Below are 56,620 nucleotides of genomic sequence, written 5' to 3'. Positions count from 1 at the left end.
GCAGAAGAGGTTGTGGAAGCTTTGCAGCGACGCTTGGGCATCACTCTGCCAATGGAAAGAGGCTCTAAACACCCTTAAGAAAAACCGTTCATAATTCATAGTGCATAATTTATGCGTCACCGTTGTCGCGTCAAAAAACTCAGTAAACCCGCCGATCAGCGCCGTGCTTTATTGCGATCGCTTACCACCGAGCTGATCCGTCATGGTAAGATCACCACCACTTTAATTAGAGCTAAAGTTCTGCGAAGTGAAGTGGAAAAAATGATTACCCTAGCCAAAAACGGCTCCTTGGCAGCACGCCGGGAAGCCCTTGGCTATATCTTCGACAAACAACTGGTTCACGCTCTATTTGAGCAAGTTCCCACTCGGTATGGTAATCGTCAGGGCGGTTATACCCGCATCCTGCATACCGTACCGCGTCGGGGTGATAATGCAAAAATGGCAATAATTGAATTGGTTTAAGTCATTAGTCATTGACAAATGACATAGACGCCCTTTGGCGGCTTCCCGTAGGGTAGGACAAAATCTGTATGTTAGAAAGCCACCAGCCTACACAAATTCATCGAGTAGCCTTGGTAATCCAATACCTGGGCACTCATTTTCATGGCTGGCAACGGCAAAAAAAACAACGGACAGTCCAAGAAGAGATAGAAACAGCGATCGCTACTATTCTTGGGTATCATGTGACACTACACGGTGCTGGGCGAACTGATTCTGGAGTTCACGCTGCTGCTCAAGTAGCCCATTTTGAGGCAACAGGTTTAATTCCGCCTCACAAGTGGGCAACAATCCTCAACAGCTATCTGCCGTCAGATATATTAGTCAGGGCTTCAGCCAGTGTAGATAACCGTTGGCACGCTCGCTTTAGTGCAGCCTATCGACGGTATCGCTACACAATATACACTGAAGATCGACTTAACTTGTTTGTGAGACCCTTCAGTTGGCATTATTATTATGCACCCCTGGATGAATCCTTAATCCAAGCTGCCCTGAAACCTCTCTTGGGAAAGCATCATTTAGCTGCTTTTCAGCGTGCAGGCTCAAAGCGATCGCATTCCTGGGTGGAGGTGCAAGCAGCAGAGTGTCGTCGCAGTGGGCCATTTATCCATATTGAAATACAGGCAGATGGATTTTTGTATGGCATGGTACGGCTGTTGGTAGGGATGCTGGTACAAGTAGGTTCTGGACAACGGACACTTTCTAGCTTCACCGAACTCTGGAAAGAACAACGTCGAGAAGAAGTGAAACACGCCGCACCGCCCCAAGGCTTATGCTTGTTGCGAGTCGGCTATCCAGATTTTCCTTTTCCAAAAGAGATTTGGTACGACACCTTGCCAAAGTTCGTCACTAGTCAAGAGTCATTAGTCATTGGCCATTAGTAACGACAAATGACAAAAGACAAATGACTAATGACAAATTAAAAATGACAAAGGACAAATGACAAATGACAACTAGTAAAACATACCTTCCTTCTCAAGCGTCCCTTGAGCGTGAGTGGTACATAGTAGATGCCACCGATAAACGCCTCGGTCGCCTCGCCAGCGAAATCGCCCAGGTTTTAAGAGGCAAAAAGAAACCCGAATATACACCTCACTTAGATACAGGTGATTTTGTAATCGTCATTAATGCCGAGAAAGTAACAGTCACAGGCAAAAAGCGCACTCAAAAGCTTTACCGTCGCCATTCTGGTCGTCCCGGTGGAATGAAAACAGAAACTTTCGCTAAGTTGCAACAGCGCATACCAGAGCGGATTTTAGAACAGGCTGTTAAAGGTATGCTACCTAAAAATAGTCTGGGTAAGCAGTTGTTCACCAAGCTGAAAGTCTACGCTGGGCCCACACATCCCCATGATGCTCAAAAACCTAAAGAATTACAAATTAGTACAATTCCTGGAGAAGAAAATTAATGGTAGTAGCAGACGCCAATAGCGGTCGCGCCGTATACTGGGGTACTGGTCGTCGTAAGACCTCAGTAGCGCGGGTACGTCTGGTTCCAGGCACTGGTCAACTGACTGTGAACGGTAAAGATGGAAACTTGTATTTCCAATTCAATGCCAACTACCTGGGAGTGATCAAAGCACCCCTGGAAACTCTGGGATTGGAAAACGAATATGACATTTTGGTGAAAGCAGAAGGCGGCGGCTTGACTGGACAGGCTGATTCTGTTCGTTTAGGAGTTGCTCGTGCTTTGTGCCAACTAGACCCAGACAACCGCCCACCTTTGAAAACCGAAGGTTATCTGACTCGTGATCCGAGGGCAAAAGAGCGGAAAAAATATGGTTTACATAAAGCCCGGAAAGCGCCTCAGTACTCTAAGCGTTAAGCGATTGGGAACTGGGTATTGGGTATTGGAAAAGTCCGTTGTTTATATCTTTCCTAGTCCCCACTCCCTAGCTGCAATTGAAACCTGAAAGTTATAATTGATAAAGATAGATTCATCACAAAAAGAACAATGGCTAAATCTGATATTCACCCCAAGTGGTATCCAGATGCTAAAGTTTACTGCAACGGTCAAGTTGTTATGACCATTGGCTCTACCAAGCCAGAATTGCACGTAGATGTTTGGTCTGGAAATCACCCATTCTATACTGGCACTCAGAAGATTATTGACACTGAGGGTCGAGTGGAGCGTTTCCTCCGCAAGTACGGCATGAGCAGCACTCAAACATCTGGCGACGAACAAAAGAAAAAGTAGCGGGTTGGCTCTGCTGTTAACGACGACCCTGCATCAGCTGGGTCGATTGTCATTTATATGCTCGAGCCAATTTGTTATTTTTTTAAGGAGCGATCGCACTCGTCATGGCTGAATCATACTTACTGGACAAACTAAAATCCGTTGAACAAACCTTTAATGAGTTAACACGTCGTCTTGGTGACCCCGATACCGCTAGCAACCCTGATGAGTATCAAGAAATTGCTAAGTCTCGTTCTTCTTTGGAAGAGGTAGTTGATACTTATGAAATTTGGAAAATAGCCCAAGAAGATTTAATCGGAGCGCGTCAGGTTTACAAAGAATCTGCAAGTGACCCAGAGTTGCAAGAAATGGCAGCACTGGAAGTAAAGGAACTTGAACAAAAAATAGAATATTTAGAGTCTCGCTTGAAAGTTTTACTGCTACCACGCGACCCCAATGATGAAAAGAATATCATGTTGGAAATTCGCGCTGGTACTGGTGGCGATGAAGCGAGTATTTGGGCTGGCGATTTGATGCAGATGTACACCCGCTATGCCCAGACTCAAGGTTGGAAAGTTTCTTTAGTGAGCGAATCTCGAGGAGAAGTGGGTGGCTGGAAAGAGGTCATTCTAGAAATTAAAGGTAATGACGTTTACAGCCAGTTAAAGTTTGAAGCTGGAGTGCATCGTGTGCAGCGCGTGCCGGCAACTGAATCTGGGGGACGGGTTCATACTTCCACAGCTACCGTGGCGATTATGCCAGAGGTGGATGATGTGGAAATTCATATTGACCCAAAAGATATTGAAATGACTACAGCCCGTTCTGGCGGTGCTGGTGGACAAAACGTCAACAAGGTAGAAACAGCCGTTGACTTGATGCACAAACCAACGGGAATACGCATTTTCTGTACAGAAGAACGCAGCCAGTTGCAAAACAAAGAACGGGCAATGCAAATTCTGCGGGCAAAGTTGTATGACATCAAGTTAAGCGAACAACAAGAAGCTGTAACTTCCATGCGGCGATCGCAGGTTGGTACAGGATCGCGATCGGAAAAAATTCGCACCTACAATTATAAAGATAACCGCGCTACCGATCATCGGTTAGGTCAGAATTATTCCCTTAACCCTGTTTTGGAAGGTGATTTAGAGACACTTATTCAATCTTGTATATCTCTAGACCAACAGGAACGCCTCGCGGAGTTAGCCACTTCTGCTGCTAACTAATTTTTGCTAAAAACCCTGTAAAACCATTTGTTGTGCTATTGCTTTTAACACAGACAGGTGGTTTTCTAATATTGCCTGGAGTGCATCTTCCATTTCAATGGGATAATGGTAATAGGCAAATTCGTACTTCATGACGTAATTTAGCTTCGCCCACTCCTTCAGGGTTTGGCAAGTATAAATTAGCTTTTCTGCTTCTTCTTGCCAACGCGCAAAAATCCGATAGCTGAAAAAGCTGCTACATATATTGTCTTTTGCATCCCAGTAGGAAATACACACCTGATGCTTCAGGCGATGGATTTTCTTGATCTGCTTCACATCTTAGCCTTTAGCTTTCAGGGCTTCTTTCGCTTCAGCCTCCGAAATGTGCCACTGTTCTGGTTTAATTTTATTAGTGGCTATAAGATTTCCACCCTTGCGGCGATATTGATTAGTTTTGCGTGGCTTGCCAAACATGATGCACCTTCGATATTATTATTTCTTCGCAGCAAAGTCTAACTACAAGCACAACCGCCGTAGCAAACTAAAGCCAATTCCAGAAACCTCAGATTTGAGTCTGATTCTTAGACAAATCCAGCACATGCCTCTGGGCCAAGTGGCTCAAATTGTGCAAGCTGCGGCAGATAGATTGGTGGCTGTGGCTGAAGCGTCTAGGGATGAAGCCAAGGCCAGTTGAATATTTGTTCAAGATTGAATATTAAATCATCAAACTAGCTGACATTGAAGCGGGAGTCGATTTGACGCCAAGAGAAACTAACTTACGATTACGAACTTTTCCAGAGCATTGCCCGTATTTATTTAATGATGCGATCGCAGACAATTTTCTATGCGATACTCGTCAAGACTGGGAAGGATAATTACTATCATTTTTCTTACGATCATTTGTTATTTGGAGATACGTTTTATTTGTCAATAAATGATAGAAATTAGCTTTTCAAAATCTTGGCAATTTAAGCTTTGCCGTCTTTTACCATTTTTAAGATAGTTCACCTGATGCTCTTGAGACTCAAAGAAAGTGCCTGATACAGGTAATTGTTCACCTTTTAGTCTAAAAGTTATTGTATTCAGCTTATATTCACCATACTTCTTAACAAGATAAATAAAACTATCAAAACTTCCGTTTACAGCTTTTTCAAATTCTAATATATCCTTCTCTAACTTATTAGAATTTTGTAAAATTAATGGTGGTATATCTTTAAGACTATTGAGATAATTACTCGTAAATACTGCGTCTTTTTTAGCATATGCAATAATTTCATGATAATTATATAAAATACCTATTTCTGAACCAGATTTTTTTAGGTATCTTTCAATCTGCTCCTCATGATTCTGTAAGTATTCTTCTTATCGCTTCACTTCCACAATCATCAGAGGAGGGTGATATGGTTTAAAATATTTATTTTTGACAGTTTTATATACTTCTATATCATGATTGTTAGATTCCACTTTGATATCAATTTCATTTGGAAACAAACCACTTCTTTTGACCAAAAAGTAGATAAATAATTGCCTAACTTTTTCTTCTGGGCGTCCATCAATAAAAATTTCCCTCCCTCTAATCAAACACTTTGTATATTCTGTATAGTTTCTCTTGTATATATTGAGTGTTATGGATATTTCTTCACTTAAGCTTTTCATAGATAGTAAGATTTATTTAGTGACAAAGGAATTTTAAGGACGCAATCAGATGGCGTCCTCTGTCTTTACTATGCAATTTGAAGTTTATATGTCTACTTCTCTCCAAAAAAGCTTAATAGTTTAATAACTAACTTTTTCCAATGCTTTCCTGCTTGAATCTCTAAAAATGTATTTAAGCTTTGCCCCTTTTCAAGTTCGCTTTTCAATGTCTGACATACATTATCAGTATAGGTTTCACCTGGAGGTCTTACTTTACCTTTTTCATTAATTAGAGCCTCCCAGAATTTGGAATCTTCGCTTTGAGGTGATAGTTTGCTTTGAGCTTCCTCTTGAATCTGTTTTCCTACTTCACTTATAAAATCGTCATACAATGAGTTAAGCTGTATAATTAATTCAGGGATAAATGTCTTTAAAGATTCATTTGCCGATGTCAGGTCATTCAGGATATTTTCTAATACCTGCTTTGGTTGTTTTGTAAACTTCTTCAACATTTCATCTTCATTTATTCCCTCAGCAAAAACCCTCATATCATAATATATATCTATATTCTTTGGCTCATAATAGCCAAAGTTTCTATGAATAGCGTGTTTAGTATTCCATGCTGGATAAACGGTACGATAATGTTCAACATATTTAGTAACAAAACCTTTATCTTGTTGACCTTTATCTTGATAAAGAAAACTTTGTACTCTTTTACTCAAATCCTCGAAATCTTTTATCTTTTTAATGGCAGTTTCAATTGCTTCGATTTCTGATACTGTTAAACCATTACCGCTTTTTATTCTTGTAAAACTTTCTTGAATATTCTTTATTTCGTCCAATAAAATATTTCGTCTACGTTCTACTACACCCGCTATACCTTCGATAAAGTCATCTTTATCTGCCTGTATATTTTCTTCGCTATAGATATCATTACGATAGTACCTCAAAGCATCATAAAATAAGATATTTTCTATCAAAAAATCTAAGTTCAACTTCTCGAATGTAGCTTGAATTTCATCTATTTTGATTTGAATTCCTGTATCATAATCTCCGTCACATTCATTAACTTTTTCAGGTTCATCTTTGTGAGGCAATACCAAAGTTACGAATCTATGATTAAAGTCCTTGGATTTAGATGTAAGGTGATAACCTATTAATTTAGTAATATTAGCTTCCGGTGCAGCAGCGAAAGGAGTTACAAAGAGACAGATAGTATCCTGATTTTCAATATATTTTTTCAAGTCTTTACGAATTGGGTTTTCATCAAGTCCTTTAGTATCAATGACTGAATCAAACTGGGATAAATTTGAACCAGATAAAATATCATGGCTCACATAAAGATATATTTTTCTCGGAATAGCAAATTCTTTTAACTCAGCAGCATTAATAGCAGCAAAGGTATTTTTTATCCACTCTTGCTCATTATTCTGATTATTAAACTCAATTTTATTCCTAGTTCTAGATTCAAGCTTTGCATTATTAAACGCAAGTTTTTTTAGTTCATCTAATCCCAATTTATCAAATTTTTCCTTAGCTGCGTCAATTGTTTCTTTTTTTGGTTTATTGCTAACATAAATTGTTTTCGAGCGTGATTTCATTTCTATAACATTCCTAATAGCTCTTTCAACTTCTTTAGAAATAATTATTCTCTGCTCTGTTTTAGGATTATCTTTTTTTGCAATATATTCACAGAATTCCGAAATAATATTTTCCATTTCATCAACTGTATAAGGCTCTATCTCTATGTAAGTTTTTTCAGATGGTTTGATAATCACTTCACAAATAGTAGTTCTACCTGCTCCCGTTGACAGCAACTCTTTGGTCCCAGTTTCATTCTCATTTTTCCTACCACTATTATTGGAAACTGTGAAGTCACTTGTTAAGTTAAAAAGATGGCAGATAGCCGTTGTTTTTCCTTGACCAATAGTACCTATAAAAGCAATTTTATATTTATCTATACTAAGAATTTTTTCTATTTCATCTAACCGCTTTAACTTTGATTTCAGGTTATTTATATAAATATGATTACGAACATTAATATCAGAATTACGTGAAATTTTATTTATTTCCTTGTTCAAATTTTGTTTCACGGATGCAATCTCTTCTTGCCACGTTATCGTCAACATACTGTTTACCCTGTTTCGATGCTTAATTACTTGATATTTACAGTATGCCCATTATGGTTGAATATCTAACAACAGCCTCAGAACACTATCAACCCCTTCTCTGGCAACCCTTTAGCCACTTACCAATGAGCAAGGCGATCGCTAATTTGGGTTGAGTTCAAGGTTATGATAGAAATACATAACAGCTACACAAACTAAGTCCGCCTACATGGACTCCAGGAAGTTTAAACCCACGGAGGTGGGTAAAGTCTTGTATAGCTGTGATTTATAATCGCCGGGGCTAGGGTATTTTTACAAAAGTGAGATACTCCCAATATCACTACTGGCAGTTAAGGAAGAAATGGTTTTAAAATGGTGAAATCTTAAATGATTTAAAGGGGTATCTATGTCGCTACGCAATGAGCCTTTAGATTGGCAACTTGAAACAAATAATCCTTATATACCAGTTTATCATCAAGGTGATTTGGTGGGATTTTTTAAACCAGAATATGCCACTGAAGTTATTAAGTTTTTAAACGAAGAAGAAGTTTTAAAGAAAGCGCTAAAAATGGCTTGTACTGATTTAATTAAAAAAATCGGTGGCGATACCAGGAAAGTCAATTATTTGATGGAAAAATATGTAAAAACTAGTGAGCGTCCGAGGCATGGAACTAGAGCGATCGCTGTTTTACTTCATGATAGGCAAAAAGAACTTGATTTAAGTAATCAGGAGTTTGCTAAATTCTGCGATACCTTTAAATTATCTCCCACTGAACTGAATAATATTTATGCTGGAGAAGCATTTGATGATAGTTTATTAGCACCTCTATCACGTATATTAGGGCTGGCAAAAGAGCGTTTGCTGGAAGTGCGGGATGGTTCTGAAGAACAAAGTAACACATGAACAGCAAATCAAAATCTTAAATTGATATAAAATTGTGAAAACAGACATCATCTTTTATCGGCTGTTTCAAGAATCCCCGAATATCTTCTTTGAGCTTATTGGTAATCCTCCAGAAGAAGCTAGCCTTTATAAATTTTCATCAGTTGAAATCAAACAAACAGCCTTCAGAATCGATGGTGTATTTCTGCCTACACAAGGAAGTGAAAACCAGATTTACTTTGTTGAAGTGCAATTTCAAGCTGATGGGGAAATTTATTCACGGCTAATTACAGAAATATGTTTATACCTACGTCAGAATCAACCATCAAATGACTGGGGTGCTGTGGTTTTATACCCAAATAGGAATGTAGATACAGGCGATATCAAACATTACCGTGAGTTTTTCACAAGTGGCGCGTCAGGCGCATTTATTTGGATGAATTAGGTGAAGCTGCATCGCTTCCAATTGGCATTGCAACTGCTAAATTAGTAACTGCAACCGACGACATAGCGATCGCTAAAGCTTGGGAGTTGATAGAAAGAACCAAGTCAGAGATCAACTCACCACGAAAACAGCAGCAATTATTACAATTTATAGAGATTATCTTGTTTTATAAGTTTCCCACAATGAGTCGAGAGGAGGTAGATGCAATGTTTAGCTTAAGCGAGTTAAAGCAAACCAGATTTTATCAGGAAGCCTTTCAGGAAGATATTGAACAAGGCATTGAACAAGGTGAGGTTCAAGGAAAACTAAAAGCAGTACCAGCAATGTTGGTAGCAGGGTTGACTGTAGAACAAGTAGCAGAGGCGTTAGATTTGAGTGTCGAAGAAGTCAGACAAGCCGCGTAGTAGGACTCTTCCGATCAAGGAGTAGAGAAATTGGTAGACTACAACATAGGAACTGTAAGTTTCAAAGACACAAAAGTTTATCAAGAAGCATTTGAAGAAGGGCGTTTGGAAGGTTTACTGCAAACAGTACCTCGTCTATTAGATTTAGGTTAACTATTGAGCAAGTTGCGGAGGGGTTAGGTTTAACTATAAAGCAAGTCCAAAACGCAAAACTTTATCATGACGCCTTGCAAGAAGGGCAGCGTAGGCCAAATTAAAATTAATATCCATGTTATTGAAATTAGGGGTCACTGTGGAACAAGTGGCAGAGGCATTTGGTTTCAGTGTCGAAGAAGTCAGACAAGTAACACAAAGTCAGCATTGAGAGGGATATGATAAGTTTTATACGTGACTCAAGCCAAATTTGGTTTGCGGTTCCCCGGACTTGCTCACGACGAATTTATAGTTAATTTTTGTTAATATTAGAAGCGGTGTTAGTACTTCGTCCTCAACCACCCACTCCCTACCTGAGAGAAACTTAATGCTGCGACTAGAACATATAAGTAAAATTTATCCCACAGGCGAAGTTCTCAAAGATATCAACTGGGAAGTAAAACCAGGCGATCGCATTGGCTTAGTCGGTGTCAACGGTGCGGGAAAATCCACCCAACTCAAAATCATCTCTGGGGAAATTGAACCCACCGCTGGCGAAATCATTCGTCCTAATAGCTTACATATAGCCTACCTCAACCAAGAGTTTGAAGTAGACCCCACCCGCACGGTTAGAGAAGAATTTTGGACTGTCTTCAAAGAAGCTAACGAAGTACAGTTATCTCTGGCACATGTGCCACAAGAGATGGAAACGGCTACCCCAGAGGAACTGGATCGACTGATCGACAAGTTGGATCGCTTGCAGCGTAAATTTGAAGCCTTGGATGGCTACAACTTAGATGCACGCATCGGGAAAATCTTACCAGAGATGGGGTTTGGGCTAGAAGATGGCGATCGCCTTGTCAGTGCCTTCAGTGGTGGTTGGCAGATGCGGATGAGTTTAGGTAAAATCCTGCTGCAAAAACCCGACTTATTGCTGCTGGATGAACCGACTAACCACCTAGATTTAGAAACCATTGAGTGGTTGGAAAATTATCTCAAAGGGCTGATTACTCCAATGGTAATAGTCTCCCATGACCGGGAGTTCCTTGACCGTCTCTGCACTCAAATTGTAGAAACTGAACGTGGCGTTTCTGCAACCTACCTTGGTAACTACTCAGCATATTTATCACAAAAAGCTGAAAGTCAATCAGCACAACTTAGTGCTTACGAACGCCAGCAGAAAGAATTAGAGAAACAGCAAACCTTTGTTGATAGATTTCGCGCCAGTGCTACCCGTAGTACCCAGGCAAAAAGCCGGGAAAAGCAACTCGACAAAATTGAGCGGATTGAAGCACCCATTGCTGGAGTCAGAACTCTCCACTTCCGTTTTCCACCTGCACCTCGCAGTGGACGCGAGGTAGTAGAAATTAAAGACTTAACTCATATCTATGATGATAAGATTTTGTTTTTGGGAACGAATCTCCTAATTGAAAGAGGCGATCGCATTGCATTTCTTGGCCCCAACGGTGCTGGTAAATCTACCCTTTTGCGCGTGATTATGGGTATGGAACAACCCACAGAAGGTAGCGTTCAATTAGGCGATCACAACGTTATTCCCGGTTACTTTGAGCAAAATCAAGCTGAAGCCTTGGATTTAAAGAGAACTGTCATGGAAACTATCCATGATGAAGTTCCTGATTGGGATAATCAAGAAGTCCGCACGCTTTTGGGACGCTTCTTATTTACTGGTGACACAGTATTTAAAGCAGTTGGGGCATTAAGTGGAGGAGAAAAAGCTCGTCTGGCATTGGCAAAAATGCTCTTACGTCCCGCGAACTTACTAATTTTAGATGAGCCGACAAACCACCTAGATATTCCAGCTAAAGAAATGCTGGAAGAAGCGCTCAAAAATTATGATGGGACGGCAATTGTAGTTTCTCACGATCGCTATTTTATTTCTCAAGTAGCTAACAAAATCGTCGAAATTCGTGATGGCGAATTCCGCGTTTACTTAGGAGATTATCATTACTATCTCCAGAAAATTGCCGAAGAAAAAGAACAAGCAAAATTAGCTGCGATCGCTGCCGAGAAAGCTGCTAAGAAAGCTGCTAAAGCTTCTACCAAAAGGAAATGAGGCATTGGATAATGCCTTAGTAGTAGTGCTTAAGTGCTACTACTAAGTAATCACTCCTTATTAGTTTTCCAAAACATCACAGGAAAATTACTAAAATTTAAAAAATCTTTCAAAAAACTGCAAGTCCTTAATAAAAAAAGTTTATAAGCAAAAACTCACTTGCGGCGTGGATTAGTAGTAGTATCATTCGAGATATCACAAAGCAACAGATATTTCAGCACACTGGTATCAAGAACGTTCTCCACAAGCCAGTGCAAGTTTTAACCTAGCTATTAGCCTAGTACAACACGGCGTAAATAGAGCAACCATTTAAAAACCCTAAAAAGCCCATTCCATAATACTTTTGACTTTTGACTTTTGAATGAGTGACTTCCGCCTTGCAGTACTAGCAACAGCAACTACTATACTTGGCGTTGTAACTGCTGTATCAGTTTGCTTGGGAAATGTATCGGCAGCAGCGACAACGGCTGTTGGACTTACCTCTGGAGTTGTGAGCAAACTGTTTTTCAACTTCTGTGATAATGCAAACAAGAGACTGGATGAGACTGCTAAAGAGCTTTTAGAAGATGATTAAATGTTCTTTTTTGGTTTGGTCATTTTTGTATACTGCTAAAGCTACTGCAAAACAAAAATGATTTCCCCTAGTTCATGAGTAGCAATTGCTACTCATGAACTAATCAATAATTTAAAAATTATAAAATACACAAGATTTAACAAGCTTAAGAAAAATCTAAGAAAACTATAAAGTAATTAATAAAAGAATTTAATAAGCATATCTCTTCTTGCGGCGTGGATTAGCAATGGTATCATTCGGGTATTACAAAAAGTAAAGGGCAATTTTACTATGACCAAAGCACCTGTTGCTCCTGTGGTGCTAGTCATTTTAGACGGATGGGGCTACTGCGAGGAAAAGCGAGGAAACGCTATTGTTGCTGCTAAAACTCCAATCGTGGACAGTTTATGGGCAGCTTACCCGCATACCCTCATCCACACATCAGGAAAAGCCGTAGGGTTGCCAGAGGGTCAAATGGGCAACTCAGAAGTTGGTCATTTGAACATTGGTGCTGGGCGAGTGGTACCGCAAGAACTTGTACGCATCTCTGATGCGGTCGAAGACGGTTCTATTGCCTTCAACCCAGCACTCGTCAAAATTTGCCAAGAAGTTCGTTCTCGGAATAGCAAACTGCATCTAGTCGGGCTTTGTTCTGAGGGAGGGGTACATTCGCATATCACCCATCTATTCGGACTACTTGACTTAGCCAAAGACCAGCGAATTCCAGAAGTTTGTATTCACGCCATCACCGATGGTCGTGACACCGCCCCAACTGACGGGGTAAAAGCAATCACACTGCTGCAAGATTATATAGACCGTACAGGAATTGGGCGCATAGTCACCCTCAGCGGTCGCTACTACGCGATGGATCGCGATCACCGCTGGGATCGGGTCAAACGCGCCTACGACGTGATGACCCAAGATGGTGTGGGTGATAATCGCAAGGCTGTGGAAATCTTGCAAGCATCTTACGTATATGGTGTAAAAGACGAATTTGTCAACCCAATCCGAATTGCTCCAGGGGCAATAGAACCAGGAGATGGGGTGATATTTTTCAACTTCCGCCCCGATCGCTCCAGACAACTGACTCAAGCTTTGGTCAGTCCCACGTTTAACGGTTTTGAAAGACAGCAAATCACACCGCTGTCTTTTGTCACCTTTACGCAGTATGATTCAGACTTACCCGTGGCTGTAGCTTTTGAGCCTCAGAATCTCAGTAACATTCTGGGAGAAGTGATAGCCAATCATAGTCTGAAGCAGTTCCGCACTGCCGAAACAGAAAAATACGCCCACGTCACCTATTTCTTTAATGGCGGTTTGGAAGAACCTTTTGTTGGAGAAGACCGAGAACTAGTAAGCAGCCCAATGGTAGCGACTTACGATCACGCCCCAGCGATGTCAGCAGCAGCAGTTACAGATGTAGCAATCGCTGCGATTCAAAAGGGTACGTATTCCCTAGTTGTGATTAACTATGCCAACCCAGACATGGTAGGGCATACTGGTCAAATCGAAGCTACCATTACAGCAGTTGAAACAGTTGATCGCTGTTTGGGACGCCTACTAGAGAGCGTGATCAAAGCCGGCGGTACAACAATTATTACTGCCGACCACGGCAACGCTGAGTATATGCTAGATAAGGGGGGTAATCCCTGGACAGCCCACACCACTAACCCAGTCCCGTTGATCTTGGTGGAAGGAGAGAAAGTCAAAATCCCTGGATATGGTACAAATGTCGAACTGCGAAGCGATGGCAAGCTATCCGACATCGCCCCCACAATTCTAGAAATTTTACAGCTGCCTCAGCCACTAGAAATGACAGGGCGATCACTGCTGAAAACAGCAGAATATGAGCTGCAACGCACTCGCACCCCCGTGCAAGTAGGGCTGTAAAAGAGTTAGGAGTTAATAGTGAGGAGTTAATAGTTAATAGTAAAGAGTGATGAATTAAACCTTTCCTAACTCCTGTACAGACGCGATTAATCGCGTCTGTACTCCTAACTTCTAACTTCCAACCCTGACTCCTCTTTTTTGAAACTTTTTATAAATGAGATTCCTACCATGACAGCTACTAATATTGTGCAAGGCATTTGGGCATTTTCCGCCACTGGTTTAATTATCTTGGTTTTACTGCATAGCCCCAAAGGTGATGGCATTGGCGCCATTGGCGGACAAGCCCAGCTATTTAGCAGTACCAAGAGTGCAGAAAACACCTTAAACCGAATTACTTGGGCATTGACAGTAATTTTTCTCGGTTTAACAGTAGTTTTAAGTGCTGGTTGGTTGCCTAAATAAGGATAGGTCAGTCTTTTTGAGGAAGTCAAAAGTCAAAAGTCAAAAGTCAATGGGGAGAAGAACCCAATACGCAATACTTAACACCCTAATAAATTTAATTTCACGGCGGTTAATTACAGCTCTTGCCTTATTTATTAGCACAGGGCTGTTAATCGTTTTTACAAATCTCCAGTTGAGCTATGGGTTTACAATAATACCAAAACATGCATATTTAGACTTAATAATCTCTCTCCCCACCTCATCTTCCTCAAAACCCCATCCCTTACCGCCTACACTTGCACAGTGGCAAGATAGCACTAACAGTGGTGACTACTTTTCCCAAGTCACAACAACCCAAGTAGGTTATTTAGTCTGGTCACAATTTCCTGTTCGAGTTTACGTAGAACCACCAAAAGCCCTTATCGAAAAACAAGCTCAAGCATGGGTTAACAGTGTCTTGCAGGGTGTACAGGAGTGGAGTACTTATTTACCTTTAACAGTAGTCGAACAGCCAGAAGTTGCTGATATTACGATTGTGCGAAAAGCGCCACCTCTACAAATTTCCCCTGGTAGTAATATATCCCGGGCGCGATCGGCACAAACTACTTACGAGTTATCCATTAGCAACAAACTTTTATCCCACCGCTTCACCATCTTGTTAAGTCCCAGTCAAACAGGTGAGTATCTCATTGCAGCTGCCCGCCACGAATTCGGTCATGCCTTGGGAATTTGGGGCCATAGTCCGCTACAAACTGATGCACTATATTTTTCTCAAGTTCGTAACCCGTCACCTATTTCTGCCAGAGATTTAAATACTCTAAAGCGGGTTTATGAACAGCCAACCAGTTTAGGATGGTCTTTAGTGGATAATTCAAAGATTAATTGATCAATATTATCACTTATAATCAAAAAGATTTACAAGGCATACAAAAATTTGGGCTGAAGATACACAAGCAAGAATATTTTATTTTACCGCTTTATCATCTTAGTAGGGTTAAATATCTTTCCTTTATTAGTTTATTATTATCTGCCAGAGACATTAAAAAAATATAAATAGAAACTATTTTATTGGGCTGAATTTTATTTAATAAATCTATAATATCTGAAATCCAAATTTCTCTACTAAATGTTACTAGTGTTGGGGAGTATAATTTTAGCCAAAGAGTTACACCATATTGTATTTAAGCTTCTACTGTTACATTATTGTTAGTAACTTTTTCAGCAATTAGGTTAGAAATAGCATCTATATTTCCTTCTTTAGCAATTTCTTCTTGTCTTTTTTTATCTAATATAAAATATAAAGGGTACTTTAAGTTCTAGCTTTCTTTAGCTTCAACGATGGTAGTATAACTTTATCTCAGTAATCATCATCAACTTTGCATGAAGCATGAAGATAGTGCAACGAATGGATATCGCTAACCGTACCCCAAAATAATTCACTTTTTTTGGATTTACTATCAAATAAACAAACCACAGTCAACCCGAAAAAATTCTCCCAAAGCCTTAGCTTGAGCTTTGCTGATTTCTCGCTTGCCATTAACCACTTCTGAAACAACCCCTTTAGAACCAATAACACGCACCAAATCAGACTGTTTAATATTCCTTTGCTCCATCAAAAAAAGTAATATAGAATGAGGCTGAGATGCCTTTCCAGGCAAATAGTATTCCTGTTCAAATTTTTCAATCAAAATAATTAGCAATTCATAAAGTTCATCTTCTTCAGGGCTACGGTTAGGGCGGTGCATCAATTCTTCTACAACAGCTAAAGCTTTTTCATTCTCTTCTTCATTCCTAATCAGTTTTGGCTGATAATGAGATAATAACTCTTTATATTTATCTGAATTAAAAGTAAGGGTCATTTTTCCATTCCTCCTTATCAAATTCAGCATGGGTAAAGATATTTTTGATATAAATCAATTGCTTTTCATAATCTATACTCACAATTAAGCGATATTTATTACCCTTAATGTTGAAGATAGTAAAATTACCAACCGCTTCTGCTTTCAGAAAAACTAATTGTACCTCAACCAAATTAGACCAATCTGCCTTGTTCGCAACTTTATACCAGTTATCAAGAGCCTCACGGCAATCAGCGTGGCTTTCGGTATATTTTCTTAAACTTCGGTAGCTGATAACGTGCATTTCTCATAATTCATCTTCACTGAGAGTTAGTTCTCATGACGAGAACTAATCTAAGATAGAACGATATCACGAAATAGGCTGACGAGAAAGAAACAAAAAACAGCGTTTTTTGTCAAGACAAGCTGTACTCTGCGAGAAGCCGAACTTCGTGCGTCTACGCAACAGTGATGAGCGGAAAAATGGGTAGGCGCAGCCCGCCGTAGGCATCGCACTTTTTACTTTTTCTACGCTCTGCGACTTAGTGGTAGAGGTCGCTGTGCTAAAACTTCCTTATAAAGTTCTTCCAGTAGAGTAATATTCTTACTCAGGGTATAGCGGTCTAATACACGCTGTCTGGCTTTTTGCCCTAGTAAGGTTGTTAACTCTGGATGGTCTTGCAACACTGGCAAGAGGGTTCTCAATTGCGTTCGCGCTGTTTTGGTACTAATAACTACACCTGCGCCCTTTTCCAATACTTCTCCATCTGCACCCACGTCTGTTGCTAAACAAGCCAACCCACATGCCATTCCTTCTAACAGAGATAGGGACAAACCCTCTACTAATGAAGGCAAAACAAATACATCTGCGCCCCGCAATATTTCGATGCGTCGGTCTTCATCAGCGACAAATCCCAACCAGATAATGCCGTACTCTGAACCATAAAACTGCTCTAAGGAAGACTTTAAAGGCCCGTCGCCAACAATTAGCAACTTACTACCAAGCCCCATTGCAGACTGCCTCCAAGCCCGGAGGAGGGCTTCGACATTTTTCTCTGGCGCTATTCGACCCTGATAGACAAACAAGCGTTCGGCTTTAAATTCTGCTTTGATTTTAGAAAGTCCTGGAGAATACTTGGTGGTATTAACACCGTTGGGAATTACGGCAATATTTTCTTCCCGCACGCCCATCCCTGCCAATAATTCTCGCTGAATTTGGGAAAATACAATCACGCGATCGTAGTTAACTAAAAAAGGTGCGTAGAGCTGATAAGCCAAAAGTTGTGTTCCCGATATCAGCTTTGCCCCCTTGCCAGCAAACGGTGTATGAAAAGTGGCAATTAGGGGCAACCTCAGTTCCTCACAGATTTCCGGTAGAAAAAAGTCTAGAGGAGATAGGGTCAAGGAAGCATGGACTACATCTGGCTTGATTTCCCGCAGCGAATCTGTTAAAAGTTTGGTCGCTTTAAAAGTGGGAATTGTATAAACCTGGGACTTGTAAATGAAAGGGAGGGAAACCTCTCGAAGATTTGGCCAATTGTCAGGTTCAGACTCTTCCTGAGCAAAGTGAAGAAAGCTAACTTGATGTCCCCTATCTAGCAAGGCATTTGTAATTTCTCGACTGTAGGTGACATTGCCGCAAAAGGGCGATTTTTTTCCAATCCAGGCTATACGCATTCTTTATTTAACTGTAAGAAAAGCGAGTTTGATCTATTACTTATGTGTCCTTTGTGATTTTTATTTTATCTAGCTATACTTGCTGGTTTTTTTAGTTATTACAGATTCCCATCACACTTGAGTTTAAAAAGCCTATTTTAAGCTGATTAAACCAGTGGATTTATGGCTTTATTTATTCTATTTATAAGTTGTTAATTTCTGATACTTAAACAACTTATTCTGACTAATGTCAGATTGATATCCGGCAAGTATGTGATAAATTTTCACTGACCACAGTTTACCATGAACACAAAAGCTTTAATGAAATTAGTAATTACTTCAAGGTCATGAATAATTACTCCTGTTAGCTGATAACTACTTATGTGAGTTATACCAGGTTAATATACCTCCTGAAAAGACGATCACTGCTAATCCCAAAAACACAACCTGTAATCCCAGAAAGGTTTCTGCTACACCTGCTAATGCCAAAGGTAAGGAGAGGGCAATATTAATTACATTGTTTTGCAAGCCAAAGACTTTACCACGCATTTCTGGAGGTGTTTCTGTTTGAATCGCTGTTTGCATGGGAATACCGACTAGCGCCCCAAAGATACCTAATAGTGCCACCAACAGGAGGATCAGCCACAGTTGAGTTGTAAATACTGATAGACCAATCAAGGATGCTGCCATGCCCATACAACCATATAGACTTAGTTGGGTATAGGAGAAACGTTGACCAAATTGACCGAGAATTGTTGCTCCAGCAGCGATACCAACACCTCCGGCTGCTAGTAAAAAGCCGAACTGGGAGGCTTTCATGTTGGGAATTATTTCTGCCATACGAACGGCTAGAACAGTTAGTGCTGCAAAGACAGAAAACAAGATAATTAGCTGAAGCAAAGCATTGCGGACGCGCTGATTTGCTTTGAGGTAGGCAAAACCATCCCGCAAGTCAGAGAATACGTGAGGGAATTCTGTATCGGGGTCGTGGTGTTTTTCGTTAGTTGCCAGGAGGAATAAAATTAGTCCAGCGATCGCATAACTACCACCTACTAAAAATTCTTTGCCCAAACTACCACTACCACCAATTTGCAGCCAAAGTCCATCGGCGATCGCTAACAACGGTTCCCCAACAGCAAACCCAACAATCACTGATGTCATCATCGTTGTCGTGTAAAGCGAATTTGCCGAGAGCAAATGCTGTTCTTCTACTATTAAGGGAATTGCCGCCTGTTCTGCCGGTGCAAAAAATTGCGTCAGTGTGGAAACTAAAAAAGTCACACCCAGGATGATCAAAAAACCCACTGGCAACATTCCTATAGGTTTCCAATCATGAGTCAACCACAGCAGGAAGGGAATTGACAAAACCAAGATGCCGCGCCAAATATTCGTTGCTACCAGCACAGCCTTTTTCGACCAGCGATCAACAAACACACCAGCAACGGAACCAAACAATACTGCTGGAATAGTAAAAGCCATCATCAAGGCTGATACCCAACCACTAATACTTTGATTACCAGCCTGAAACTGAGTATTAATCAAAGCAATCATCAGCACCAAATAAACTTTATCTGCTAGTTGGGAGAAAACTTGACCACCCCAAAGAGCAAGGAAATTAGGGTTTTTTAATACGGGCAAAAACCCCTTCTGTTTGACATTTCCTGAAACAGCTTCTGAACCTGAACCAGATCCATCTAATTTCGGTGGTTCTTTTTCTGGGGGAGAAACTGCTGGCAAACTCTGACCATTGGAAGCACCGTTGCTATCTACCTCCGCAGTGGTTAATTTGTCCTCAGATTGTGTTTCTGATTGACTTGGAACATCAGTTTTTGGGATCTCCTTTGTCAAACTTTGATCGTCTTTAGAAACGTCTTTTGGGGACATTTCTTGGCTATTGATTTGACTAGGTGTACACTTGGAAACGGTACTCAAGTGATTCTTGACTGTAGGATCTAATGCCTTATTCTGTTTTTTGACGAGGCTTGGTGACAAAGGCAGGATTTTTTTATCCAAATCAGACGGTTGCATCATGGTTAGCAGCAAAATAAGAGTCGATCAAGGTAGCAGAGCGAATAGGGCGACCTAATTGATACTGAGCATACTGGCGCAAAATCTGCTCAACAGATAACCAGTCATGATCTCTAGCACCATCAATTTGCATTATCTCTGGTTGTGACAGATGTTGGAGCAGAGCCAATTCTATAGCACCCGGACGGCAAGAAATCATAGGTATTTCTTGCCGATGCACAACAACTGTTTGGGAGCCAGGTTTTGGAGATGATGGGATAATAGGGTAATTGGATGATGAAGAAAAAGATGAATTTCTTTGTATCCCCCTCTCCCTGTCTCCCTCTGTTCGCAAACGTTTCCAAGCTTCTAAGCAAACTGTTCCACCCGCAGGGATGCTAAATCCTACCTGCCAGTTGGGGTCTGTAAAGTCTGGCTTAAGGGGACGCCCAGATAGGCAGCAGATTTGCACTTGCGGCGTTACTCCTGCTAAGGCTAAAAGGTGAAACACCCCATGAGCCAGATGAGCCAAAACACCAGATGCATTTGCACTAGACAACGCCTCCAACCTATGGAGATGTTCATTGAACAACTCATAAAGTTCTTCTTGGGGTTGTTCGCTCAAAGCTTGACACAGGACTATTTCTGCTAAATACTGACTAGCAGCCAATTTTCCCAAATCTTTAGCTAAACCAGGATAAGTTTTTAACGTCTGTGCTTGAGTAATTTTATCAAGCGATCGCCCTTTTGCAATCAATAGTTCATTCACAACAAACATACCACTCCTCCCGCCCAGGCTAGAGTTGTGCTTACGTGCCCCTGGAGCCACTGCTCGAATCAGACCGAACTCCCGTGTTAAAATCGTCACTATTTTATCTGATTCTCCCAGCACCTGGGTTTTAAGATTAATTCCGGTTGCTTTGTAGGTTCTACTCATTAGTCATTAGGTTAGGACAAAAAGAGAAGTCTGAGCGGAGGCTTCCAATGCTCGATAGCAAAGTGTAAAGCCAACTCTTGGAGAGGCTGCGCCAACGGCATGGCAACTCTTCTCTACCAGAGGCTGCGCCAAGGAAACGCTCTTGCTTGCGTTCGCTTAGAGCTACTGTGCGTAGCGTCTGACTCGTTGGCATAGCCCAACCCAGCGAAAAGTCGAGCCAGTGCATTCCTGAGCCACTTCTGTGCGCGGGTTCCAAGAGTTGAGGGGACGAAGATGTTGCCTTGCGTCGGAATCTTCTGGCATGGAGCGGCGGCTTTTGCCGAGCTGTTAGCGCAGCGTTAGCGAGTAATCGTTCGCGCAGCGTCTCGTAGAGAGCGTCGGAACGAGCGTCCGCAGGAGCGTCACTTTTAAATACAGGCATCAGAACTTTTCCTAAGGGAGACGCTGCGCGAACGGGGACAAATGACATAGATACGCCCGCAGTTTCTCGCAGGGTAGGACGAGAAACAAATGACTATTCACCCTTTCCCAGGTTATCGCGCTGGCGGATCAAATCGATACCACGAGATGTGCCTAATCTAGTAGCACCCGCTACGATTAAGTCTAGGGCTTGATTGATAGTGCGGATACCACCCGCAGCTTTAATTCCCACCTTTTCTTTTGCCAATTCCTGCAAAAGTCGCACATCTGCCACTGTTGCACCACCATTCCAACCTGTACTAGTTTTTAAGAATGCCGCTCCTGCCTCCATAGCTATTTCAGCAGCTATTTTTTTCTCCGCATCTGTTAACAGGTTGGTTTCCAAAATTACCTTGACAGTTTGCCCAGTCTCTTCACAAATTTCGGCAATTTCCCGGTGAGCTTCTTCAGTTTTTCCAGCTTTCAACCAGCCCAAATTCATTACTACATCCAACTCAGTGGCCCCACTATCCGCCGCTTCTTGAGCCTCATACAGTTTCACTGCTGAAGTCGTTGCACCAGCAGGAAAGCCAATCACCGTACAGACTTTCGGGTTCTTGCCGTGGAGGAGTTCGACTGCTTGTTTGACGTAGGCGGGGTACAAGCAAACCGCCGCAAAATTGAATCTGTATGCTTCTTCACACCACTGCTCAACCTGCTCTGGAGTAGCCGTTGGCGTTAACAGGGCGTGATCGATAAATGGCGCAATATCAATATCCGGATAGTCTGCTGCCATCGTGTCTTCTGCCAGTGATTGATTATTAAACTTTATAAAAAATTAAAACATTTCTTATATGTATATTAAACCATATTTATTACGAGTTTATCCTGAAAACAAGCTGCTGACTTCTCTTGGATGTCGGCTTTGCAGATGTTGCAGAATTATTATAAGTATTTAAGTTGACATTAGGCAATAGTAAAGTAAGGAATATCAACAGCATTTGTCACGCCAGTTCCTAAGAAGTTAATAATAGTTTTAGCTAACGCCTTCGATGCCAAGTATGGTAAGCCATTACCAATAGTCTTAAACATATTCGTGAGTGACATATTTTCTGGAAGGACAAAATTTGCAGGCAAAGATTGTATGGCTAAAGCTTCTGCCACAGATATTCGCCGGATTTTATAGGGATGCAAATGTACTTCATTATTTCCATAGCAAGCTGTCGGAGAGTAACGCCATCTATGCAGACGCTTGAAAGACTTTTTAGAATCATCTCCTTCATCAATAGCAGCAAATCTTGTGATACCTGCCCTTGGTTGAAAACAGTTTTCAGCATTGGGATGCTTCAGCACATTATTTTTTCTAAACCAGTATTCTACGGTGAGTTCTTGAGGGATGCCATCAGGACAAGGCATTATGGAATTTTCTTGGAATGGTTCACACTTACGCCAAGGATAAGCAAAAACACTTTTTTGAGGATATAAAATGTGATTGTTCCAAGGAAAAATCTCTTCAGCTAGTAACTTTTCACTACCGACTTTTATTCCTATATCCTTGATAAAATTATTTTGGAAACCAATGAGAATAATTCTTTCTCTATCCTGGGGTACACCATATTCGATAGCATTAATTAACCGCTCTGTTAATATATAGCCTGCTTCCAGTAATTGTTGCTTGAGTGATTCAAAAAATAAACGGTGCTTTGTCGTTCTCCATAACCCCTTAACGTTCTCAAATAAAAAGAAATCTGGAAGATTGCGGCAAATTAATTCAACGTAAGAAGCGGAAAGCTTGCCATTATCTCCTAAACGTCCTCTATTTTTCCCGCCAATAGAAAAATCAGGACAGGGAGGCCCACCAATGAAGCCGACAATATTATTAGATTTGCGGCAGTCTTGTACTAACTCCCGCAGGTGTTGTGTTTGTAAACCTTCGAGAAGTTGGGTAACGTCTCCTGCTTCTCCGTCATAATACCCGTATTCTGGCAACGGTAGATTCAGAACCTGCCGTGAATAGCGGTATGCTGCCATAAATGGTGAAAAAATTTCATTGACGTAAACAATATTAAAACCGCTGGTTTCAAAACCTAAATCTAGGAATCCTGAACCAGCAAAAAAGGAGAAAATACAAGGGCGATCGCTCATTCAATAACTAGTACCGCAAGGCGGAAGTTAAAAGTCAAAAGTATTATGGAATGGGCTTTTTAGGGATTTTAAATGGTTGCTCTATTTACGCTGTGGCGTACTAGTATTGTGAAACAGTCTTAATTAATATCAGAAGATTTAGGATTTATACTTACGTACCAATCAAAAATGAACAATTTGAAAATTGCCTAAATAGTCAAAAAAATTCACAGTTCCTCTAAGTATTTCATATCAAAGTTTACTCAATCTTTAAGGAAAATCCCTGACAGAAAAGGAGTCTGAAGCCACAATTAAATATAGGAGTTTCCAAGCTCCAAATCATATTTAAGACAAATATTTGTCATTAAAAACCGGGGTACTTCGGACTAATTTTCTATGCGGATTTTAATTTACTCCTACAACTACTATCCAGAGCCAATTGGCATTGCCCCACTGATGACTGAATTAGCAGAGGGACTAGTGAAGCGTGGGCATCAAGTGCGCGTAGTCACCGCTATGCCCAATTACCCTGAGCGTCAAATTTACCAGGAATATCGGGGCAAGTGGTATCTCAACGAATACAAAAATGGCGTTCAAATTCAACGCAGTTACGTTTGGATTCGTCCACAACCCAACCTATTAGATCGGGTATTACTAGATGCTAGTTTCGTTGTCACTAGTTTTGTGCCCGCCCTAATCGGTTGGCGTCCAGATGTTATTCTCTCAACATCGCCATCCTTGCCAAGCTGTGTACCAGTTGCTCTTTTAGGATGGTTACGCGCTTGTCCTGTGATCTTAAATCTACAAGATATATTACCAGAAGCAGCCATCCACGTCGGTCTATTAAAAAATAAATTGCTCATCCAATTATTTACATTATTGGAAAAATTTGCTTACCATACTGCCAGTAAAATTAGCGTCATCGCCGATGGGTTTGTGGAGAATTTGCGATCTAAGGGCGTAGAAGCTGACAAAATTGTGCAAATTCCTAACTGGGTTGATGTAAATTTTATCCGCCCTTTGCCTAAAGAAAATAACCCTTTCCGCGCAGCACATAATCTGAATGGCAAATTTGTAGTACTGTATTCTGGTAATATTGCCCTAACCCAAGGTTTAGAAAGCGTTGTCAAAGCTGCTTCTGAGTTGCGCCATATCCCAGATATTGTTTTTGTCATCGTTGGAGAGGCAAAAGGTTTACAGCGATTGCAACAGGAATGTCTAGACTGCGGTGCAGATAATGTTTTGCTACTGCCATTTCAACCCCGCAAATCTTTGCCACAAATGTTGGCAGCTGCCGATGTTGGCTTGGTAGTGCAAAAGAAAAATGTTATATCCTTCAATATGCCGTCAAAAATTCAAGTGCTACTTGCCAGTGGAGCAGCCTTAATTGCCTCTGTCCCTGACAATGGTACAGCAGCAAAAGCTATCAGGCAAAGTGGCGGCGGAGTTATAGTTCCTTCAGAAGATCCCCAAGCTTTAGCGATCGCAATTTTAGATTTGTACCAAAACCCCGAAAAAGTCAAAACTCTGGGTTATAAAAGTCGCCAATATGCGGTTGAACACTATGCTTTTGAGCAAGCTTTAAATCAGTATGAGTCGTTGTGTTACTCATTGACGGCAGATCGTGGAGCAATTCAGTCCACAAGAGTTACAAAACAAGAAGTTTAATCTCCGGCAGTAGAGTTAGATTACATATCCGCGCCTTCAGTGCGATTAGACTTGTGAAAGTCGCAATTCTAAACTCACTATCTAAATAATAACAAATTTTAGGGTACTTAATTATACTTGAAAAGATACAGCAATAGACCAATACGCTTGGTTAAGGAAATATATCTGTTGAGGTAGGCACAGAGAAGTCTGAGCCGTTGGCGGAGCGTCTCTACCAGAGGCTTCCAACACTCGTGGACTCGGTGGTGCAGCCTCTCCAAAAGTTGAGGTTGCGCTATCGTCGGATCAGAACTTCTCCTGTTGGAGATGGTACGCGAACGCAGGGAGGCAGGAGGAGAAAAAAAGGCTTAACCCAAGCGTATTGAGCAATAGACAAGTGAGTTTTCAGGTGCGTTGTTGAACCAAAAATCTCACAGCTTCACTTCAATCTGTGGGAACACCAATTTTTTATCCGTACAAAAAGGGTACTTTAGTATCCCATAATATTATTTAGTACGCTTGTATAAAAACACTTTTGATAGACCAGGCATGAATATGCTGTGTTGTAGTTTTTAGTAGATAGCCTAAAACATAGATGTGGCGTTACCTGCAAATTATTAGTACAGCATGACGCAAATAAATATCCAGTTGAAAAAGGTAACAAAATCTTAATTTACATGCTTTGTTTGCTGGTGCCTCATGCCTGCTTGCACTAGCAATACATGTTAGGCTGTTTGATTAATCTGCGATTATTTTCGCCAGAAATTCTTGCTTGAAAGCTATTGGTTGATTTCTTGCTGCACAATAGCCATCCGCAACTGCTGATTACTGGTGTTGAAATCTAAACAGTCAATTATCAAACTAGCCCCCATAGACACTTGTTTTTTGTTAGTATTCAAAAAAACCTATTGACACATTTTCAGATCAATTGTTTGTTGTTTGTAAGTAAATGTAAACAATTGTTTCAAAAGAAAGAAAGCACCTGAGGTTTAATGACTGATTATTTCCAAGGAAATTTCCCATTACAATCTGTCCCACTGACGAAGAGTGTGGGAAAGAACCACGCCCAAACCGAAGAAGCGAGCGGAAAATTAGCTGCAACGATCACAGCAGCTGCATCAGATCGCAAAGCGGGTGAGATTTTATTGCTTAAAGTAGCAGAGGTATCTTATTTAGCAGATTACTTTGTGATGATGACTGGCTATTCTAGGGTACAAGTAAGGGCGATCGCTCAAGCAATTGAAGGAAAAGTCGAAACTGAGTTGCAACGGCGTCCCATAAGGACAGAAGGAAAAGTCGAGGGTAGTTGGGTACTACAAGACTACGGTGATGTGATCGTTCATATCATGATGCCCAAGGAACGGGAGTTTTATAATTTAGAAGCGTTCTGGATTCATGCAGAGCGTATTTCCCTTCCAGAATCTGATGAGGGTGAGGGTAAGCCAACATGATTAGGTCTTCGGTTTCAAATTGCCCAGTTCCTACAGACCAACAACCGCTCAATGAATACGAAGAGTTAAAAACTTCCTGGCTATTTCGTGATAGCACTTTAGATTGGCGCGAATATATCACGAAAATTGTTTGGATTTGGGGTTTATCTTGGCTCTTAGCAGGGCCTGTAGCTGCGACAAGTTTTCCTCCTCACAAGTATATTGCACATTTTATCCTCTGTGGTGCAGTAGGAGCGAGTGTTGGGGTAGTGCTGGCACTGGTAAGGTTGTACTTAGGCTGGTTCTACGTGTGCGATCGCCTTTGCAGCCCCACAGTCTTTTATGAAGAGTCCGGTTGGTACGACGGCCAAACTTGGACGAAACCACAGGAAGTCCTCAACCGCGATCGCTTGATTGTTGCATACGAAATCAAACCCATTCTGCGGCGGTTGCAATTTACCTTTGCTGGCTTGGCGGGAATGTATCTTATTGGTACTATAGTTTGGCATTTGTTTTAAAAGTTGGGAGTCAGGAGTTAGGAGTGATTAGTTAATAATTCATAACTCTTAACCGGAGGCGGAGCGCCTCCGGCTCCGCTCCTAACTCCTAACTAAAAAAAGGTAATAAATATAAACCCATGACAATGGGAAAACGAACTCAAGCCACAGCACTGGAAGTCCGGTTGCTGCGGGAAGGTATTATTGAATCTAGGCATATAGTCCAAGCTGTTGTATGCGACGAACGAGGACGGGTTCTAACCGTTGCTGGAAATTCTGAAACTGCTGCATTTATCCGTTCAGCCTTCAAACCATTTCAGGCACTCGCAGTCACCACCACAGGTACACTGGAACGCTATGACCTCAGCGATCGCGACTTAGCAATTATCACAAGTTCCCACAAAGGAACAATAGAGCAAGTCAGACAGGTATTTAACATCCTTTGGCGGGCTGATCTTGACCCGACTATACTCCAGTGTCCAATTCCTGAAGGTAAGCACAGTCCTCTGGAGTACAATTGCTCTGGTAAACATGCAGGTATGTTAGCCGTTTGTCAGCAGCGCCATTGGCCTTTGAATAACTACTTGGATCGCAAGCACCCAATACAGCAGTTGATTTTGGGCAAAGTAGCAGAGTTGCTGCGAATGCCAGCTGAAGAATTTATCAGCGCTCATGATGACTGTGGCGCACCAACTTATCTGATGCAACTCGGTCATATGGCGTCTTTGTATGCGTTGCTAGCCTCTAGTACCAATTTGGATCTGGAGCGCATCGTCCGGGCAATGACTCATCACCCCGCTATGGTAGCAGGAGATGGAGAATTTGATACCGAACTAATGCGTTTAACTCCAGGGGAACTGGTCAGCAAAGCTGGTGCTGAAGGAGTGCAGTGCATTGGTAGACTCGGTGAGGGCATGGGATTGGCAATCAAAGTTATGGATGGGACAAAACGGGCAAAACATGCAGTTGCTATTCACTTACTCCAGCAAATGGGTTGGATTAGTCCCAGCGCCGCCGAAAGCCTCTCAGAAAAGTTTGTCACCTTGGGAAAATACAAGCGTTTAGAAGTAATTGGAGAATTATCATTTTTGTAGTTGCCAAACTCTTGACTATAGGTTATGCTATAAAAGTCAAGAGCGACGCGGGATAGAGCAGCCTGGTAGCTCGTCGGGCTCATAACCCGAAGGTCAGTGGTTCAAATCCACTTCCCGCCACCAAATAAAAGATAAAACAAAACCCTACAATCATTAAAGATTGGAGGGTTTTGTTTTATTTTGATCTATTCTGGAAGAAATAGCCATCCAAAAAGTGCGGAGAATCATGGTTGTGAAGTTGCAGCGACCAATTTTAGTGGGAGGATTGGGACTGTCCTTCTCCCTGTGGATGTTACAAAGTTGGCACGATTCTATAGTGCAAGTGGGTGAGTTTGGTTTATTGAGTGCCTTAGCTGTAGGCGGTGGTTTGTGGTTATTCCAGCAAAATCGCCCGAAAGACAGTTTAGCGCAGCTAGATAGTATGCTGGTGGATCGGGCGACTGTGGAAAATGCGATTTCTATTGCTGAAACTGTAATTAACCAACTGGCACAAGAAGCAGAAAACCATACAGCCTTAGAGACACTCAGAGACCAAATTGCCCAATTGTTGTTGGAATTAGACAGGCAAGAAATTAAAGTGGCTGTGACTGGCGGTAAATCCGTGGGTAAAAGCACTTTAATTCAAGTGCTAAAGCAAAATGTCGAGACACGAAATTTTGTGTCTTTAGAAGAAACAGCACCTTTATTTAGAGAGACGAGTGACAATTCTGATGCAGCTATTTTGGCAGAAGTAGCAAAATCTGATTTTGTTCTGTTCCTGACAAATGGTGATTTGACAGACTCAGAATTTCAAACCTTACAGCAGCTAAAAGCAGCAAATCAGCCCACAATCCTGGTTTTCAACAAACAAGACCAGTATTTAACTGATGAAAGCGCCAGCATCTTTAGTCAATTGAAACAGCGGATGCAGGAAAATGTAGTTGCAACTGCCGCCTCTCCCATTGCCATCAAAGTCCGAAAGCATGAGGCTGATGGTTCTGTGCAAGAGTGGATGGAACAACCAGCACCAAATATCCAGCAGTTGACGCAGCAGTTGGATGAAGTTTTGGCACAGCAAGGACAACGGTTGGTTTGGGTAACTACCATGAGGAAAGCCGGGTTGTTGAAAGCTGAGGCGAAAAACTGGCTGAATGGAACTAGACGTGATCGCGCCACCCCAATTATTGAACAATATCAGTGGATAGCTGCCGCTGCTGCCTTTGCTAACCCAGTTCCAGCCTTTGACATCCTAGCGACTGCGGCAATTAATGCTCAGATGGTAATGGATTTGGGTAATATCTATCAGCAGAAATTTTCCCTGGAACAGGCACAAACCATAGCTGGAACAATGGGAAGTTTAATGCTGAAACTGGGTTTAGTTGAACTTTCTACAAAGGCTATTAGTACTGTTCTTAAAAGTAATGCCGTTACCTTTATTGCTGGTGGTGTGGTGCAGGGAGTAAGTGCAGCTTATCTGACTAGGGTAGCTGGGTTAAGTCTAGTTGAGTATTTCCAACAGCAGGAAATAGCGATAGATTCTGGGACTAGTTTGAATTTAGAGAATTTGCGGCAAACATTGCAAAAGGTGTTTGGGCAAAATCAGCAGATTGGTTTTCTGCAAGGGTTTGTTAAGCAAGGCATGAAGCGTTTGTTGCCAGAGGTGCAGCCGATTGAAGTAGTTGGTGTTCAGAAGGCGGTGGGTTAAGTTTATGCAGAGGCGCAGAGTTTTTCTTTGCGCCTTTGCCTGAAGCTAAAAAGGAGTTTGAAAGTATTTTTAGATCCTGTTAATCACAGTCAAAAGTCTTTGTGCTATTGGCTCAAAATATTCAACTGAGTCTCTAGCTCTACTAATGTGTGCCCCACGCAGACCATCTGCACTGGTACAATCAAAAACTGGTTTTTTTGCTTCTAATGAATAAGGAATTAGACTATGAAGATTAGGAATTTTTCCTAGATTAAAAGTTTTATCAGGCCAGTAGTGAACTTGCTGCAATTTTGCTAATCTGTTGACAATATTTTCTTGAATTGCTGACTCGATGCGATTTCCAAATATCTGCCAGCCTTTTGTCATTTTTTCTTCAGAATCTTCGCGGATATTGTGCTGTTGCATCACATAGCCTAAAAATGTTGGGCATCCGTGCGGTAGAGCTAAACTTTCATCTTTCCATGCATGATTACATTGTTCCCAACCTTGACGCCATGCTTCGAGTTTAAAACCTAGATTTTCTGTGCCTCTAATAGAGAATAGATCAGGAGAGATAGGAATTATGAAATAATCACTAGCCCCCAGTACAGCACGATTGAGGGCACCTAGATTAGGACCAAGATCAACCATAATAACATCCGCCTGAACACGGTTTGCAGCCCAATTAATATAACGATAAATAGCTGACTGAACTCTTAAACTAGATTCACTACCACCTTTTCCACTGTTCCATGTATCACCCAAAAGGTCTTCATAGTTACTTAGAAGCAAATCGCCAGGAACTAGGTAAAGATTTGGATAGTTGTTTGGACTTATTTGAGATGGCCCACGTTGCCGAATATCTCCAATTGATCTATAAACTGGCTCAATTGCTCGCCAAATGCTATTTCCACGCTCGCTCCATGCTCGTTCTATATTGCTTTCAGGAAGTGCATAAGCTGTTAGATTGCATTGGCTATCACAATCAACCATAAGTACGGTTTTATTAGACTGCTCAAGAAGGTGGGCTATATGGAACATATAAGTGGTTTTACCCACTCCACCTTTATTATTAAAGATACTAATGATAGCCGGCATATATATAAAAAATTAAACTCTCAAATATTACAGTAACATTTGAGTGATAAAATGCATATTTTTATTTAAAAAATATTTTTTGATCAACAATATTTTTTGTTTTTTCTCCTTTTTTGAAGGCTCAGTGTTCCTAGATTTAGGTTTTAAAACCAGGGATATTAACATTGTTTATGTCAAAAACATCTTCTTACAATTCATGCCAGCATATTGCTATTTACGTGGAGATTCACTTTTTACTTTTTACTTGTTAAGCAGAGGATGACATTTGCGTGGTGCTGTAGGTAAACCTAAAATTTACCCAAGCCTAAAATGGGCTTGGGTGTATTTAAGAATTATCGTGATTGGGAGTTACCAAAAAATTGTGAATAAAGGTAGTTAGCTAAACAGCACCACTGTTTCTGTTAAACAGCATAGCTATAGTTTTGAAAATTAGCTTTAAATCGTACATCAAACTCCAATTTTTTTGATACTGCAAATCCAGGCGAATTACATCTTCAAAACTACGGACTGTAGAACGCCCATTTACTTGCCATTCACCAGTCATACCAGGTTTAACATCTAAACGTTGCCACTCCGGTACTTCATAGCGTTCCACTTCATCGGGTGTAGGTGGTCGGGTGCCTACTAAACTCATTTCTCCTTTGAGGACGTTCCAAAATTGGGGTAGTTCATCAAGACTAGTTCGCCGTAAAAAGCGCCCTACCTTGATAATTCTGGGGTCATTCTCATTCTTGAAAAAGGCACCTTGCACTTGGTTTTTAACTTGGGATTTCTTCGCTTCCGCATCCACACACATAGAGCGGAATTTCCAAATCTCAAACCGCTTCCCCATCCAACCACAACGGATTTGACTAAAGAAAATGGGCCCGGGATCATTAATTTGAATAGCGATCGCAATTGGAATAAACAAAACTCCTGTAATTAATAAACCGAGCACTGACCCTACAATGTCTAACAACCGTTTCATCCAAGATGCCACAGAAGGGTGAGTAGTGGGTAACTGCTCTACTTTACGGGAAGTTGTCTTCCGATTATCTATTAAGTCTTCTTGTTCTATTAACAACCCATCGTCCACAGGCTCTACAGCAAAAACCTGATCCAATCCCGTGAGTTTCAGGACTGCCATTACCTGAGGTGTTACATTCCGCAGTGTTAATGTAATCTCTTTCGCTTGGGCGTATTTAAAATTACTTACCAGGGCACCTAAACCACTACTATCTATAAAAGTAGTTTGGTGAAAGTCAATGATGATTTGCTTGGGATGTGAATTGGACTGGATTAAGCCTTGGCAGGTTTGCTTAAAGCCTAAAGCCTCAAGCACGCTCAACCGTCTGGGCACCTGCACTATAGCTGTGTCGTTTAGGGAATTAACTGGAAAATCGACCTCTGTCGGTTGGCTAGTCATGAAGCTCTGCACTTTCGTTGCCATGTATAATGTAATCTGCCAAACATTATTTTGTCCTAGAAAATTACCTAACCTAATATTGGAATAGTAGTAATAAGGACTAATCGCTATTTACTGGGGCTGAGATTGGAGATCACCAGCGACGATTCACAATAGAACAAGAAGCCAAAAAACATCCTTGCTGTTGTACCGACGCAGCGCGATCGCGTTACTCTGATCAAATGATTGCTAAAACTACGGTTACACCTACCGCACGCCTGATTGAGGTGTTTTCTGCCATTCAAGGGGAAGGACTGAATGTAGGGACACGTCAGATATTTATTCGTTTTGCTTTGTGTGATTTGCGCTGTCACTTTTGTGATAGTGCCCACACTTGGAATGCACCTGCTACTTGTCGGATAGAGCGATCACCTGGATTGCGCGACTTTGAAATCCACTCTAACCCTGTCCCATTACCCATATTAATTGAATGGGTGGAACAGCAAAATCTACCTTGTCTACACGATAGCATTAGCTTAACTGGGGGTGAACCACTTCTTCATGCCCCATTTTTAAGGCAGTTTCTCCCCCAAGTGCGAGCCATAACTGGTTTACCCATATACTTAGAAACTGGCGGACATCGCCCAGAACAACTAGCGATGATTCTTCCCTACTTAGACTCTGTAGGTATGGATTTCAAATTGCCCAGTGTTAGCGGCGAAAGTCATTGGCAAGAACATAGTAAATTTCTCCAATTATGTCATGACTCATATTTAAATGTTTTTGTCAAGATAATTGTGTCTCAAAACACAGATCCCGCCGAGTTGGAACGTTCAGCTTTGCTGGTGGCAGAGGTTAGTCCAGATATCTCAGTATTTTTACAACCTGTTACGCCTTTAGCAGCATCTGAACAATTCTCCTCAATATCTGTGCTTGCCCCTGTGGCTGATCAAGTTTTGACGTGGCAAGCTTTGATGAAGCGGTTTGTCAAGCAAGTGCGTGTCATCCCTCAGACGCATAAAATGCTGAACCAGCTGTAAAATTTCAGTTTGATAAAGATGTAGTCAAGAAAAAAGTAAGATTTTATGAAATGGTTATTGGGCTGCTGCTGCTAATTAGGGACGCAGCTGCCCCCTTAGTAGGCAGTCTAATTATCTCAATCAAAAGACCTCTAAGAGGTTTTTAGTGCGTAAAACCGTCCCTCTCCGAGTCGGAGAGGGAAAGACTTGAACTTTAGTTCAAGGTAGGGAGAGGTTCCTCAAACTCATGTTGATTTAGGTATTTTGTGGGGTGGGCAATATCCACCCAACCTAATTTCTGGTTTCTACAGTGCGCCCTCATCTGGAGTTTTAGATTTAGCTTTTGCCTTATTAGCACTGCGTTTGAGAGCAGAGAGTCTTGCTTCGTATTTCGACCGTTGGCGCTTACTAGGTGTATTGTCAATCAGGGTTTTCAAGGCGCTACCGAGACTCTTATAGGCATTGGGGAGACTATAACCAAAACGAGTTGCCAAGGCGATCGCTTTTTCATCAGCATTGAGCAATTCTTTTAGTTGCTTTTCCCCACTATTCTTTTGGTACAGTCGCCAGCCTGACACACCACACAGCGACAAAGCCAACACCAGTAGCAATCCATCTTGTACCCATAATTCGCCTACAGCACCACCTAAACCGATGGCTAGTGCTGCCATTTCCCAACCATCTTTAGGAATTGTGTCATTTTGAACGCGAGCAACTTCATGCCAGAACAGCAGATTACGCTGATCCATTGCGAGGGCGTCCCATTTCACCAAGTCAATTTGAATTTCTACCTGGTCTTTACCAATTTCTTCGCAGCGGATCAGGGGTGGATTGACCTCAGTTGTGCCTTCAACCGTGACCCAGCTCTGTAATTCTGGCGGTAGTAAGCCTTTCAACCGCCGGAGTTCACTCATTTCCGCTTTGGCAGAGGAGGTTGCATAGGATGTCATAATATCCAGCCCCAGAAAATTTCAGTATATAGTGAGGGTATCACTTTGGAGTATAGCTATTTAAGTGATGATCCGTCTCACTCACTAGGAAAACTTCCTCGCTTTTTTCGCGCTTCCATTGCTTTTTCCAGCAAATCTAGCAATCCTGGGGCTTCTTCTTGAATACTGAGTAACAGTCTTTCCCCAAGTTCTATATTCCCCGGATCAAGACCTGTTACCATCACTTCTTTCAGGCGAGGTATTGCTATGCCATCCACAATCTGAACTAACCCACTCAGACAGCGGTGAAATTGTCTTTCTGTGAGAATCGAGTCTTCTAAAGGAAACTCAATAATCGCACGGATTTCGCCATCGGATGGGTCATACTCCCATTGCAACATTTTGGTTTCCCAGGAAATGGCAAGCATTGTCTGTAGGATAGCTGCCTTGTGAGGATGGTCTTGAATTCCTGCCAGAACTTGAGGGGCAAATACCCGGAAAAATTTTCCCTCTTCATCCAACTGGACAACTATTAGGAAATCTTCTAGGTTATCAGCCTCCACACCTGTTATAATTCGGTCTTCTTGATCATCAAAACGGTAGTCCCAACCAAGGTTATCTAAATAGTTGGCAATCTGTTTGAGGTTAGCTCCCATAAAAGCCTCATAAGGAACGTGGAGCAGCTGTTACCAGACCTAGTTTAACCTGCTAGGGGTAGTTGTTTGGGTTGGTCTGGATACTTCTGATCACATAGAAGTGTGCAATTAAGGCATGGAGCGTGGGGTATGGGGGAGCCAGTGCACCCTTGCGTGCCAACTTAGCTTCGCCTTGGTCTTCCCTTCTCCCATTCGTGAGAGGCTAGCGCCTGCTGTAGGATGCCCGAACGCAAGAGCGTCTCCTTTAAGAGAAAGGCTGTAGGGAGAAGCAACTGGCGTCATTGGGCATTGAAGATAGGAAAACAGATGATCATTCTGCGCTGTGAATGATATTTTCTCAAGGACTGTTGCTCATTATTAAAGAAGCGATAATCACTTTTTTTAAAATTTTATCCAGTCAAAGATATAGCACTAACTCACTTAAATTTTAATATTCTCTTCTAGGTTTAATGAATGTATTGCTAGATCAAGCATGGTGGTAAGATTTTCAATCAAACTCAAAAGCTGAAGCTTAGAGGATGTTTTAAAAGTCCTATTGTCGGTATCAAAACGTTCTAGATCCTCCTAAATCCCCCGATAAATTGGAGGACTTTGATTCTGCCCCCCCTTTTTAAGCTACCGTGTATACACAAGTCGGCAGACCTCTCCCCAAACCTCTCTCCGACGCGGAGAGGGGCTTTGAAGATTGGCTCCCCTTCCCTCTCTTCGAGACGCTGCGCGAACGTAGGGAAGGGGCTGGGGGTTAGGTCTGAGAGCGCTTTGAGCAAAATAAGTCACTTGTGTATACACCGTAGCCTTTTTAAGGGGGTTAGGGGGGATGAATAAGTGCCTAAAATCACAGCCAAATACTTTTAAAACATCCTCTAATAATCTAACCTTTGCATCCCACAACTTCGCACCAAGCTTGAGCAAAAAACCCATCTGGATGCTGACTCCATTCCCGTAAAGCACGACTCATTGCTGTAAGCGTAGGTGTAGCCCGCCGCAGGCATTGCTCATCAGTCCAACCTTTCTCTACAGCTCGATCTACCTTTGCAGAAGTTTCAATTAGCAGCGCCAAATATTCTGTAGCTTCACTCAGTGGCTCATAACATTGATAAGAAGCCGAAGCTTTGATATTAGTAAACCCACTTTGGCGCAGCAGAGCGCGTAACTCTCTACCTACATAAGGATTACCAGAATTTTCCTGCTGGAGCCACTTGTAATAAGAAAATGCTTTTTCCAGTTCTGGTGTAGACGGCGCAATCAAAAACCCGCCCCAGTCAGGACTACGAAGCCCAACAATTCCCCTCGGTTTTAAAACTCGCCACAGTTCCTGTAACGCCTGCGTCGGTTCTTGAAGATGCTCAAATAGTGCATGGGAAAAGATTGCATCAAATGAGTTATCCGGGAAGGGTAAAGCATAAATATTCGCCTCCAGAAAATTAGCATTACTGACACCTTGGGTGAAAGCACTCTCAGTAGCTATCTGGATTTGAGAAGCTTCGCGATCGATACCTGTAAGCGTACCTGGTGCGATCGCTTTTGCTAACCCTAGTGTGATTGTACCAGGCCCACAACCACAATCTAGCAACTTCATTCCTGGACGTAGATAAGGCGTAAAAAACGCAGCATGAGTATCTACGCTGCGATTTGCCATAAAATTCGTCGCATTACTCGAATAGCCTGGAGTATACTTCTCTGGCATAGCTCTGACTCCCTGCAATATCTGTATGAGTATCATAGGCAAGTAGTTTTCAGATGTCCAATATATATTTAAATAAAATTGAAACTTATAAAATATAAAAAAAATGGAACTACGACATTTGCGCTATTTTATCGCTGTCGCTGAAGAACTACACTTTAGTAGAGCCGCCGAGCGATTGCACATTGCTCAACCGCCCTTAAGCCAGCAAATTCTGCAACTAGAGGCACAATTAGGAGTAGAACTGTTTCAGCGCAAAACCAAGCGACAGGTGCAACTAACAGAAGCAGGACAAGTTTTTTTGCAAGAAGCTTATCAACTTTTGGCTCATCTGGAAAAGGCAATTGAGCTAACTCAAAGAATAGGAAAAGGTGAAAAAGGACAAATAAGAATCGGGTTGACTAGTTTGGTAACTTACGATTTGCTTCCAGTGATTTTGCGGCGGTTTCGAGAACAGTTTCCAGAAGTAGAGTTGGTATTGCAGGAATTAACCACAACTCAGCAGGAACAAGCGCTACAGAAACACCACATTAATGTAGGCTTTGCTCATCCACCATTAGAAGACAAGGGACTCAATCAAGAGTGCATTCAGCAAGAAGCTTTAATTGTGGCTATGTTAGAAACTCATCCCTTAGCTGAACAAGAGTGTATCTCAGTGCGATCGCTAATAAATGAAAACTTTATCATGTTCCCTCGCCACCTGAGCTTTGGACTTTACGATCAAATCGTGAGCCTTTGCCAGCAAGGAAATTTCAGCCCCAAAGTGACTCAAGAAGCGATTCAGATGCAGACAATTATCGGATTGGTTTCAGCGGGAATGGGGATTGCGATCGCCCCATCTTCATTGCAAAATCTTCAAAGGGTTGGTGTGGTGTATCGCGCTGTAGAGGAGAAAACACCATTAGTAGAAACGGCTATAGTGTGGCGAGAAGAAGATATGACGCCTGTTTTACGCGAATTTCTGCAAGTTGTGAGAAGTGTCTATGGTTAACTGATTAGTTATCTCCACGCCATGTAAAAATAATTTGTTCATAAGCTTGCCTAAACTCAATATTAAACTTATCAAATACAACTTCTCTTCCTATAAGTAATTGCTCTCCACCTGTATTAGTTTGTAACCACGCCACAGCAGCAATAAAACTGTGTTCATCAATTGTCATTTCAACATTACGTAAAACATACTCAACTCTTCCGCCGATGGTTTCTGCTAATAATTTTGATTCTGCATCAGCCAAAGCATAGCCTAAATCTTGACCGACTTTGAAGGAAATTAAACTTAATTCAGCACCAGAGTCTACTAACATCGTTGTAGACATTTCTATATCTCTATGCTTAAGTTTTACATGATAATTGGGTTGCCAGTCATGTCGAGCAACTGTACGAAAGTGAATTGGTAAAATTTGGATAGAAGCAGTGCGACACGGAACTAAGTAAATTGAAAATGTCTGCTTTGACGCTTCTACCAATTCTAGAACTTCACGCAAATTCTCACTATGAGCGATTAAGCCATTAGCATTGTAAGCAATATATTGATTTTTATATAAATCTAATAACATTTGGCGATTCTGGTTTAGCCACTTCAGCATTTGCTGACTTTCATGGGGAGATGGTGTTTTATTCATAGATTTTGGTGACAATTTCAGGTATTTTCTACCAGCTTGCCTTTTACTTATAATTGTATCTGCGATCGCTCTCTTGTTTTGCTTCACATCTTCTCCTTAAAAAAGAGCGATCGCCTGAACTAAAACAATATCTCAGCCTCCATAAAATTTATTACTCATAATGATATTTACAAGTCAAAATAATCAATAAATCTTCTTGCACTTTGTAAACTAATCTATGTTCATCTGTGATCCGCCTTGACCAGTAACCTTGTAATTCATATTTTAATGGTTCTGGCTTCCCTATCCCTACAAAAGGATCTCTTTGTATATCTTTAATCAGTTCCAAGATTTTTTTGAATATTTTTTTGTCTTCTGTCGCCCACTGACCTAATTGTTCAAAAGCTTCTGGTTCAAAGGCGACTTTTTTCATATTCATCTAAATCAACATAAATTAAGCCTCTTTTTTCTACATTCTCCAAAGCTGTGAGTAGATGTTTTTTGTTAGTTTCTGATTTCAAAAGATAAGTAGTTTCATCCTCTTCAACTGATGGTTCAACTAGCACAATAACTTCCACGATTGTTCCTTCTGCTAGTTCGGTTGCTGAAAGTTCAATCTTGCCATCTTTGCCTACAATAGCCTTTTGTTTAATTCCACTAAGCATAATTTATATTTCCTCTTATCTTTACTACCTTATTGTAACTGTGTTTGACTGAGATGATATTTGAGCGATCGCTTTTCTTTGTTAGTGTGGGCGGTTCGTTAAAAAGAGCGATCGCTATTAGACAGAATAGAACTCAAAATGGGAACACTAAGTAAAGCGCGTATATTGGCTTTATGGTGCTGCTTTATTAAAACTCTAAGATTCCTCTACATCTTGGCGAATTGCATTGTCCATATCCTCAAGAGTTTTAGGTTTTCCTTGATATTTTAAACAACCTGCTACATCATCTAATTTAGTTTCTAGAAAAAGTTTCTTAGGCTTTAAAATAATTCCATCACCCATATCAATAATAATAAATTCTTGACCTACTTCCCATTGATGAGCTTCCCGCAAAGATTGGGGAATAATTACTTGTCCTTGAGGAGACAATTTTGTAATTTCCATTAAGTTTAGAAGTAAAAAACTAAGACTAATATACAAATTTTAGCATTTTTAACTATTCTCAATTCTCTCTTCCTCTGCGTTCTCTGCGCCTCTGCGGTAGCCTACGGCAAGCCGCTGCGCGTCTACGTAAAAAAAAGGACGAACCCGAAAAGTTCGCCCGTAACATAGTATTATGCTGTTGCTCAATCCAAATCTAAATCTTTGCTTCTTCTCTCACCAATTTATCCCAACCCAAATCTTTCAAATTATTATTCCGACGCAACGGACGAGTCACCAACTCTAACATGTCACGCGCATTCGTAAAGCCGTGAATTTGAGCAAAAGTGAACTCCACAGACCACTTTGTATTAATACCCCGTGCTTCCAATGGATTAGCGTGAGCCATACCAGTAATTACCAAATCTGGTTTCAACGCATAAATCCGCTGAAGTTGATTGTAATTATCCGGCTTCTCCACAATCCTTGGCAGAGGTGAATTCATTTCTTGGCAAGTTTTCTCTAACAGTGCCAACTCAGCAGCTTGATAGCGCTTATCCATGTAGGGAATACCGATTTCGTGAACCGTCATCCCACAACGGATTAAGAATCTTGCTTGGGAGACTTCCAGCAAGTTATCACCCATGAAGAATACAGACTTACCGCGAATCAATTTCACATAATCTTCCAAGCCTGCCCAAATTTGGGCTTCTCGTTCATCCAAACCCTTGGGAGTAATACCGAACACCGAGCAGATTTTCTCAATCCAAGCGCGGGTACCATCAGGGCCAATGGGGAAAGGTGCGCCAATCAGTTTACACTTACGGCGACGCATTAAGGTGGTAGCAGTGCGGCTCAGGAAGGGGTTGACACCAGCGACATAATACCCTTCTTCCAGTACTGGCAATTCTGTGAAGCGCTTCGCGGGTAGCCAGCCAGAAACTTTGATGCCTTGTTTCTTCAGTTCCAAGGTTAACTGAGTAACTACGGGATCGGGAAGGGAGCCAAAGAGAACCAGTGGTGGATGATCTACGTACTCAGATTCATCCTGGGCGACATCTTCTTTCTTCTTACCGAAATTTAGCAATTTAGCGATCGCATTGCGTTCACTTTTCTCTGTTTCCGCCACTGGAGCCTTATCAGGACAACGGTTAGCCATTGCTGCTAATACGGTGTCTTCCCCTTGGGTGAAGGCGTAATCTAGACCATTTGCCCGCGCTACAACGATGGGAATACCGATTTCGGATTCCAGCTTCGGTGCCAAACCTTCCAAATCTGTTTTAATAATTTCGGTAGTGCAAGTGCCAATCCAGACAATTACACTAGGATTGCGATCGCGTTTAATTTGCAAGCACAACCGTTTTAACTCTTCATAATCATTCAGCTGTGCCGAAATATCGCCCTCTTCCAACTCTGCCATTGCATAGCGGGGTTCAGCAAAAATCATTACCCCCATCGCGTTTTGCAAGAAGTAGCCACAAGTTTTTGTCCCAATCACCAAAAAGAAGCTATCTTCAATTTTTTGGTATAACCACGCCACGCAGCTAATTGGGCAAAAGGTATGGTAATTCCCAGTTTCACATTCAAAGTTTAAAGCTTCTGGTTGTTGAGCGACAGTCATTTTGGTTTTTTCTCCCCTTGATATTTAATGGCAGGTCAAGCAATTTTAGATTTTAAATTGACGATTTTGGATTGAAGACTGGGACAACAGAAGTATCGTATGTCTGACGACAATTTCCCTAATTCCTAATCCAAAACCGTTCGACTGAGCGACTTGTATCGACTTTTACTGAGCGGCGTCTCGTAGAGAAGTCGAGGTAAGCCGAAGTCCCAAATCTAAAACTTAAAATTGCGAGGAACGGCAATAATTAAGCGTTGGGGAAGAGACGGGCAATTTCTGATTCATCAAAAACGCCTGCTGGCAGTTCTTCCCCTAAGAAATCGTTACTTTCTTCAGCCTTTTGCAAAGCTGTTTGCTCACCCCAAACATCTGACAACACGTCTTTAAACGCATTCTCATCTAGTGGAATATCTTCAAGCGCCTCATCTTTATCCAGCTTGACTTCGTTTGCAGCTGTTGTATCGAAGGCAATTTCCCCAAACTCATCTGCTTCTAGACCAGAGATTTGAAGAGACTCATCTTTTGAGTCGTGTCCGTTGGATAAGGAAATATCACCAAAGGCATTTTCGGTATCCTCCAACTCGCTGATCCCCAGGCTTTGATTATCAAAATCCACTATTGCGAACTCTTGAACTACCACCACCGATCCAAAGCCATTTGTATGAGAATGTGTCAATGTTTCATCTTCAGGCTTTTCGTCAATGACAACTACTGAATCACCTCCGTATTTTTCCGGTTCTGGGTTGATCAGGAAGCGGTTCCCGAGAGCGAAATCTGGGTCAAAATGCAAATCCAGCACCTCAATCAGCGTATCGGCGTCAGGATTAAGTTTGGCAAAGGGCAACATTAACTGCGCTAGCTTTGGCTCTAGGGCGTTAACTACTCCCAGGATGAGGTAAGAAGGTGGTCGCTTCCCGCCATCAGGGGTGTACACTGATTCTACTTGCATGTGCAGGGTAATCCAGTCCCGATTGTTCTGGAAAAATTGCAACCACTTTTGCTTTAATGAATCTGTAAAGCTGTGAAAGAAAGCCATATTATTGTCCCCCATCCTGAGAACTTAGTGATTTATACAATCATCAAGTCTAGTTCTTCTTCTGAATTAGCAACCTGGGGTTTACCCGGATTTAGATAAAAATCGGACAACAAAGAGAACAACTCACGATCTGGTGTGTCGTTAGGTACAACACCTTCGGGACGTGCTAGAATTTGGTCGGCGATGTTGAGATAATAGTCGCAAACGTAGTCTAGGGAAGGGTCTTGCTCTGCCATCTCAAACAAAGTCTTACCCTTCACACGGGAAACACGGATATCTTCAATCAAAGGTAAAACTTCTAGAACTGGCATTGGCACAGCTTCTATATATTTTTCAATCAAGTCGCGCTTGGAGGTGCGGTTGCCAATTAACCCAGCTAGACGCAGTGGGTGAGTTCGGGCTTTTTCGCGGACTGAAGCAGCAATCCGATTAGCCGCAAACAAAGCATCAAAACCGTTGTCTGTAACAATCAGGCAGTAATCTGCATAGTTGAGTGGTGCTGCAAAACCACCGCAAACTACGTCACCCAGAACATCAAACAGAATTACATCATACTCATCAAAGGCGTTGAGTTCTTTAAGTAATTTCACGGTTTCACCGACTACGTAGCCACCGCATCCAGCACCCGCAGGGGGACCACCAGCCTCTACGCAATCAACACCGCCGTAGCCTTTATAAATCACATCTTCTGGCCAGACATCTTCGTAGTGATAGTCCTTTTCTTGGAGGGTGTCGATAATTGTGGGAATCAAAAACCCAGTCAGGGTGAAGGTGCTGTCATGTTTCGGGTCGCAGCCAATTTGCAGCACTTTTTTGCCACGTTTAGCTAGGGCGACTGATATGTTACAGCTAGTTGTGGATTTACCGATACCACCTTTTCCGTAGACTGCTAGTTTCACTGTTGTTTCCCTCTTATAGCTTCTTGTCAAACTTGTGGCTCAAGCATTTGCCTTCACCTGTCCTGAGATGGCGATGCGTGAAGTCTGTTGATGTCATTATTGGGCAAATTACATAGAAAAGAAAGTGGCTCTTAATCTGTAAAACGGTCTAATATCATGGATTAAAGCTTAATGATCCGTATTTGGAGTTTTATTAACCTCAAAGACTTTATTAGCTCTAAAAAAGTTCAATAAACAGTTTTTATTAATTATTTTTATAAAAATAGTTACAAAATAAAAAAGCTGTAATTGGCTTTTTTGAATGGTTTTCCTAGAATTTAGTTGATGGTCATCCAATATGTTTTCAGGGTATTGGGGCACAGGGTCAAAAGTAAAGAGAGGTATAGGCAGTCTTATGCTGGAAATACCAGTGAAATTTGCGTTAGCGTAGCTCACCGTACCCCTACGGGGAAGCAAGCTACGCGTAGCGTCTCGTAGAGAAGGTATCGCAGATAAATTGGCAGTTTTCAGTCGGTAGCCAAGACAATTTAATTGCTGCTTGAGAGCAAGTTAGTCTGATTTTGTAAAAAATTATTAAATTACCAAATATTGTCTAAAATTATTAAAATCTTTCGGCTATGCCAACTACAGCTTTTTTTATCTATTTGAACCATAATTCTTTCTAGGGCAGCTATACATTGGTGTCAACTTCAGCCAAAACCCCTTTAAAATCTCGTTTCCAGGTATAAGAAGGAAATACGTGTTATTGGGCTGCTGCCGCCAGTGGAGGAGGAGGCGGCAGCCAACTAATGGGCATTCCCAGTCAGAGACTCTTAACCAGGCAAATTAGGACACCTCAGTTTCAAGTTCCTGGATTTCCTGTAATGTTTGCCAGCCGGCTTGCCACTGGGAGTTATCTTGTAATAATTTGGCATTTATCCAGAAACGGACTTTAGGATCACAAGCAGCAACCATTTCGGCGTAAACCCATTTAGCCTGATTTTTACGGTTGACAACCTGGAAGTGCCGCCAGCCATCAACTTTTTGCTGTGCTGTCCACTTAGAACCAACTAGGTAAGGAAATTTCTGTTTTTTAGTCATTTGTTATTGGGCATTGGCATGGGGCGTTATTATTATTCTCCTGCTTCTGCTCCCTCATCTCCCTCACTCCTACGGCTAAGGTGTCACCAAATCGCCGTTACGGGTAAACTTCTGACAATGCAACTCACTATCTTGCTGGACACATAGCGAAAACCATCTGATATGGCTCCAGCAGGTGTTGATGTTGTTGGTAATTTTGCGCTTTTTCTTGGAAAGGCGTTGCCTTACGACTTCGTTAGGGCAAAGAATTTCTAACATGCCCGTACCATCTTCGTAATTGACGATCCGAAATAGACAGTCTTGCAACATAGCACGGCTGCTACTGTCGAAGAACCGCTTAAACCTCTGTAGCTTTTCCCCTTCAGTCATTTTGCTGATGGGTTTTCTTTTCAAGAAATCTTCATCCTCAAAATCAAAGTCATCATCTTCAAAGTCGTAGGGGTCAATCATTTTCAGCATCCACTAGGCGACCTGGGATTATGGTAACTCTGTGTGTGGGCAGGAGGAGAATAGCGGGGGCAAGGTAGAAGAACTTTAATACATCATGCTTGGTGTACGCATTTAGATTTCTGCTTATGAAGAAGTAATTTTGTTTATTATCATGTATCTATAGATATTGTTAAGACAATTACCCATACATTCTAAGAAAAAAATAGTAAGCTTTAGCTTTCGGGGGTAAGCTGTTTTCAATGCGATTAAGTGTAGTTGACCTTATAAAATATCTACTTGACCATTTCACATCTTTTAAATATAACTTCACCTGCTCCAAATCTCTTTCTTGGGTATAATTTTGTTTAATAAGCATCTCTAAAATGTCATCAATATTAATCGAAAAAGCTTTGAGCGTTTCTTTGATAGCTGCTTGTGAATTCATTGTAATCGTTTTATTTTCTCATGTGCTTTCTATCAAAAACTTATCAATTGTAAGTTAGCGAGAGCATACTGCTTTAAAAATGTTCTCAGCAATAGTGCCAGGAACAAATTGGTAAAGAGATCCATTATCTCCATTGTTCTTACTAAAAATTACTTCACCCTTGTTGTTATAAGAAATTAATTGTCTTATACGATAGTTACGATTACGGCAGTCTGTAGACTGAAAGGCTTTTCTGAAAATAACTCCGGTTTCATCAGCTTGTACTGTTTCTAACATTGTCCAATACCACGCTATGGCTCCTCGTCTTTCATACGACTCGTTATCAACAAAAATACGAGTACCGTCTGCTGCTTCACTAACTAAAACCCAATCAGCAGCCAATGCAGTCGAAGGAAATGCTATTAAAGAAGCAATTGCTAGTCCTAAAATTCGTTTCATAAAACTGATATCTTAATTAAAACTTTTGCATGGTTAAAATCGGATTTTTGCCTACAAGAGTATAACTACTTGTTAGCAGGTTTATTCAGATACCACATTTTATTTGTCTATTACCTATAATTGGTTCAGTAATTCTGCTAAACCTTAATCTGGTAAGACCATTTAAGTAATAAATAATTTATAAAGCAAGTATAAATTTTCTATAATCGCTTTTTACAATTTTCAATTGCTTGCTCAGGTGTTGTTCGCGTAGAGCTATAATTGGAGGCAAAGAATTCCAAACTGGAAGCATGACTACAGTAGCAATATTGCCAATATTTGATGCTGATGGTAAGAAAACTTATCGCGCCATTGCAGGGGATAAGCACTCTGTTGGCAAAACTGCGGGGCAAGCCCTAGATACGTTAACTACTCAGTTGGGTGAAACGGAGTTTACCGCACTACTTGTCATTCAAAACTTTAACCCTGACCCGTTTTTCAGTGGTAAACAACAAAAACAATTATCGGAATTGATGAGTTTATGGCGGTCAGCACGAGATCAGGGACAAGCATTGCCACCAGAGCAACAAGCAGAACTGGATACTTTAGTTGAGGCTGAATTAAGAGCAGCAACAGCCCGAACAGCTGCATTGATACAGCAAGAGAGTTCATGAATCGGCATTACACTGCGATCGCACACTAGATAACCATCATTGTGACTACTGTCAAGCTTCTGAACTAATCTTTAACGATAATTAATGAGTTCGGCGACGAAAATAGTTTGTTTGGAGTAAGTCGGGGATTTGGCGGAAACTCAGCCGTGAGGAGATATTAGCAGAAGGGCATTTTTTTTTATTCTTGACGTGAATCTGACTGGGGTGGATGCCAACCAGCTTCTACCCAAAAACGACGGGCCACTTGAATCGAAGGCTCATCCCGACGTTCATCATTGAAGTCAAAGCGATCGCTAGTAGCTCTTCCTGTAGGAGTTGTACCTATAATTTTTATTCCATCTTTTGTCCAGATGAAATGTTCATACCATTTTTGCTGACGGGGATGAAATAGAGGAATTTGTTCTTGGGTTTTAGGATCAGTACCTACAATAAAGTTATAGTGACGCTCATTACAGCGATGGCAAGCTAACGCCAAATTATCCAGTTCATCAGAACCACCCAAAGACTGCGGCACGATATGGTCAATGGTAAAACGGTCTGGACTCAAGTATTCTGGAGAATGACAGTATTCGCAGAGATATTCAGATCGTTTTCTTACAAGTCTTCGAGTTTGTTCGGACACCATTTACTTTTCGCCGCTAGTTGAGCGTTAATCAAGGTAAATATTCGCTCTAATTCAGAGATACCTACATATTCAGCTTCTTCTTCAGGAGTCAGTGCATCAGCTTTTTTCTTCTGCAACAGTTCTTCAAAACGAGACTGTAGCTCATCGGTAAATTTAAACAGATAAATGTCACCAAATTCGCTCATCCTGATACCAGAAGACATTAAAGATGAGGGTTGAATCATCAATTGAGTAGTCATTGTATGTTCACAGTGCCTTTGGTTCTATTGTGCCTCAATTAATCAATGATTATAGCGGTGTGGTCAAATGCGATGCCGTAATTCTCAAATTCTACGTATAGGAAGTTTTGCTAATGTTGTCGATAATGAGAATCTCAGATATCCAGGCAAAAACGAGCCACACAAACTGACTACGTTTGCTGAGTTAGGCGATGAAGATTCTTTGGAGCAAGTTGGAGATTTGGCAAAAGTTTAGCTTAGGCTGTAGTGGATATAACAAGAGGGCATTCTGGGCGGCTAGGAGATGTCATAATCAAAGTATCAGGTGCTTTAAGATCCACTGCGAGTCCCAACTATATCGCGTATATCAGCTAACAAAAGGAGTAAAGATAAATGGATATTGAAGTACAAGATAGTGATGTAATTGAAAAAGATGAAGATACTGCTGAAGAAGATAGAACTGATAATGGGGGGTTGTATCCTTATGACCCAACTCAAGCAGATATTGACATCAGAGGAGACCTTCAAACAGTTTTCGAGTTAATGAGGCAATATGATAATAAAAAACTGATTATTGATCCTGATTTTCAACGTAATTTAGTTTGGACACCAGAAAAGAAAAGTAAATTTATTGAAACAGTAATACTTAACTTTCCGTTACCTCCTTTGTATGTTAATCAAACTGTAGAAGGTAAGTATATTATTGTAGATGGGTTACAAAGAATATCCACATTACATGAATTTATTAATGATGAATTTAACTTAACAGGCTTAGAAGCTTTAACAGATTTGAATGATTATAATTTTTCAAAACTCAAAGATTTATCGGGTGACTATCAAACGAGAATAGAAGATAAAAAACTTTATATATACATTATTAAACCTTCTGTACCAGCCAAAGTTGTTTACGATATTTTTAATAGAATTAATACGGGTGGGACATATCTTGAGCGTCAAGAAGTCCGAAACGGTATTTTTTCAGGAAAATCTACTACACTCCTCAAAGAGCTATCAGAAAAAGACTATTTTAAAAGGGCTATTGATTATGGAATATCTCCCAAAAGAATGAAGGATAGGGAAGCTATTTTGCGCTACTTAGCATTTAAAACTTTTGATTATGAAACAGAATATCAGGGTAAATTAAGCGATTTTTTGGAGAATGCAATGAAAAAAATTAATCTAATGACAGAAGAACAAATAGAGGTTTTAAAAAATGATTTTATGAGAGTTATGAATTTAACTTTTGAATTTTTTGGTAAAAGAAACTTTCGTTTACCTGCACCAGAAAGGAGAGGAAGAATAAATATTGCTATTTTGGAATCTGTCTCTTATTTTTTCTCAATTAACAGTGATGATTTTTTACAAAAAAATAAAAAAAATATCCAAGATAACTTTGATAATTTACTACAAAATTCAGAATATATTGATGCTATAAGATATGCTACAAGTAGTAAAGCTAAGGTAATTACTAGATTTAAACTTGCACAAGAAGTTTTAAGAAGCGTAAAATGATAACACAAATAGAATTAGAAAATTTTAAAGTTTTTAAAGAAAGAACATCTTTTTTATTAGGTCAAATAACTCTGTTAACAGGAATAAATGGATGTGGGAAGTCTACACTTCTTCAATCTTTGCTATTAATGAGGCAATCTATTGAGCATAATGATAGTGCATCTCAAGTTGTATTAAATGGTAGTTGTGTCAACTTAGGTAGCTTTACAGATATTAAAAACAGTAATATTTCCAGAAATGAATCAATCAAATTTATATACCATTATGAAGATCAACATATTCTGAATCCTAATCAAGAAAATAATCTCAAGCTTCATGGCTACGCAGAATATGATTTTGGGGAAAATTTTGAAGATGATATGGTAGCTCAGATAAGCAAGATTACTTTTTCTGATCAAGATATCATAAATTTTAATGGAAAAAAATCTGATTATGGATTTGAAGGAGTATATAAAAAGATTAAAGATTCAAATATTTTGAATATAAATAGATTTGATTTTAATGAAGGAAATCGAGATGAATTACCAGGGCTAGTACCGGAACGAACAGGCTCTTGTCGTCTTCTTAATTTATTACCTTTCTATGGTGAGGGATATGATTTTAAAACCCCAGAAAAATACAACCTCAGATTGGATGTATATTCGTTGCATAAATCTCTGTACTTTTACAAGATACATTACATTTCAGCAGACCGTTTAGGGCCACAAGAATCTTATCCTAAAGCTACTTTAAACAAATTTCCAAATGTAGGAGCTAAAGGAGAATTTACAGTTAACTTACTCTATAAAAAGAAAGATAATTTAATTAATGAAAAGTTATGTCTAGGTCAAGATGCCAAGACTTTATATACTCAAACAGAAGAATGGCTTAACGAAATCTTTAATGGGGCAAAAGTCGAAATTCCTAGTTCTGATAGTCATATACTCGAACTTTTATTTAATACGAATAACTCCAAAGACCGTTTTAAACCAGCTAATGTTGGATTTGGGTATCATTGCATTTTGCCTATTGTTGTTTCAGGATTGATTGCAAAAGAAGGAGAAGTGTTAATAGTAGAAAATCCTGAAGCGCATCTCCATCCAAGAGCGCAATCTCGATTAGCCCAATTTTTAGCCAGAGTGAGCAGTTGTGGCGTACAAGTTTTTATTGAATCACACAGCGACCATATCTTGAATGCCTTGCGGATAGCCGTTATTGATAAAATTATCACTCCCAAAGATTTAAGTATATTATATTTCCAGCGAAATCCAGAACAGCCAGTAGTGCAAATTCCCGTTCAGCCAGATGGAGGAATTGAAGAATGGCCAGAAGGATTTTTTGACCAAATGGATAAAGATTTCTCTAGGCTTTTTGAAATGTAAGTAATGGAAATATTTATTAACGAAGTATCCCTAGAAGGACAGTTTATGACAGAGGCAGAATTCCGGGATGCTATAAAGATTTTTAACTCTATTTTTGAGTTAATCAATCAAAGAATTAAAGATAGAGAACTTTATAAAGAAGATAGCAATATATATGCTAACTATGAAGCAATCAAAGGATATAACTTCAAGGCTAGTCTTAATCAACTGAAAGATAAATCCTTGAAAACTGCTTTTATTAATATCGTCTTCAATAAGTCAAATCCCAAACAATGGCGTACAGAGCAGTTGCATTCTTCAGAAGATTTATTTGATTGCTTAACTATTGACAATGATTATAAAAATGTTGGGGACACTTCTTTAGCGGAAGCAGCTGAACGAAAAATTCAAAACAAAAATAAGGAATACTTGTTAGTTAATTTTATTAATTCTAATTTTAAAATTACTCATCCACATATTATTAACTGTTGTTTAATTACAGTTATTAAAAATAATTTAGAGGGAAATCAGATATGTATAGATGGTGTTAATAGTAAAATAGCACTGGAATATTGGTTAGAAAATAAATTAAATTTAAGCTCATTAGAATATTCTTTAGATGTAACTGAACGTCTAAGAGATGAACAAACGATTTTACGAGATACGACAAGATTTATAAAAACATCATATAGGTATGATGGAAGATTTATTTACTGTGAATTGATTACATCACGATATTGGTATGTAGACAATTTACATAAGGGTAAAGCTGCTCACTTAGAAGTTTTTGATAAAAGAGGATTTCATATTGGAGAAGCTGACTTGCAAGGTAATATTGACACTACTAAAAAAGATAAAGATAAAACTATTAATTTATCCTGATAAATGCTTGCTCCTCAGCTATTCACTTTAATATCACTGCATAGCTTCCTTTACTCGCAACTGCACTGCAAAACCACGGTGATGTCGTTGCACCCCCTCTACCACCGGATAAACCTGCAAAAACCTAAGTTCCATCGGTTCCACTGCCAAACTCAACATTGCTGACTTTAAATCTACTCTCGCATCAGGAGGCGCTATCAGCGAAACTGATGCACCTTGCTTAAATGCTTCCTCCACCTGTTCTTGCCAGTCGGGTTCATCCTGCCAAACTGTAAGATTGCCCACTTGCAAAACATCCAGCAAAATTCCTTTATCAGAGAATGTTTTAAAAAGGTTTTTGCTCTCATAGTTGGCACAGCGAAGCATCTCAGTACATGGCTAAAAGCTTGAGAATCGCACATAAGAAAATCGGATCTAGGGGAAAATACCACTTTCACAAGATGTGAACACCGATCTAGGCGATCGCCCCCTTCTTCTTACAATATCCATTATGAGAACAAAAATTTTCTTTTCCTTAGGGTCTAACCTACAGAAAGCCACCGTGGACTGAGGTCAGCCGCGCAAAGCGCTTTTACGATGTCTAATATGGTTCGTTCCTGAAAAAGCCTATGCAACCTACTAATCCTAACCAATTTACAGAAAAAGCCTGGGAAGCGATCGCCCATACCCCCGATATTGTCAAACAATATCAACAGCAGCAAATTGAAAGTGAACACCTGATGAAAGCGTTGCTAGAACAAGATGGTCTAGCCAACGTTATTCTTACTAAAGCCGGTGTTAACCTCCAAAAACTGCGCGATCGCACTGAACAATTTTTCCAACGTCAGCCGAAAGTATCCGGTACTAGCAGTTCTGTCTACTTGGGACGCAGCTTGGATACACTTCTAGATCGAGCCGATGCGTATCGCAAAGAGTTTCAAGACGAATATATTTCAATTGAACACTTATTGCTGGCTTACGCTAAAGATGACCGCTTTGGTAAAGGTTTATTCCAAGAGTTTGGTTTAGACGAAGGCAAACTCAAAAATATTATTAAACAAATTCGTGGGAGTCAAAAAGTGACCGACCAAAATCCAGAAGGCAAATACGAAGCACTGGAAAAATACGGGCGTGACCTTACAGAAGCCGCGCGTAAAGGTCAACTCGATCCAGTGATTGGGCGGGATGATGAGATTCGCCGCACTGTGCAAATTCTCTCTCGCCGCACTAAGAATAACCCTGTGCTAATTGGTGAACCAGGCGTTGGTAAAACTGCGATCGCTGAAGGATTAGCACAGCGCATTATTGCAGGTGATGTACCCCAATCCCTCAAAGACTGCAAGCTAATCGCTTTAGATATGGGTGCTTTGATTGCGGGGGCAAAATTCCGGGGTGAATTTGAAGAACGCTTGAAAGCAGTATTAAAAGAAGTTACTGAATCTAGCGGCAAAATTGTTTTATTTATTGATGAAATTCACACCGTTGTCGGCGCTGGTGCAACCCAAGGGGCGATGGATGCTAGTAACTTGTTAAAACCAATGTTGGCGCGAGGCGAATTGCGCTGTATTGGGGCAACAACCCTGGATGAATACCGCAAACATATCGAAAAAGATGCTGCACTGGAAAGACGCTTCCAACAAGTTTATGTCGATCAGCCTAGTGTAGAAGATAGTATTTCGATTTTGCGCGGGTTGAGAGAACGTTATGAAAACCACCACGGGGTGAAGATTTCTGATAGTGCTTTAGTTGCAGCAGCTGTATTGTCGAGTCGATATATTAGCGATCGCTTCTTACCAGATAAAGCAATTGACTTGGTAGACGAAGCCGCCGCTAGATTAAAAATGGAGATTACCTCTAAACCCGAAGAACTCGACGAAATTGACCGCAAGATTCTGCAATTGGAAATGGAGAAGCTTTCGCTGCAAAAAGAAAGTGATGCAGCTTCTCGTGAACGTTTAGGAAGACTGGAAAAAGAAATTGCCGATCTCAAAGAAGAACAAAGAACCCTAAATACTCAATGGCAATCAGAAAAAGATATCATTGACAAAATTCAATCGGTTAAAAAAGAGATTGAACAGGTCAACTTAGAGATTCAGCAAGCAGAACGCGACTACGACCTTAACCGCGCTGCTGAGTTGAAATACGGCACTTTAACCAGTTTGCATCGCCAATTGGAAGCAGTAGAAACTGAATTGGCAAACACTCAAAGAAGTGGTAAATCACTATTACGGGAAGAAGTAACAGAAGCTGATATTGCCGAAATTATTTCTAAATGGACAGGAATTCCCATCAGCAAGTTGGTGGAATCAGAGAAAGAAAAACTGCTACATTTAGAAGATGAATTACACCGCCGCGTGATTGGACAAGAAGAAGCAGTCACAGCGGTAGCAGATGCAATTCAGCGATCACGGGCTGGATTGGCTGATCCCAATCGTCCCATCGCTAGCTTTATTTTCCTTGGGCCTACAGGTGTGGGTAAAACTGAATTGGCGAAAGCGCTGGCAGCGTATATGTTCGATAGCGAAGATGCGCTGGTGCGAATTGATATGTCTGAGTATATGGAGAAACACGCTGTTTCTCGCTTAATTGGTGCACCTCCAGGATATGTAGGTTACGAAGAAGGCGGACAACTGACAGAAGCGATTCGGCGTCGTCCTTACTCAGTGATTCTCTTCGACGAAATCGAGAAAGCACACCCTGATGTATTTAATATATTCTTGCAAATTCTTGATGATGGTCGCGTCACTGATGCCCAAGGTCATAAAGTGGACTTCAAAAACGCTATTATCATCATGACCAGCAACATCGGTTCGCAGTACATTCTTGATATCGCCGGGGATAACGCCCACTACGACGAAATGCGCCGTCGAGTCATGGAGGCGATGCGGAATAGCTTCCGTCCAGAGTTCCTGAACCGGATTGACGAAATCATCATCTTCCACGGTTTAGATAAGAAGGAATTGCGACAAATTGTGCTGTTGCAAGTGGAGAGACTACGCCAAAGACTCAGCGATCGCAAAATATCCCTCAAGCTCTCGGATATTGCACTTGACTTTTTAGCAGAAGTAGGATATGACCCAATATATGGGGCGCGTCCACTGAAGCGAGCCATTCAGCGGGAGTTAGAAACCCAAATTGCTAAAGCCATCTTGCGCGGCGAATTCAACGACGGCAACACTATCTTTGTAGATGTGCAAAATGAGCGTCTTTCTTTTAGTCGCCTACCTGTTGAGGTATTTACTAGCTAATTCAGTAAGTAATAAAGTAATAACCTCCCGCAAAGACGCAAAGTTAAACAAATGCGTCTTTGCGTTTTTTTGTGACATTGCTTTTACTGATTCTTACAAAGCACTTGTCGCATTTTACGCATATTTGCAGGCAACTCTAAGTTCATTGCTTGTTGAATGAAAATTGATGGAATCGGTATAAGAGGTGTAGCTTGCACAGTATAAGCAAGTATTGTGCCATTACCGTAATCTTTTAGTTCTAAATTGGCGTGAAAGTCCTCAAAAGTCCCTTTTACCATGCGAAATTGGATTTGCTGCCCCAGCACTTCCATGACGTTGAGGTAAATTTCAACTTGAGCGGTGAAAAAGAAAAAGGCTTTTTGTGCTGCTTGATACAGATGTTTAACTTCACCTCTGTACATCACTTCGCTTTTAGTAATGTCGGGAAAATATTGCACCCACCGGGGATAATCAGTTAATTGCTGCCAAACTTGCGATCGCACCATCGGCAAATACATCCAGGCTGTCACTGCGCCACCCCACATCTTGTGCGATCGCGTTTCTACCAAAATTTCACCCTGTACCAGCAACCTTTGCTTGTCTTGACTCCAAGCCATATCTGAACCTGCAATAATTGAGTCTGATATATAAGACGCAGACATAATGATTTTAGTTACTCCTCAACTCATCCACCTAACGGAGTTGAAACTACAAGCCATAAAACTTGATTTAGATCCAACCCACTAAATTTTAGTTCTAGTCTAATGCCTATCTTTTCTGAGAATCGTGATTTTTCGGTAATTATTTCAGAAACTTTACTGTAAAAACTGTATTTCTTATCACAATCAACACAATTAATACTTAAGTGAGTTTTATCAGAGCAATACTTGTAGATCAAAAACTGAGTTGTTAACAGCTAGAATGGCACAAACACGACCTAATATCAAGCAGCTTACCCGAACGTCTGGATAGCATCTCTCAATTTTTATGTGTTATTTCTGATGAAACTGTAACTTCATCGTAACTTCATATCTTATTATCAATATCAAGTGTAATGTCTGTTGAGTTGAGAGGAAAAGTAGGTGAGTCAATCTTCTTTAAATCGTAGATTAATCCAGATTTTTGGTATCCTTTTCGGCGTTAGCGTCGCCGTCTGGGCACTGAGAGGCTTTGGTATTCTCACTTTTATTCCAGGTGGAATAATTTGGCTACTACTATTAGGGGCGATCGCCATTGGGCTTATCAGTTACGCCCAAAGGAGATGGTGGCGCATTTAATCTGATTTCTTTTGAGGATAGCTGGGATAATCTCAGAAATTTCCCTTAAAGCTACACGCCTCTATTTGATAATTTTCATGCAGTAGTCTCGTTTAAGAATTGTAGCGTGCTTATTGTAACTCTGTGCCTGAAGTATTTAATTAGTAAAGCAATGCCAACAATTTATTAAGGGAAGGGAACATGGCAAAGTATATATGTGGTGTTTGCGCCTATGAATATGACCCAGAAGTAGGCGATCCAGATAGCGGTATACAACCGGGAACAGCTTTTGAAGATATACCAGATGATTGGTCATGTCCAGTTTGTGGTGTCACAAAAGACCAATTTGAACCAGTTGAAGAGTGAAAATAACCGCTAGCCTAGTAAAGTACGTGCTATAGAGAAATTTTAGAACTTGCTACCGTTACGAATCGTAGTTATTGGGGGTGGGGCAGCGGGATTTTTTGGCGCGATCGCTTGTGCTAAAGCCAATCCTGATGCCGAAGTTACTTTACTCGAAGCCAGTCGCCAACCCCTAGCGAAAGTGCTAATTTCTGGTGGTGGACGCTGCAACGTCACTCACGCTTGCTTTGACCCTGAGGAGTTAGTCCAAAATTACCCCAGAGGGGCAAAAGCTTTGCGAGGTGCTTTGACTCGGTTTGGGCCTCAAGATACAGTAGCTTGGTTTGCTGCTGGTGGAGTCTATCTAAACACTGAAGCTGATGGCCGGATGTTTCCTGTCACCAATACTTCAGAAACCATTGTGGAATGTCTGATTAAAGCGGTGGCAACATCTGGGGTAAAACTCCGTATCGGTACACCTGTAACTTCGGTGACCGCAGCAGATGGGGGGTTTGATATTTTTCTGAAGTCGGGAGATCCGATTAAATGCGATCGCCTACTTCTGGCGACCGGCAGCAGCCCTGTGGGTTATAAAATTGTCCAAGAGTTAGGTCATCAAATTGAACCGCCAGTACCTTCGTTATTTACCTTCAACATTCTCGATCAAAAGTTGAGGGAGTTAGCTGGAGTTAGCGTAAACCCTGCCCAATTGCGGTTATCTGTGGGCGGAAAATCCCAATTACAACAAACTGGGCCATTACTAATTACCCACTGGGGTTTGAGTGGCCCCGCTGTTCTAAAGCTTTCTGCTTGGGGTGCAAGAGCTCTGCACGAAAGCCGCTATCAAGCCAGATTATTGATTAATTGGCTGCCCGATTTGCGCCAAGAACAAGTGCGAGAAAAAGTTTTAGCAGTTAAGGATGAATGGGGAAAGAAAGCGATCGCATTGCATCGCGGCGTTGATCTACCCCATCGTCTCTGGCAATATATCATCGCCCGTGCAGGGATTACTACAGAAGACCGTTGGGCAGAAATATCTAGTAAAACCTTAAATCAACTGGTACAAGAACTTACTCAGGGACAATACTTAACTAACGGTAAAGGAGCCTTCAAAGAAGAATTTGTTACTTGTGGCGGTGTCCACCTCAAAGAAGTCAACTTCAAGACGATGGAAAGTAGGTTAGTTCCTGGTCTTTATTTTGCCGGAGAAATCTTAGATATTGATGGCGTCACAGGTGGGTTTAACTTCCAAAGTGCTTGGACAACCGGGTATTTAGCAGGGGTAGCAATGGCGACTTCCACTACAGGGATTATGACAGCTTAAGAGAGTTTGTAGTAAGCACTTTAGTACTTAGATGAGAGCTAGAGCCACCCACTACAAACTTATCAAAATTGTCGATCCCAGCACTTGTACTATATCCCTCTTCTGTCACTTTCCGGGTATTCTGAATAAAAGAATGAACAGAAAAAACCCTGAAAGGTAAGTAGGGCAATGGATGTAGAGTTACAA

Annotated in this window: 60 protein-coding genes, 1 tRNA gene and 3 pseudogenes (1 of these 64 cut by a window edge); 32 read left to right on the top strand and 32 right to left on the bottom strand. The window is 41.0% G+C overall.

The window, feature by feature from the left end; translation table 11 throughout:
• The 7 genes from V7K48_RS18040 to prfA form a co-directional block, all read left to right on the top strand.
• Positions 1-78: the 3' end of a DNA-directed RNA polymerase subunit alpha gene (locus V7K48_RS18040; RefSeq protein WP_012410702.1), read on the top strand. 870 nt of this gene lie to the left of the window's left edge; only the last 78 of its 948 coding nucleotides appear in the window; the start codon falls outside the window, past its left edge; it ends in the stop codon at positions 76-78.
• A 33-nt stretch (positions 79-111) separates the two neighbouring features.
• Positions 112-462, top strand: a complete 351-nt coding sequence (gene rplQ, locus V7K48_RS18035; RefSeq protein ID WP_094342458.1) for a 50S ribosomal protein L17 — start codon at positions 112-114, stop codon at positions 460-462.
• Positions 463-530: 68 nt separating this feature from the next.
• On the top strand, positions 531-1,379 hold the full coding sequence (gene truA, locus V7K48_RS18030) for a tRNA pseudouridine(38-40) synthase TruA (RefSeq protein ID WP_335074632.1): 849 nt from the start codon (positions 531-533) through the stop codon (positions 1,377-1,379).
• Positions 1,380-1,444: 65 nt separating this feature from the next.
• Positions 1,445-1,906 (top strand): 50S ribosomal protein L13, encoded by a 462-nt coding sequence (gene rplM, locus V7K48_RS18025; RefSeq protein ID WP_335074631.1) that lies wholly within the window; start codon positions 1,445-1,447, stop codon positions 1,904-1,906.
• Complete coding sequence (rpsI, locus tag V7K48_RS18020; protein WP_300420156.1) at positions 1,906-2,322, top strand: 30S ribosomal protein S9; 417 nt, start codon at positions 1,906-1,908, stop codon at positions 2,320-2,322. Before rplM ends, rpsI begins: the two co-directional genes overlap by 1 nt.
• Before the next feature lie 129 nt (positions 2,323-2,451).
• Entirely contained in the window at positions 2,452-2,694 is a 243-nt protein-coding gene (gene rpmE, locus V7K48_RS18015; protein WP_273765764.1) for a 50S ribosomal protein L31, read from the top strand.
• Between the two features lie 104 nt (positions 2,695-2,798).
• A complete protein-coding gene (gene prfA, locus V7K48_RS18010) occupies positions 2,799-3,896 on the top strand; it encodes a peptide chain release factor 1 (RefSeq protein ID WP_335074630.1) in 1,098 nt (365 codons plus the stop codon).
• A 6-nt stretch (positions 3,897-3,902) separates the two neighbouring features.
• Here prfA and V7K48_RS18005 read toward each other — a convergent pair.
• A pseudogene (locus V7K48_RS18005) lies at positions 3,903-4,349 on the bottom strand (hypothetical protein).
• A gap of 70 nt (positions 4,350-4,419) precedes the next feature.
• Between V7K48_RS18005 and V7K48_RS18000 the strand changes: the two are divergent.
• Positions 4,420-4,569 (top strand): annotated as a pseudogene (locus tag V7K48_RS18000) (transcriptional regulator); the annotation flags it as partial.
• A gap of 668 nt (positions 4,570-5,237) precedes the next feature.
• On the opposite strand, the gene V7K48_RS17995 reads toward V7K48_RS18000, so the two are convergent.
• Together V7K48_RS17995 and V7K48_RS17990 are read right to left on the bottom strand one after the other, a co-directional pair.
• Positions 5,238-5,531 carry a hypothetical protein gene (locus V7K48_RS17995; protein WP_335074629.1) on the bottom strand — a complete coding sequence of 98 codons (294 nt, stop codon included), beginning with the start codon at positions 5,529-5,531 and terminating at the stop codon, positions 5,238-5,240.
• Positions 5,532-5,623: 92 nt separating this feature from the next.
• Positions 5,624-7,603, bottom strand: coding sequence for a hypothetical protein (locus tag V7K48_RS17990; protein WP_335074628.1), 1,980 nt, complete (start codon positions 7,601-7,603; stop codon positions 5,624-5,626).
• A gap of 421 nt (positions 7,604-8,024) precedes the next feature.
• Here V7K48_RS17990 and V7K48_RS17985 point away from each other — a divergent pair, with 421 nt between their 5' ends.
• From V7K48_RS17985 to V7K48_RS17970, 4 genes and pseudogenes are all read left to right on the top strand, one after another.
• Positions 8,025-8,522 (top strand): hypothetical protein, encoded by a 498-nt coding sequence (locus tag V7K48_RS17985; protein ID WP_335074627.1) that lies wholly within the window; start codon positions 8,025-8,027, stop codon positions 8,520-8,522.
• A gap of 34 nt (positions 8,523-8,556) precedes the next feature.
• Positions 8,557-9,350 (top strand): annotated as a pseudogene (locus V7K48_RS17980) (Rpn family recombination-promoting nuclease/putative transposase).
• 30 nt (positions 9,351-9,380) lie between these two features.
• Positions 9,381-9,503, top strand: coding sequence for a hypothetical protein (locus tag V7K48_RS17975; RefSeq protein ID WP_335074626.1), 123 nt, complete (start codon positions 9,381-9,383; stop codon positions 9,501-9,503).
• A 367-nt stretch (positions 9,504-9,870) separates the two neighbouring features.
• Positions 9,871-11,556: an ABC-F family ATP-binding cassette domain-containing protein gene (locus tag V7K48_RS17970; protein WP_334979436.1), complete on the top strand. Its 1,686-nt coding sequence runs from the start codon at positions 9,871-9,873 to the stop codon at positions 11,554-11,556.
• A gap of 318 nt (positions 11,557-11,874) precedes the next feature.
• On the opposite strand, the gene V7K48_RS17965 is transcribed toward V7K48_RS17970, so the two are convergent.
• Entirely contained in the window at positions 11,875-12,066 is a 192-nt protein-coding gene (locus V7K48_RS17965) for a hypothetical protein (RefSeq protein ID WP_335074625.1), read from the bottom strand.
• Positions 12,067-12,400: 334 nt separating this feature from the next.
• Here V7K48_RS17965 and gpmI point away from each other — a divergent pair, with 334 nt between their 5' ends.
• The 3 genes from gpmI (at position 12,401) to V7K48_RS17950 (ending at position 15,266) form a co-directional block, all read left to right on the top strand.
• Positions 12,401-13,999: a 2,3-bisphosphoglycerate-independent phosphoglycerate mutase gene (gpmI, locus tag V7K48_RS17960; RefSeq protein ID WP_335074624.1), complete on the top strand. Its 1,599-nt coding sequence runs from the start codon at positions 12,401-12,403 to the stop codon at positions 13,997-13,999.
• Between the two features lie 168 nt (positions 14,000-14,167).
• Positions 14,168-14,401, top strand: a complete 234-nt coding sequence (secG, locus tag V7K48_RS17955; RefSeq protein ID WP_012410686.1) for a preprotein translocase subunit SecG — start codon at positions 14,168-14,170, stop codon at positions 14,399-14,401.
• A 49-nt stretch (positions 14,402-14,450) separates the two neighbouring features.
• Positions 14,451-15,266: a peptidase gene (locus tag V7K48_RS17950; RefSeq protein ID WP_335074623.1), complete on the top strand. Its 816-nt coding sequence runs from the start codon at positions 14,451-14,453 to the stop codon at positions 15,264-15,266.
• Positions 15,267-15,837: 571 nt separating this feature from the next.
• On the opposite strand, the gene V7K48_RS17945 is transcribed toward V7K48_RS17950, so the two are convergent.
• From V7K48_RS17945 to V7K48_RS17910, 8 genes are all read right to left on the bottom strand, one after another.
• Positions 15,838-16,239, bottom strand: a complete 402-nt coding sequence (locus V7K48_RS17945; RefSeq protein WP_334968638.1) for a helix-turn-helix domain-containing protein — start codon at positions 16,237-16,239, stop codon at positions 15,838-15,840.
• The gene (locus V7K48_RS17940; RefSeq protein WP_335074622.1) at positions 16,223-16,522 is read right to left on the bottom strand and encodes a type II toxin-antitoxin system HigB family toxin; all 300 of its coding nucleotides are present in this window, start codon (positions 16,520-16,522) and stop codon (positions 16,223-16,225) included. The genes V7K48_RS17945 and V7K48_RS17940 overlap by 17 nt, the downstream gene beginning before the upstream one ends.
• Positions 16,523-16,746: 224 nt before the next feature.
• The gene (locus tag V7K48_RS17935; protein ID WP_335074621.1) at positions 16,747-17,895 is read right to left on the bottom strand and encodes a glycosyltransferase family 4 protein; all 1,149 of its coding nucleotides are present in this window, start codon (positions 17,893-17,895) and stop codon (positions 16,747-16,749) included.
• A 354-nt stretch (positions 17,896-18,249) separates the two neighbouring features.
• Complete coding sequence (locus V7K48_RS17930; RefSeq protein WP_335074671.1) at positions 18,250-19,902, bottom strand: MFS transporter; 1,653 nt, start codon at positions 19,900-19,902, stop codon at positions 18,250-18,252.
• Positions 19,889-20,818, bottom strand: coding sequence for a DNA repair protein RecO (gene recO / locus V7K48_RS17925; protein ID WP_335074620.1), 930 nt, complete (start codon positions 20,816-20,818; stop codon positions 19,889-19,891). Before recO ends, V7K48_RS17930 begins: the two co-directional genes overlap by 14 nt.
• Positions 20,811-21,239 carry a hypothetical protein gene (locus V7K48_RS17920; protein WP_335074619.1) on the bottom strand — a complete coding sequence of 143 codons (429 nt, stop codon included), beginning with the start codon at positions 21,237-21,239 and terminating at the stop codon, positions 20,811-20,813. Before V7K48_RS17920 ends, recO begins: the two co-directional genes overlap by 8 nt.
• A 93-nt stretch (positions 21,240-21,332) precedes the next feature.
• Positions 21,333-22,013 (bottom strand): deoxyribose-phosphate aldolase, encoded by a 681-nt coding sequence (deoC, locus tag V7K48_RS17915; RefSeq protein ID WP_335074618.1) that lies wholly within the window; start codon positions 22,011-22,013, stop codon positions 21,333-21,335.
• A gap of 170 nt (positions 22,014-22,183) precedes the next feature.
• Positions 22,184-23,362, bottom strand: a complete 1,179-nt coding sequence (locus V7K48_RS17910; protein ID WP_335074617.1) for a DNA cytosine methyltransferase — start codon at positions 23,360-23,362, stop codon at positions 22,184-22,186.
• A gap of 375 nt (positions 23,363-23,737) precedes the next feature.
• Here V7K48_RS17910 and V7K48_RS17905 point away from each other — a divergent pair, with 375 nt between their 5' ends.
• From V7K48_RS17905 to V7K48_RS17880, 6 genes are all read left to right on the top strand, one after another.
• On the top strand, positions 23,738-25,009 hold the full coding sequence (locus V7K48_RS17905; RefSeq protein ID WP_335074616.1) for a glycosyltransferase family 4 protein: 1,272 nt from the start codon (positions 23,738-23,740) through the stop codon (positions 25,007-25,009).
• A gap of 971 nt (positions 25,010-25,980) precedes the next feature.
• Complete coding sequence (gene rsfS, locus V7K48_RS17900) at positions 25,981-26,439, top strand: ribosome silencing factor (protein ID WP_335074615.1); 459 nt, start codon at positions 25,981-25,983, stop codon at positions 26,437-26,439.
• Positions 26,436-26,936 carry a CGLD27 family protein gene (locus V7K48_RS17895; protein WP_335074614.1) on the top strand — a complete coding sequence of 167 codons (501 nt, stop codon included), beginning with the start codon at positions 26,436-26,438 and terminating at the stop codon, positions 26,934-26,936. Before rsfS ends, V7K48_RS17895 begins: the two co-directional genes overlap by 4 nt.
• Before the next feature lie 119 nt (positions 26,937-27,055).
• On the top strand, positions 27,056-28,009 hold the full coding sequence (locus V7K48_RS17890; RefSeq protein WP_335074613.1) for an asparaginase: 954 nt from the start codon (positions 27,056-27,058) through the stop codon (positions 28,007-28,009).
• Positions 28,010-28,055: 46 nt separating this feature from the next.
• Positions 28,056-28,132: transfer RNA gene (locus V7K48_RS17885), tRNA-Met, on the top strand.
• 103 nt (positions 28,133-28,235) lie between these two features.
• A complete protein-coding gene (locus tag V7K48_RS17880) occupies positions 28,236-29,693 on the top strand; it encodes a YcjF family protein (protein ID WP_335074612.1) in 1,458 nt (485 codons plus the stop codon).
• Positions 29,694-29,762: 69 nt separating this feature from the next.
• Here V7K48_RS17880 and V7K48_RS17875 read toward each other — a convergent pair whose 3' ends face one another.
• Both V7K48_RS17875 and V7K48_RS17870 read right to left on the bottom strand, forming a co-directional pair.
• The gene (locus V7K48_RS17875) at positions 29,763-30,770 is read right to left on the bottom strand and encodes a ParA family protein (RefSeq protein ID WP_335074611.1); all 1,008 of its coding nucleotides are present in this window, start codon (positions 30,768-30,770) and stop codon (positions 29,763-29,765) included.
• A gap of 379 nt (positions 30,771-31,149) precedes the next feature.
• Entirely contained in the window at positions 31,150-32,199 is a 1,050-nt protein-coding gene (locus tag V7K48_RS17870; RefSeq protein WP_335074610.1) for a sugar transferase, read from the bottom strand.
• A gap of 197 nt (positions 32,200-32,396) precedes the next feature.
• On the opposite strand from V7K48_RS17870, the gene V7K48_RS17865 reads away from it, so the two are divergent.
• The gene (locus V7K48_RS17865) at positions 32,397-33,194 is read left to right on the top strand and encodes a 7-carboxy-7-deazaguanine synthase QueE (protein ID WP_335074609.1); all 798 of its coding nucleotides are present in this window, start codon (positions 32,397-32,399) and stop codon (positions 33,192-33,194) included.
• 284 nt (positions 33,195-33,478) lie between these two features.
• Here the strand turns inward: V7K48_RS17865 and V7K48_RS17860 are convergent, their stop codons facing one another.
• From V7K48_RS17860 to V7K48_RS17850, 3 genes are all read right to left on the bottom strand, one after another.
• Positions 33,479-34,123 carry a DUF3318 domain-containing protein gene (locus V7K48_RS17860; RefSeq protein WP_335074608.1) on the bottom strand — a complete coding sequence of 215 codons (645 nt, stop codon included), beginning with the start codon at positions 34,121-34,123 and terminating at the stop codon, positions 33,479-33,481.
• Positions 34,124-34,200: 77 nt separating this feature from the next.
• Positions 34,201-34,758 carry a hypothetical protein gene (locus V7K48_RS17855; RefSeq protein ID WP_334979469.1) on the bottom strand — a complete coding sequence of 186 codons (558 nt, stop codon included), beginning with the start codon at positions 34,756-34,758 and terminating at the stop codon, positions 34,201-34,203.
• Positions 34,759-35,629: 871 nt separating this feature from the next.
• Positions 35,630-36,445 carry a methyltransferase domain-containing protein gene (locus tag V7K48_RS17850; protein WP_335074607.1) on the bottom strand — a complete coding sequence of 272 codons (816 nt, stop codon included), beginning with the start codon at positions 36,443-36,445 and terminating at the stop codon, positions 35,630-35,632.
• Between the two features lie 103 nt (positions 36,446-36,548).
• Here V7K48_RS17850 and V7K48_RS17845 point away from each other — a divergent pair, with 103 nt between their 5' ends.
• Positions 36,549-37,433 (top strand): LysR family transcriptional regulator, encoded by an 885-nt coding sequence (locus tag V7K48_RS17845; protein ID WP_335074606.1) that lies wholly within the window; start codon positions 36,549-36,551, stop codon positions 37,431-37,433.
• A 4-nt stretch (positions 37,434-37,437) separates the two neighbouring features.
• On the opposite strand, the gene V7K48_RS17840 is transcribed toward V7K48_RS17845, so the two are convergent.
• From V7K48_RS17840 to V7K48_RS17790, 11 genes are all read right to left on the bottom strand, one after another.
• Complete coding sequence (locus V7K48_RS17840) at positions 37,438-38,151, bottom strand: retropepsin-like domain-containing protein (protein WP_335074605.1); 714 nt, start codon at positions 38,149-38,151, stop codon at positions 37,438-37,440.
• Between the two features lie 64 nt (positions 38,152-38,215).
• A complete protein-coding gene (locus tag V7K48_RS17835; protein WP_335074604.1) occupies positions 38,216-38,476 on the bottom strand; it encodes a Txe/YoeB family addiction module toxin in 261 nt (86 codons plus the stop codon).
• On the bottom strand, positions 38,457-38,708 hold the full coding sequence (locus tag V7K48_RS17830; protein ID WP_335074603.1) for a hypothetical protein: 252 nt from the start codon (positions 38,706-38,708) through the stop codon (positions 38,457-38,459). Before V7K48_RS17830 ends, V7K48_RS17835 begins: the two co-directional genes overlap by 20 nt.
• Before the next feature lie 195 nt (positions 38,709-38,903).
• Complete coding sequence (locus V7K48_RS17825) at positions 38,904-39,152, bottom strand: AbrB/MazE/SpoVT family DNA-binding domain-containing protein (RefSeq protein ID WP_335074602.1); 249 nt, start codon at positions 39,150-39,152, stop codon at positions 38,904-38,906.
• A gap of 193 nt (positions 39,153-39,345) precedes the next feature.
• Positions 39,346-40,749 (bottom strand): ferredoxin:protochlorophyllide reductase (ATP-dependent) subunit N, encoded by a 1,404-nt coding sequence (locus V7K48_RS17820; RefSeq protein WP_292759779.1) that lies wholly within the window; start codon positions 40,747-40,749, stop codon positions 39,346-39,348.
• A gap of 247 nt (positions 40,750-40,996) precedes the next feature.
• On the bottom strand, positions 40,997-41,785 hold the full coding sequence (locus V7K48_RS17815; RefSeq protein ID WP_335074601.1) for a DUF5331 domain-containing protein: 789 nt from the start codon (positions 41,783-41,785) through the stop codon (positions 40,997-40,999).
• Positions 41,786-41,817: 32 nt separating this feature from the next.
• Positions 41,818-42,684, bottom strand: a complete 867-nt coding sequence (bchL, locus tag V7K48_RS17810; protein ID WP_223278117.1) for a ferredoxin:protochlorophyllide reductase (ATP-dependent) iron-sulfur ATP-binding protein — start codon at positions 42,682-42,684, stop codon at positions 41,818-41,820.
• 825 nt (positions 42,685-43,509) lie between these two features.
• On the bottom strand, positions 43,510-43,764 hold the full coding sequence (locus tag V7K48_RS17805; RefSeq protein ID WP_292759785.1) for a TIGR02450 family Trp-rich protein: 255 nt from the start codon (positions 43,762-43,764) through the stop codon (positions 43,510-43,512).
• A gap of 75 nt (positions 43,765-43,839) precedes the next feature.
• The gene (locus tag V7K48_RS17800; protein ID WP_335074600.1) at positions 43,840-44,214 is read right to left on the bottom strand and encodes a hypothetical protein; all 375 of its coding nucleotides are present in this window, start codon (positions 44,212-44,214) and stop codon (positions 43,840-43,842) included.
• Positions 44,215-44,392: 178 nt separating this feature from the next.
• Positions 44,393-44,638, bottom strand: coding sequence for a hypothetical protein (locus tag V7K48_RS17795; RefSeq protein WP_335074599.1), 246 nt, complete (start codon positions 44,636-44,638; stop codon positions 44,393-44,395).
• A 54-nt stretch (positions 44,639-44,692) separates the two neighbouring features.
• Complete coding sequence (locus tag V7K48_RS17790; protein ID WP_335074598.1) at positions 44,693-45,076, bottom strand: surface-adhesin E family protein; 384 nt, start codon at positions 45,074-45,076, stop codon at positions 44,693-44,695.
• A 290-nt stretch (positions 45,077-45,366) separates the two neighbouring features.
• Here V7K48_RS17790 and V7K48_RS17785 point away from each other — a divergent pair, with 290 nt between their 5' ends.
• Positions 45,367-45,729, top strand: a complete 363-nt coding sequence (locus tag V7K48_RS17785; RefSeq protein WP_335074597.1) for a hypothetical protein — start codon at positions 45,367-45,369, stop codon at positions 45,727-45,729.
• Positions 45,730-45,907: 178 nt separating this feature from the next.
• Here V7K48_RS17785 and V7K48_RS17780 read toward each other — a convergent pair whose 3' ends face one another.
• Both V7K48_RS17780 and V7K48_RS17775 read right to left on the bottom strand, forming a co-directional pair.
• The gene (locus V7K48_RS17780; protein ID WP_335074596.1) at positions 45,908-46,354 is read right to left on the bottom strand and encodes an HNH endonuclease; all 447 of its coding nucleotides are present in this window, start codon (positions 46,352-46,354) and stop codon (positions 45,908-45,910) included.
• Positions 46,324-46,593 (bottom strand): hypothetical protein, encoded by a 270-nt coding sequence (locus V7K48_RS17775; protein ID WP_335074595.1) that lies wholly within the window; start codon positions 46,591-46,593, stop codon positions 46,324-46,326. Before V7K48_RS17775 ends, V7K48_RS17780 begins: the two co-directional genes overlap by 31 nt.
• Positions 46,594-46,660: 67 nt before the next feature.
• Here V7K48_RS17775 and V7K48_RS17770 point away from each other — a divergent pair, with 67 nt between their 5' ends.
• The 4 genes from V7K48_RS17770 to V7K48_RS17755 all read left to right on the top strand — a co-directional run bounded on the left by V7K48_RS17770 (position 46,661) and on the right by V7K48_RS17755 (position 50,306).
• The gene (locus V7K48_RS17770; RefSeq protein ID WP_335074594.1) at positions 46,661-46,828 is read left to right on the top strand and encodes a hypothetical protein; all 168 of its coding nucleotides are present in this window, start codon (positions 46,661-46,663) and stop codon (positions 46,826-46,828) included.
• A 137-nt stretch (positions 46,829-46,965) separates the two neighbouring features.
• Positions 46,966-48,084 carry a DUF262 domain-containing protein gene (locus V7K48_RS17765; RefSeq protein ID WP_335074593.1) on the top strand — a complete coding sequence of 373 codons (1,119 nt, stop codon included), beginning with the start codon at positions 46,966-46,968 and terminating at the stop codon, positions 48,082-48,084.
• Complete coding sequence (locus tag V7K48_RS17760; protein WP_335074592.1) at positions 48,081-49,445, top strand: DUF3696 domain-containing protein; 1,365 nt, start codon at positions 48,081-48,083, stop codon at positions 49,443-49,445. Before V7K48_RS17765 ends, V7K48_RS17760 begins: the two co-directional genes overlap by 4 nt.
• Positions 49,446-49,490: 45 nt before the next feature.
• A complete protein-coding gene (locus V7K48_RS17755; RefSeq protein WP_335074591.1) occupies positions 49,491-50,306 on the top strand; it encodes a hypothetical protein in 816 nt (271 codons plus the stop codon).
• A gap of 33 nt (positions 50,307-50,339) precedes the next feature.
• Here the strand turns inward: V7K48_RS17755 and V7K48_RS17750 are convergent, their stop codons facing one another.
• A complete protein-coding gene (locus V7K48_RS17750) occupies positions 50,340-50,672 on the bottom strand; it encodes a hypothetical protein (protein WP_335074590.1) in 333 nt (110 codons plus the stop codon).
• 242 nt (positions 50,673-50,914) lie between these two features.
• Here V7K48_RS17750 and clpB point away from each other — a divergent pair, with 242 nt between their 5' ends.
• On the top strand, positions 50,915-53,533 hold the full coding sequence (gene clpB / locus V7K48_RS17745) for an ATP-dependent chaperone ClpB (RefSeq protein WP_335074589.1): 2,619 nt from the start codon (positions 50,915-50,917) through the stop codon (positions 53,531-53,533).
• An 83-nt stretch (positions 53,534-53,616) separates the two neighbouring features.
• Here clpB and V7K48_RS17740 read toward each other — a convergent pair whose 3' ends face one another.
• Complete coding sequence (locus tag V7K48_RS17740) at positions 53,617-54,174, bottom strand: SRPBCC family protein (RefSeq protein ID WP_335074588.1); 558 nt, start codon at positions 54,172-54,174, stop codon at positions 53,617-53,619.
• Positions 54,175-54,594: 420 nt separating this feature from the next.
• Between V7K48_RS17740 and V7K48_RS17735 the strand changes: the two genes are divergently transcribed.
• The 3 genes from V7K48_RS17735 to V7K48_RS17725 all read left to right on the top strand — a co-directional run bounded on the left by V7K48_RS17735 (position 54,595) and on the right by V7K48_RS17725 (position 56,434).
• Entirely contained in the window at positions 54,595-54,789 is a 195-nt protein-coding gene (locus tag V7K48_RS17735; RefSeq protein ID WP_335074587.1) for a hypothetical protein, read from the top strand.
• A 180-nt stretch (positions 54,790-54,969) separates the two neighbouring features.
• On the top strand, positions 54,970-55,134 hold the full coding sequence (rd, locus tag V7K48_RS17730) for a rubredoxin (RefSeq protein ID WP_335074586.1): 165 nt from the start codon (positions 54,970-54,972) through the stop codon (positions 55,132-55,134).
• A 49-nt stretch (positions 55,135-55,183) separates the two neighbouring features.
• The gene (locus V7K48_RS17725) at positions 55,184-56,434 is read left to right on the top strand and encodes an NAD(P)/FAD-dependent oxidoreductase (protein WP_335074585.1); all 1,251 of its coding nucleotides are present in this window, start codon (positions 55,184-55,186) and stop codon (positions 56,432-56,434) included.
• Positions 56,435-56,620: the final 186 nt, after the last annotated feature.

Source organism: Nostoc sp., assembly GCF_036919615.1.
Classification (GTDB): domain Bacteria; phylum Cyanobacteriota; class Cyanobacteriia; order Cyanobacteriales; family Nostocaceae; genus Nostoc.
The sequence above is the reverse complement of the archived record's forward strand: the minus strand, read 5'-3'. Positions and strand labels throughout refer to the sequence as shown.

Excerpts from the sequence above, each read along its gene's own strand:
- V7K48_RS17910 (WP_335074617.1), bottom strand. The coding sequence starts at position 23,362 with ATGAGCGATCGCCCTTGTATTTTCTCCTTTTTTGCTGGTTCAGGATTC.
- V7K48_RS17820 (WP_292759779.1), bottom strand. The coding sequence starts at position 40,749 with ATGACTGTCGCTCAACAACCAGAAGCTTTAAACTTTGAATGTGAAACT.
- V7K48_RS17830 (WP_335074603.1), bottom strand. The coding sequence starts at position 38,708 with ATGCTTAGTGGAATTAAACAAAAGGCTATTGTAGGCAAAGATGGCAAG.
- V7K48_RS17795 (WP_335074599.1), bottom strand. The coding sequence starts at position 44,638 with ATGAATTCACAAGCAGCTATCAAAGAAACGCTCAAAGCTTTTTCGATT.
- rpsI (WP_300420156.1), top strand. The coding sequence starts at position 1,906 with ATGGTAGTAGCAGACGCCAATAGCGGTCGCGCCGTATACTGGGGTACT.
- V7K48_RS17835 (WP_335074604.1), bottom strand. The coding sequence starts at position 38,476 with ATGAAAAAAGTCGCCTTTGAACCAGAAGCTTTTGAACAATTAGGTCAG.
- deoC (WP_335074618.1), bottom strand. The coding sequence starts at position 22,013 with ATGGCAGCAGACTATCCGGATATTGATATTGCGCCATTTATCGATCAC.
- V7K48_RS17890 (WP_335074613.1), top strand. The coding sequence starts at position 27,056 with ATGACAATGGGAAAACGAACTCAAGCCACAGCACTGGAAGTCCGGTTG.
- V7K48_RS17970 (WP_334979436.1), top strand. The coding sequence starts at position 9,871 with ATGCTGCGACTAGAACATATAAGTAAAATTTATCCCACAGGCGAAGTT.
- V7K48_RS17875 (WP_335074611.1), bottom strand. The coding sequence starts at position 30,770 with ATGCCGGCTATCATTAGTATCTTTAATAATAAAGGTGGAGTGGGTAAA.
- V7K48_RS17860 (WP_335074608.1), bottom strand. The coding sequence starts at position 34,123 with ATGACATCCTATGCAACCTCCTCTGCCAAAGCGGAAATGAGTGAACTC.
- V7K48_RS17940 (WP_335074622.1), bottom strand. The coding sequence starts at position 16,522 with ATGCACGTTATCAGCTACCGAAGTTTAAGAAAATATACCGAAAGCCAC.
- V7K48_RS17750 (WP_335074590.1), bottom strand. The coding sequence starts at position 50,672 with ATGCTTCGCTGTGCCAACTATGAGAGCAAAAACCTTTTTAAAACATTC.
- V7K48_RS17895 (WP_335074614.1), top strand. The coding sequence starts at position 26,436 with ATGATTAGGTCTTCGGTTTCAAATTGCCCAGTTCCTACAGACCAACAA.
- V7K48_RS17905 (WP_335074616.1), top strand. The coding sequence starts at position 23,738 with ATGCGGATTTTAATTTACTCCTACAACTACTATCCAGAGCCAATTGGC.
- prfA (WP_335074630.1), top strand. The coding sequence starts at position 2,799 with ATGGCTGAATCATACTTACTGGACAAACTAAAATCCGTTGAACAAACC.
- recO (WP_335074620.1), bottom strand. The coding sequence starts at position 20,818 with ATGAGTAGAACCTACAAAGCAACCGGAATTAATCTTAAAACCCAGGTG.
- V7K48_RS17945 (WP_334968638.1), bottom strand. The coding sequence starts at position 16,239 with ATGACCCTTACTTTTAATTCAGATAAATATAAAGAGTTATTATCTCAT.
- V7K48_RS17995 (WP_335074629.1), bottom strand. The coding sequence starts at position 5,531 with ATGAAAAGCTTAAGTGAAGAAATATCCATAACACTCAATATATACAAG.
- rplQ (WP_094342458.1), top strand. The coding sequence starts at position 112 with ATGCGTCACCGTTGTCGCGTCAAAAAACTCAGTAAACCCGCCGATCAG.
- V7K48_RS17775 (WP_335074595.1), bottom strand. The coding sequence starts at position 46,593 with ATGACTACTCAATTGATGATTCAACCCTCATCTTTAATGTCTTCTGGT.
- V7K48_RS17870 (WP_335074610.1), bottom strand. The coding sequence starts at position 32,199 with ATGGCAACGAAAGTGCAGAGCTTCATGACTAGCCAACCGACAGAGGTC.
- V7K48_RS17780 (WP_335074596.1), bottom strand. The coding sequence starts at position 46,354 with ATGGTGTCCGAACAAACTCGAAGACTTGTAAGAAAACGATCTGAATAT.
- V7K48_RS17765 (WP_335074593.1), top strand. The coding sequence starts at position 46,966 with ATGGATATTGAAGTACAAGATAGTGATGTAATTGAAAAAGATGAAGAT.
- V7K48_RS17805 (WP_292759785.1), bottom strand. The coding sequence starts at position 43,764 with ATGACTAAAAAACAGAAATTTCCTTACCTAGTTGGTTCTAAGTGGACA.
- V7K48_RS17950 (WP_335074623.1), top strand. The coding sequence starts at position 14,451 with ATGGGGAGAAGAACCCAATACGCAATACTTAACACCCTAATAAATTTA.
- V7K48_RS17930 (WP_335074671.1), bottom strand. The coding sequence starts at position 19,902 with ATGCAACCGTCTGATTTGGATAAAAAAATCCTGCCTTTGTCACCAAGC.
- gpmI (WP_335074624.1), top strand. The coding sequence starts at position 12,401 with ATGACCAAAGCACCTGTTGCTCCTGTGGTGCTAGTCATTTTAGACGGA.
- V7K48_RS17800 (WP_335074600.1), bottom strand. The coding sequence starts at position 44,214 with ATGATTGACCCCTACGACTTTGAAGATGATGACTTTGATTTTGAGGAT.
- V7K48_RS17760 (WP_335074592.1), top strand. The coding sequence starts at position 48,081 with ATGATAACACAAATAGAATTAGAAAATTTTAAAGTTTTTAAAGAAAGA.
- rpmE (WP_273765764.1), top strand. The coding sequence starts at position 2,452 with ATGGCTAAATCTGATATTCACCCCAAGTGGTATCCAGATGCTAAAGTT.
- V7K48_RS17935 (WP_335074621.1), bottom strand. The coding sequence starts at position 17,895 with ATGCGTATAGCCTGGATTGGAAAAAAATCGCCCTTTTGCGGCAATGTC.
- V7K48_RS17880 (WP_335074612.1), top strand. The coding sequence starts at position 28,236 with ATGGTTGTGAAGTTGCAGCGACCAATTTTAGTGGGAGGATTGGGACTG.
- V7K48_RS17865 (WP_335074609.1), top strand. The coding sequence starts at position 32,397 with ATGATTGCTAAAACTACGGTTACACCTACCGCACGCCTGATTGAGGTG.
- secG (WP_012410686.1), top strand. The coding sequence starts at position 14,168 with ATGACAGCTACTAATATTGTGCAAGGCATTTGGGCATTTTCCGCCACT.
- V7K48_RS17740 (WP_335074588.1), bottom strand. The coding sequence starts at position 54,174 with ATGTCTGCGTCTTATATATCAGACTCAATTATTGCAGGTTCAGATATG.
- V7K48_RS17850 (WP_335074607.1), bottom strand. The coding sequence starts at position 36,445 with ATGCCAGAGAAGTATACTCCAGGCTATTCGAGTAATGCGACGAATTTT.
- V7K48_RS17755 (WP_335074591.1), top strand. The coding sequence starts at position 49,491 with ATGACAGAGGCAGAATTCCGGGATGCTATAAAGATTTTTAACTCTATT.
- rplM (WP_335074631.1), top strand. The coding sequence starts at position 1,445 with ATGACAACTAGTAAAACATACCTTCCTTCTCAAGCGTCCCTTGAGCGT.
- V7K48_RS17770 (WP_335074594.1), top strand. The coding sequence starts at position 46,661 with ATGCGATGCCGTAATTCTCAAATTCTACGTATAGGAAGTTTTGCTAAT.
- rsfS (WP_335074615.1), top strand. The coding sequence starts at position 25,981 with ATGACTGATTATTTCCAAGGAAATTTCCCATTACAATCTGTCCCACTG.
- clpB (WP_335074589.1), top strand. The coding sequence starts at position 50,915 with ATGCAACCTACTAATCCTAACCAATTTACAGAAAAAGCCTGGGAAGCG.
- V7K48_RS17790 (WP_335074598.1), bottom strand. The coding sequence starts at position 45,076 with ATGAAACGAATTTTAGGACTAGCAATTGCTTCTTTAATAGCATTTCCT.
- V7K48_RS17855 (WP_334979469.1), bottom strand. The coding sequence starts at position 34,758 with ATGGGAGCTAACCTCAAACAGATTGCCAACTATTTAGATAACCTTGGT.
- truA (WP_335074632.1), top strand. The coding sequence starts at position 531 with ATGTTAGAAAGCCACCAGCCTACACAAATTCATCGAGTAGCCTTGGTA.
- V7K48_RS17785 (WP_335074597.1), top strand. The coding sequence starts at position 45,367 with ATGACTACAGTAGCAATATTGCCAATATTTGATGCTGATGGTAAGAAA.
- V7K48_RS17920 (WP_335074619.1), bottom strand. The coding sequence starts at position 21,239 with ATGCCTGTATTTAAAAGTGACGCTCCTGCGGACGCTCGTTCCGACGCT.
- V7K48_RS17825 (WP_335074602.1), bottom strand. The coding sequence starts at position 39,152 with ATGGAAATTACAAAATTGTCTCCTCAAGGACAAGTAATTATTCCCCAA.
- V7K48_RS17845 (WP_335074606.1), top strand. The coding sequence starts at position 36,549 with ATGGAACTACGACATTTGCGCTATTTTATCGCTGTCGCTGAAGAACTA.
- V7K48_RS17985 (WP_335074627.1), top strand. The coding sequence starts at position 8,025 with ATGTCGCTACGCAATGAGCCTTTAGATTGGCAACTTGAAACAAATAAT.
- rd (WP_335074586.1), top strand. The coding sequence starts at position 54,970 with ATGGCAAAGTATATATGTGGTGTTTGCGCCTATGAATATGACCCAGAA.
- V7K48_RS17815 (WP_335074601.1), bottom strand. The coding sequence starts at position 41,785 with ATGGCTTTCTTTCACAGCTTTACAGATTCATTAAAGCAAAAGTGGTTG.